The sequence below is a fragment of the Chryseobacterium elymi genome (assembly GCF_003385495.1).
Lineage (GTDB): Bacteria > Bacteroidota > Bacteroidia > Flavobacteriales > Weeksellaceae > Chryseobacterium > Chryseobacterium elymi.
In genome coordinates this window covers 1-57,671 of record NZ_QNUH01000013.1, presented here as the reverse complement: position 1 = coordinate 57,671, position 57,671 = coordinate 1, and the positions used below count along the sequence as shown (strand labels likewise).

55 protein-coding genes and 1 tRNA gene (1 of these 56 running past the window's edge) are annotated in these 57,671 nt (G+C 35.6%); 30 read left to right on the top strand and 26 right to left on the bottom strand.

Translation table 11 applies throughout. The features are described from left to right. The 3 genes from DRF60_RS15090 to DRF60_RS15080 all read right to left on the bottom strand — a co-directional run. Window positions 1-206, bottom strand: the start of a protein-coding gene (locus DRF60_RS15090; RefSeq protein WP_116012844.1) for a JAB domain-containing protein. The gene continues 235 nt to the left of window position 1, outside the view; the window shows 206 of its 441 coding nt (coding positions 1-206); its start codon is at window positions 204-206; its stop codon lies off the left edge, out of view. Window positions 207-367: 161 nt separating this feature from the next. Continuing rightward, window positions 368-766, bottom strand: a complete 399-nt coding sequence (locus tag DRF60_RS15085; RefSeq protein WP_116012843.1) for a hypothetical protein — start codon at window positions 764-766, stop codon at window positions 368-370. Window positions 767-1,072: 306 nt separating this feature from the next. After that, window positions 1,073-1,498 carry a very short patch repair endonuclease gene (locus tag DRF60_RS15080; RefSeq protein ID WP_116012842.1) on the bottom strand — a complete coding sequence of 142 codons (426 nt, stop codon included), beginning with the start codon at window positions 1,496-1,498 and terminating at the stop codon, window positions 1,073-1,075. A gap of 50 nt (window positions 1,499-1,548) precedes the next feature. Here DRF60_RS15080 and DRF60_RS15075 point away from each other — a divergent pair, with 50 nt between their 5' ends. After that, complete coding sequence (locus DRF60_RS15075; protein WP_116012841.1) at window positions 1,549-2,541, top strand: HNH endonuclease; 993 nt, start codon at window positions 1,549-1,551, stop codon at window positions 2,539-2,541. Further along, window positions 2,534-3,388: a DUF6602 domain-containing protein gene (locus DRF60_RS15070; RefSeq protein ID WP_116012840.1), complete on the top strand. Its 855-nt coding sequence runs from the start codon at window positions 2,534-2,536 to the stop codon at window positions 3,386-3,388. Before DRF60_RS15075 ends, DRF60_RS15070 begins: the two co-directional genes overlap by 8 nt. A 43-nt stretch (window positions 3,389-3,431) precedes the next feature. Here DRF60_RS15070 and DRF60_RS15065 read toward each other — a convergent pair whose 3' ends face one another. The 14 genes from DRF60_RS15065 to mce form a co-directional block, all read right to left on the bottom strand. Then, a complete protein-coding gene (locus tag DRF60_RS15065) occupies window positions 3,432-5,003 on the bottom strand; it encodes a response regulator receiver domain (protein WP_116012839.1) in 1,572 nt (523 codons plus the stop codon). 5 nt (window positions 5,004-5,008) lie between these two features. After that, window positions 5,009-7,924 (bottom strand): ATP-binding protein, encoded by a 2,916-nt coding sequence (locus tag DRF60_RS15060; protein ID WP_116012838.1) that lies wholly within the window; start codon window positions 7,922-7,924, stop codon window positions 5,009-5,011. Continuing rightward, window positions 7,914-8,975, bottom strand: coding sequence for a DNA cytosine methyltransferase (locus DRF60_RS15055; RefSeq protein WP_116012837.1), 1,062 nt, complete (start codon window positions 8,973-8,975; stop codon window positions 7,914-7,916). The genes DRF60_RS15060 and DRF60_RS15055 overlap by 11 nt, the downstream gene beginning before the upstream one ends. A 204-nt stretch (window positions 8,976-9,179) precedes the next feature. After that, complete coding sequence (locus DRF60_RS15050) at window positions 9,180-10,214, bottom strand: hypothetical protein (protein ID WP_116012836.1); 1,035 nt, start codon at window positions 10,212-10,214, stop codon at window positions 9,180-9,182. Window positions 10,215-10,424: 210 nt separating this feature from the next. Beyond that, entirely contained in the window at window positions 10,425-11,291 is an 867-nt protein-coding gene (locus DRF60_RS15045) for a DUF3871 family protein (protein WP_238640220.1), read from the bottom strand. Next, window positions 11,288-11,623, bottom strand: coding sequence for a hypothetical protein (locus DRF60_RS15040; protein ID WP_116012834.1), 336 nt, complete (start codon window positions 11,621-11,623; stop codon window positions 11,288-11,290). Before DRF60_RS15040 ends, DRF60_RS15045 begins: the two co-directional genes overlap by 4 nt. Then, on the bottom strand, window positions 11,610-12,587 hold the full coding sequence (locus tag DRF60_RS15035; RefSeq protein ID WP_116012833.1) for an AAA family ATPase: 978 nt from the start codon (window positions 12,585-12,587) through the stop codon (window positions 11,610-11,612). The genes DRF60_RS15040 and DRF60_RS15035 overlap by 14 nt, the downstream gene beginning before the upstream one ends. 133 nt (window positions 12,588-12,720) lie before the next feature. Further along, window positions 12,721-13,929 (bottom strand): site-specific integrase, encoded by a 1,209-nt coding sequence (locus DRF60_RS15030; RefSeq protein WP_116012832.1) that lies wholly within the window; start codon window positions 13,927-13,929, stop codon window positions 12,721-12,723. A gap of 118 nt (window positions 13,930-14,047) precedes the next feature. After that, window positions 14,048-15,370: a DUF3987 domain-containing protein gene (locus tag DRF60_RS15025; RefSeq protein ID WP_116012831.1), complete on the bottom strand. Its 1,323-nt coding sequence runs from the start codon at window positions 15,368-15,370 to the stop codon at window positions 14,048-14,050. 4 nt (window positions 15,371-15,374) lie between these two features. Then, entirely contained in the window at window positions 15,375-15,782 is a 408-nt protein-coding gene (locus tag DRF60_RS15020) for a hypothetical protein (RefSeq protein ID WP_116012830.1), read from the bottom strand. After that, entirely contained in the window at window positions 15,775-16,020 is a 246-nt protein-coding gene (locus DRF60_RS15015) for a helix-turn-helix domain-containing protein (RefSeq protein ID WP_157967972.1), read from the bottom strand. The genes DRF60_RS15020 and DRF60_RS15015 overlap by 8 nt, the downstream gene beginning before the upstream one ends. A gap of 125 nt (window positions 16,021-16,145) precedes the next feature. Continuing rightward, window positions 16,146-16,970, bottom strand: coding sequence for a DUF6617 family protein (locus DRF60_RS15010; RefSeq protein WP_116012828.1), 825 nt, complete (start codon window positions 16,968-16,970; stop codon window positions 16,146-16,148). Window positions 16,971-17,060: 90 nt separating this feature from the next. Continuing rightward, window positions 17,061-17,134, bottom strand: a tRNA-Ile gene (locus DRF60_RS15005). Window positions 17,135-17,196: 62 nt separating this feature from the next. After that, window positions 17,197-17,595, bottom strand: a complete 399-nt coding sequence (mce, locus tag DRF60_RS15000; RefSeq protein ID WP_116012827.1) for a methylmalonyl-CoA epimerase — start codon at window positions 17,593-17,595, stop codon at window positions 17,197-17,199. A gap of 94 nt (window positions 17,596-17,689) precedes the next feature. Here mce and rbfA point away from each other — a divergent pair, with 94 nt between their 5' ends. From rbfA to DRF60_RS14965, 8 genes are all read left to right on the top strand, one after another. Then, window positions 17,690-18,049: a 30S ribosome-binding factor RbfA gene (gene rbfA, locus DRF60_RS14995; RefSeq protein WP_116012826.1), complete on the top strand. Its 360-nt coding sequence runs from the start codon at window positions 17,690-17,692 to the stop codon at window positions 18,047-18,049. Between the two features lie 3 nt (window positions 18,050-18,052). Beyond that, window positions 18,053-19,258, top strand: a complete 1,206-nt coding sequence (locus DRF60_RS14990; RefSeq protein WP_116012825.1) for an ABC transporter permease — start codon at window positions 18,053-18,055, stop codon at window positions 19,256-19,258. Between the two features lie 70 nt (window positions 19,259-19,328). After that, window positions 19,329-21,110, top strand: a complete 1,782-nt coding sequence (locus DRF60_RS14985) for an endonuclease (RefSeq protein WP_116012824.1) — start codon at window positions 19,329-19,331, stop codon at window positions 21,108-21,110. Between the two features lie 60 nt (window positions 21,111-21,170). Next, the gene (locus DRF60_RS14980) at window positions 21,171-21,908 is read left to right on the top strand and encodes a shikimate dehydrogenase family protein (protein ID WP_116012823.1); all 738 of its coding nucleotides are present in this window, start codon (window positions 21,171-21,173) and stop codon (window positions 21,906-21,908) included. Between the two features lie 75 nt (window positions 21,909-21,983). Beyond that, window positions 21,984-23,789: a DUF349 domain-containing protein gene (locus tag DRF60_RS14975; protein ID WP_116012822.1), complete on the top strand. Its 1,806-nt coding sequence runs from the start codon at window positions 21,984-21,986 to the stop codon at window positions 23,787-23,789. A 63-nt stretch (window positions 23,790-23,852) separates the two neighbouring features. Next, window positions 23,853-24,881, top strand: coding sequence for a bifunctional diaminohydroxyphosphoribosylaminopyrimidine deaminase/5-amino-6-(5-phosphoribosylamino)uracil reductase RibD (ribD, locus tag DRF60_RS14970; protein WP_116012821.1), 1,029 nt, complete (start codon window positions 23,853-23,855; stop codon window positions 24,879-24,881). Window positions 24,882-25,047: 166 nt separating this feature from the next. Next, window positions 25,048-25,221, top strand: a complete 174-nt coding sequence (locus tag DRF60_RS21200; protein WP_157967971.1) for a bacteriocin-like protein — start codon at window positions 25,048-25,050, stop codon at window positions 25,219-25,221. Window positions 25,222-25,342: 121 nt separating this feature from the next. Next, entirely contained in the window at window positions 25,343-25,948 is a 606-nt protein-coding gene (locus DRF60_RS14965) for an IMPACT family protein (RefSeq protein ID WP_116012820.1), read from the top strand. A gap of 209 nt (window positions 25,949-26,157) precedes the next feature. Here the strand turns inward: DRF60_RS14965 and DRF60_RS14960 are convergent, their stop codons facing one another. Then, the gene (locus DRF60_RS14960; protein ID WP_116012870.1) at window positions 26,158-26,865 is read right to left on the bottom strand and encodes a zinc metallopeptidase; all 708 of its coding nucleotides are present in this window, start codon (window positions 26,863-26,865) and stop codon (window positions 26,158-26,160) included. A gap of 108 nt (window positions 26,866-26,973) precedes the next feature. Here DRF60_RS14960 and DRF60_RS14955 point away from each other — a divergent pair, with 108 nt between their 5' ends. The 17 genes from DRF60_RS14955 (at window position 26,974) to DRF60_RS14875 (ending at window position 45,514) form a co-directional block, all read left to right on the top strand. After that, window positions 26,974-28,107 carry a GNAT family N-acetyltransferase gene (locus tag DRF60_RS14955; protein WP_116012819.1) on the top strand — a complete coding sequence of 378 codons (1,134 nt, stop codon included), beginning with the start codon at window positions 26,974-26,976 and terminating at the stop codon, window positions 28,105-28,107. Window positions 28,108-28,513: 406 nt separating this feature from the next. Further along, window positions 28,514-28,885: an NADH-quinone oxidoreductase subunit A gene (locus tag DRF60_RS14950; protein ID WP_048502955.1), complete on the top strand. Its 372-nt coding sequence runs from the start codon at window positions 28,514-28,516 to the stop codon at window positions 28,883-28,885. A 100-nt stretch (window positions 28,886-28,985) separates the two neighbouring features. Next, a complete protein-coding gene (locus DRF60_RS14945; protein WP_047397471.1) occupies window positions 28,986-29,546 on the top strand; it encodes an NADH-quinone oxidoreductase subunit B in 561 nt (186 codons plus the stop codon). Window positions 29,547-29,553: 7 nt separating this feature from the next. Beyond that, the gene (locus tag DRF60_RS14940) at window positions 29,554-30,048 is read left to right on the top strand and encodes an NADH-quinone oxidoreductase subunit C (RefSeq protein ID WP_116012818.1); all 495 of its coding nucleotides are present in this window, start codon (window positions 29,554-29,556) and stop codon (window positions 30,046-30,048) included. A gap of 74 nt (window positions 30,049-30,122) precedes the next feature. Beyond that, window positions 30,123-31,346: an NADH dehydrogenase (quinone) subunit D gene (gene nuoD / locus DRF60_RS14935; RefSeq protein WP_116012817.1), complete on the top strand. Its 1,224-nt coding sequence runs from the start codon at window positions 30,123-30,125 to the stop codon at window positions 31,344-31,346. Window positions 31,347-31,472: 126 nt separating this feature from the next. Beyond that, window positions 31,473-31,982 carry an NADH-quinone oxidoreductase subunit NuoE family protein gene (locus tag DRF60_RS14930; RefSeq protein ID WP_040996940.1) on the top strand — a complete coding sequence of 170 codons (510 nt, stop codon included), beginning with the start codon at window positions 31,473-31,475 and terminating at the stop codon, window positions 31,980-31,982. A 12-nt stretch (window positions 31,983-31,994) separates the two neighbouring features. Continuing rightward, entirely contained in the window at window positions 31,995-33,353 is a 1,359-nt protein-coding gene (gene nuoF, locus DRF60_RS14925; protein WP_116012816.1) for an NADH-quinone oxidoreductase subunit NuoF, read from the top strand. 11 nt (window positions 33,354-33,364) lie between these two features. After that, the gene (locus tag DRF60_RS14920; RefSeq protein WP_116012815.1) at window positions 33,365-34,255 is read left to right on the top strand and encodes a hypothetical protein; all 891 of its coding nucleotides are present in this window, start codon (window positions 33,365-33,367) and stop codon (window positions 34,253-34,255) included. Window positions 34,256-34,298: 43 nt separating this feature from the next. Continuing rightward, window positions 34,299-35,297, top strand: coding sequence for a 2Fe-2S iron-sulfur cluster-binding protein (locus DRF60_RS14915; RefSeq protein ID WP_116012814.1), 999 nt, complete (start codon window positions 34,299-34,301; stop codon window positions 35,295-35,297). A 93-nt stretch (window positions 35,298-35,390) separates the two neighbouring features. Further along, window positions 35,391-36,455, top strand: coding sequence for an NADH-quinone oxidoreductase subunit NuoH (gene nuoH / locus DRF60_RS14910; RefSeq protein WP_116012813.1), 1,065 nt, complete (start codon window positions 35,391-35,393; stop codon window positions 36,453-36,455). Between the two features lie 110 nt (window positions 36,456-36,565). Then, complete coding sequence (locus tag DRF60_RS14905; RefSeq protein WP_116012812.1) at window positions 36,566-37,123, top strand: NuoI/complex I 23 kDa subunit family protein; 558 nt, start codon at window positions 36,566-36,568, stop codon at window positions 37,121-37,123. Beyond that, the gene (locus DRF60_RS14900; protein ID WP_116012811.1) at window positions 37,123-37,620 is read left to right on the top strand and encodes an NADH-quinone oxidoreductase subunit J family protein; all 498 of its coding nucleotides are present in this window, start codon (window positions 37,123-37,125) and stop codon (window positions 37,618-37,620) included. Before DRF60_RS14905 ends, DRF60_RS14900 begins: the two co-directional genes overlap by 1 nt. A 3-nt stretch (window positions 37,621-37,623) precedes the next feature. Next, the gene (gene nuoK / locus DRF60_RS14895) at window positions 37,624-37,953 is read left to right on the top strand and encodes an NADH-quinone oxidoreductase subunit NuoK (RefSeq protein ID WP_099765818.1); all 330 of its coding nucleotides are present in this window, start codon (window positions 37,624-37,626) and stop codon (window positions 37,951-37,953) included. Window positions 37,954-37,956: 3 nt separating this feature from the next. Continuing rightward, a complete protein-coding gene (nuoL, locus tag DRF60_RS14890; RefSeq protein ID WP_116012810.1) occupies window positions 37,957-39,870 on the top strand; it encodes an NADH-quinone oxidoreductase subunit L in 1,914 nt (637 codons plus the stop codon). Further along, a complete protein-coding gene (locus tag DRF60_RS14885; protein ID WP_116012809.1) occupies window positions 39,870-41,363 on the top strand; it encodes a complex I subunit 4 family protein in 1,494 nt (497 codons plus the stop codon). The genes nuoL and DRF60_RS14885 overlap by 1 nt, the downstream gene beginning before the upstream one ends. Before the next feature lie 152 nt (window positions 41,364-41,515). Further along, on the top strand, window positions 41,516-42,901 hold the full coding sequence (locus DRF60_RS14880) for an NADH-quinone oxidoreductase subunit N (RefSeq protein ID WP_116012808.1): 1,386 nt from the start codon (window positions 41,516-41,518) through the stop codon (window positions 42,899-42,901). A 306-nt stretch (window positions 42,902-43,207) separates the two neighbouring features. Then, window positions 43,208-45,514 (top strand): GAF domain-containing protein, encoded by a 2,307-nt coding sequence (locus DRF60_RS14875; protein ID WP_116012807.1) that lies wholly within the window; start codon window positions 43,208-43,210, stop codon window positions 45,512-45,514. Here the strand turns inward: DRF60_RS14875 and DRF60_RS14870 are convergent. Both DRF60_RS14870 and DRF60_RS14865 read right to left on the bottom strand, forming a co-directional pair. After that, on the bottom strand, window positions 45,511-46,434 hold the full coding sequence (locus DRF60_RS14870) for a bestrophin family protein (protein WP_116012806.1): 924 nt from the start codon (window positions 46,432-46,434) through the stop codon (window positions 45,511-45,513). The genes DRF60_RS14875 and DRF60_RS14870 overlap by 4 nt on opposite strands. 15 nt (window positions 46,435-46,449) lie before the next feature. Continuing rightward, window positions 46,450-47,619: a Pycsar system effector family protein gene (locus DRF60_RS14865; RefSeq protein ID WP_116012805.1), complete on the bottom strand. Its 1,170-nt coding sequence runs from the start codon at window positions 47,617-47,619 to the stop codon at window positions 46,450-46,452. Between the two features lie 26 nt (window positions 47,620-47,645). On the opposite strand from DRF60_RS14865, the gene DRF60_RS14860 reads away from it, so the two are divergent. Both DRF60_RS14860 and DRF60_RS14855 read left to right on the top strand, forming a co-directional pair. Further along, window positions 47,646-51,359 (top strand): metallophosphoesterase, encoded by a 3,714-nt coding sequence (locus tag DRF60_RS14860; protein WP_116012804.1) that lies wholly within the window; start codon window positions 47,646-47,648, stop codon window positions 51,357-51,359. 271 nt (window positions 51,360-51,630) lie between these two features. Next, window positions 51,631-52,350, top strand: a complete 720-nt coding sequence (locus DRF60_RS14855) for a hypothetical protein (RefSeq protein WP_123902694.1) — start codon at window positions 51,631-51,633, stop codon at window positions 52,348-52,350. Window positions 52,351-52,377: 27 nt separating this feature from the next. Here the strand turns inward: DRF60_RS14855 and DRF60_RS14850 are convergent, their stop codons facing one another. The 6 genes from DRF60_RS14850 to ruvX form a co-directional block, all read right to left on the bottom strand. After that, the gene (locus tag DRF60_RS14850; protein WP_116012802.1) at window positions 52,378-53,262 is read right to left on the bottom strand and encodes a hypothetical protein; all 885 of its coding nucleotides are present in this window, start codon (window positions 53,260-53,262) and stop codon (window positions 52,378-52,380) included. A 2-nt stretch (window positions 53,263-53,264) separates the two neighbouring features. Next, complete coding sequence (locus DRF60_RS14845) at window positions 53,265-54,347, bottom strand: FUSC family protein (protein ID WP_116012801.1); 1,083 nt, start codon at window positions 54,345-54,347, stop codon at window positions 53,265-53,267. A gap of 1 nt (window position 54,348) precedes the next feature. Continuing rightward, on the bottom strand, window positions 54,349-55,116 hold the full coding sequence (gene mazG / locus DRF60_RS14840) for a nucleoside triphosphate pyrophosphohydrolase (RefSeq protein WP_116012800.1): 768 nt from the start codon (window positions 55,114-55,116) through the stop codon (window positions 54,349-54,351). A gap of 127 nt (window positions 55,117-55,243) precedes the next feature. Continuing rightward, complete coding sequence (locus DRF60_RS14835; protein WP_116012799.1) at window positions 55,244-55,801, bottom strand: DUF5606 family protein; 558 nt, start codon at window positions 55,799-55,801, stop codon at window positions 55,244-55,246. 78 nt (window positions 55,802-55,879) lie between these two features. Further along, entirely contained in the window at window positions 55,880-56,452 is a 573-nt protein-coding gene (def, locus tag DRF60_RS14830; RefSeq protein WP_116012798.1) for a peptide deformylase, read from the bottom strand. Continuing rightward, window positions 56,449-56,865 carry a Holliday junction resolvase RuvX gene (gene ruvX, locus DRF60_RS14825; protein WP_116012797.1) on the bottom strand — a complete coding sequence of 139 codons (417 nt, stop codon included), beginning with the start codon at window positions 56,863-56,865 and terminating at the stop codon, window positions 56,449-56,451. The genes def and ruvX overlap by 4 nt, the downstream gene beginning before the upstream one ends. A 115-nt stretch (window positions 56,866-56,980) precedes the next feature. Here ruvX and DRF60_RS14820 point away from each other — a divergent pair, with 115 nt between their 5' ends. Beyond that, window positions 56,981-57,457 (top strand): SixA phosphatase family protein, encoded by a 477-nt coding sequence (locus tag DRF60_RS14820; RefSeq protein ID WP_116012869.1) that lies wholly within the window; start codon window positions 56,981-56,983, stop codon window positions 57,455-57,457. Window positions 57,458-57,671: the final 214 nt, after the last annotated feature.

Here is a 57,671-nt window from a genome sequence, read left to right as displayed (position 1 = left end):
TCTATACCGCCTTTGGAAACATCGAAAATACCCAAAACGAAATTTCCTTTATTCATTAAAATTACTTTACATTCTTCTTGAAATTCAATGATATTAAGATTCCAATTCTTAATAATTAATTCATAAGCCTCCTTATGGCTAGTTATTCTTACTCTTTGTTGGTTAGTCGTGTTATAATTGACTGATATTTCCATTAATTGATTCATATATTTATAATGCTAGGGTTAAAAAATGCCAAAGTGCCGGAATATTTGAAAACTATTTCTTTTACTCATGATCCACTTTGAAGTAAGCAGATTCTAAATTTTAAGATTTGAAGTTTTACAAAAATTCGGCACTTTGGCACTTTGTATGTTGAGTGAAGCTGCTATGCTTCTGTCAATACATGTTTTCCATTTCTTGAAAAGGATTCAACATCACTAGCAAAGCTATTGGTTATCTGTTCCTTAACAGTATTTTCTTTTCCTGGTTCCTGCGGTGAATACACAAATCTGTGATGAAGTAAAATCACTTCCCCTGTATCTTTAACAGTATACTCATAAGGGTTACATTCCTGCTTAATAATACTTCCTTGCATCTGAGTACCCATCAGAGCTTGACAAGTAACCTCATCAAATGTTGATGTGATTGAAGCTTTCTTAGATGTAGCATAGAATTGTCCCGTAGTTTGGCTCATAACCATTTCAACACCTCCCTGAACTTCTAGTACATAGAATGTAGAATCGTCTTCTTTTTGTCTTTTTTTGTAGTTGATAATTGTTACCATTGTTTTTGATTTTTAAGTTAGATAAAACACCAGGAACAAAAGAATTATGAGCAATAGTATATCAGCTATCACCTTGATTGTATTACTGCTTGCGAAATTTTCTCTTTATTTTACTGGTGGGGGGATACTTCCACCCTCCAAAATCGGTGGGGGTATTATACAGGGGGACTCACAAAAAAATAAATATATTTTGATATTTTTTTGAAAATTAAAATAAGATTAGTAGTAAGTTGGAAGCGATAGCTTTTAGTTAAGAAATATAAATTGAGAAATCTTTTGTGTAATATTGATATAACAGATGCTATTTTAAATTTGAGATTTTAGTGTTACTAATAATTTACTAAAGGTTATTTCTCTTTTAGCCTTATTATTAATGTCACATTCCCAAATTATTAAAACATTCCATCCCAATTTTTTTAACTCATTATAATTAGACGAATCTCTTAAAATATTTTTAGAAATTTTCTCTTCCCAAAACTCTATTCTTGTTGCAGGCAACTTGGCCTTTTTACAATTTTCATGTCCATGCCAAAAACATCCGTGAATAAAAATAACTGTTTTATATTTTGGTAAAACTATATCTGGTGTACCAGGAAAACGTTTGTCGTTTTTTCTAAATCTAAACCCATTTGCAAATAGAAACTTTCTGACTAATATTTCCGGTTTTGTTTCTTTTCCAGATATATTAGACATTATTTCAGACCGTTTTTGCGCAGAAAATATATCAGACATTTGTATATTTGGGTTTATGAGTAAGATTATACCACAAAAATCATTCCTTCATGACTAGAGATTATTGGATATTTAAAACCGTAGCGGAAGTAGATAGGTCATTTCAAACTATTGATAGCTACGAAGATAGTATAAGTGAGTATTATAATTATGATAGTCTGGTTCCTAATTCAAAACAAATTAAGAAAAACGACATTGCAATTATTACAGATAAAAAAAAGATACTTGGTTTTGCAAGCATTGCTTACATTGATATATCAAAAGGGGAAAAAATAATTCGTAGATGTCCTCAATGTCCAAGTACAACAATAGATTCACGCAAAACAAAATTTCCAAAATACCGGTGCAATAAAGGACATGCATTTGATATTCCTCTAGAGGAACCTAAAGTTGTAACAAAGTTTAAAGCTGTTTTTAATACTTTTCTACCATTTAAAGGGCAAAGGGAAGATCTTTTACAAATTCGTCCGTTTTATACTAAGGGCTACAATCAAAACATGTCCATGCAACGGTTAGATTCAAAAGTATTTAAACTTTTTGGTGACATTGAACAAAAATTACAATTGGATTCCTACAATAATATTTTATCTCCGGAGCAAGGATACGTAAAAGAGGAACAATCTCCTTATACTGTTAAAATGAAGGATGAAAGAGAGATTATTTTACAAGCAATAAAGCTTAGAAGGGGGCAACAAAGCTTCAGAAAGAAATTACTTGAGAAATATAATCGAACATGTATTATAACGGGATGTAATGTAGTTGACATATTAGAAGCTGCACATATTAAGCCATATAGAGGAGAAAACGACCACCATCCAAACAATGGATTGCTATTAAGAGCTGATATTCATACTTTATTCGATCTGAATCTTATTTCAATTAATCCTTCTACGTTTGAAGTTATAGTATCTGATCTTCTTATTAATTCAGAATATATAAAATATAATAAACAAAAATTATCATCTACAGTAATTGAGTCATTATCAGGAGATGCTCTCAAATTTAAATGGAAAACTTTTTTAAAAAACATGAATAATGAATGATTATTATAGAACAATATTGGATGGACAAATAAAAAAAGCATTATCAGATGCTAAATCAGCAATACAGCTAAAACATCCATATTTAACCGGAAGACTCCGGGAAATTGTTTTACATCAATTATTTGAACCGTTATTGAATAATAATTATTCTATCGGTAATGGTAAAATTATTGATTATGATGGCAATATATCAAGTGAAATAGACATATGCATATATAGTAAAAATCTACATCCTCCAATATTTTTTTCAACAAATGATAAATTAGGACTTTTCCCTATTGAGTCAGTATTAAAGACTATTGAAGTTAAATCAGTTTTCAATATGAGGAATTTGAAAGATACTTTTGCTAAATTTAATGATTTGGACCAAAAATTAATCTGTACCCCAGCGCTACATGATGAAAATAATTACGCAATACCTACACATTTTATAAAGCCTCATTATTCATTATTTACGTTTGACATTAACCAGAAAAATTACAAACCTGAAAAAATTTTAGAGATGTATAGTGATATAGATGAGAACTGGGAAACTCTGCCACTTATTAGTAGTATTTGTATTGCAAATAAAGGCTGGTTGTGTAATACTCAACAAGGCTGGATACATAAAGCGTACAATGATAATAACACCAACGACGAAATTGTTGGCTTTCTAACGACCATGATTAATGACTTACCTAGAATCGAATTAAGTAGAGGTAATCCTCAAATTGGGTACTATCTTTTTGATGCTATTAATATTGATAAATTTATTGATAGAAAATTCATAAATAAACCTTGGGGAGAAGGAAAATATATTATTAAAAATAAAGAATTAGAAAATCATCAACTTATCTATCAAGTCTAACAGAAATTAATCGGTTTTTAATTAAAAACCGATTAATATGGTCTTATTTCTTCACAAAATCTACACCTACACGTACTGGATGTCCAAATGCATGATTAGCTATACGCTGAGCATAATTCTGCTTTAAAGTAAATACATAATTTAACGAAAGTGATAACGGACATTTGTCTAACCAATCAAAGGCCGTTAAAGCATTACTTTTAATCTCAGGTTCAGGAATATATAATTGAAAAGGTTTTATATATTCATCATTATTCCAATTTATTGAAATCTCTTCATTAATATAAGAAATAAACCCTCCGTCACCTTTTTTGAATGCAGATTCTAATTTCAACTTTTGTCCCTTTACAAAATAATATTTAAAAGATATATTACTTTTGTTATCTCTGATTATACAATCACATAGTGCAGTAATACATAAGTAATAATTTTTATTTTCATCTATTAGTATATCGCCAAAATTCAAAAATTTATCTCCATTTATTTTGGCTCCATTATAAAAACAATTTATTAAAGCCAAATTTTCATTTTTAACATTCTTTATAATTGGTTTGAAAGAATCTAAAAAAGCATCATCAAGCATCTCTAAACTTGTATTAGTTAAGTTCAATTTAGCATTCTCAAGCAATAAATCTTTTAAAAAATCATCAAAAGAAGGCTTAGCCCCTAATGAATTTATTTGTTTCCTATGAAACATAAAAGTATTTAACGAAATATTTAAAATCTCAGGATTTATGAAAGCTCCCTTTTTGGAAAATTCATTTTGCATGTCCAATCCCAAAATTTTAAAAAAGCTTTTATCTCTCTCTTTTGATATATGCTTAGAAAAATTTTTAATTAATTGAGTTGGCTTATTTACCTTTTTCTTTAAAATTGAAATTATTGTATTATTAATAATTAAGCTATATTCATCTCCTATTTTAGAAATAATCTCTGAAGAATAACCTAAAGGAATCTCTGATTTTGGTAAACCATTATTTATTGACAAAGCCATTGGTATTAATGCTTTTTTGTCTTTTAAATCGGTTATCGCTACAATATTATTCCAAATTGTCGCATCAATACCTTTTATTTGTCCTATAAACCTCCCCTCTGGTGCACTTACATCAATTTGCTTAACCAAATTTACAACATCATCATTATGTTCGAAAATAGATCGTACAGTATCCAGTTGCTCTCTTGAATATCCTGAAAAAAAAGACTCAATTTTTTTAATTATAGAATCAAAATCAGGACTTGAACTATATATACAACAAAAGTGAATATGTGGTTGCTTAATAATATTATCCAAAAGTTTTAATGCGGAATGATTTAAAGCGTCAGTATCTAGATCCCAGTCTAGTAATACCAAGTCAATATCATCAAAAAGGTACTTTTTTATAGGGTTATCTAATGGTAAATCTTCTTCACCTGGTGAAAACTTATGGATATTAAGGTTAATCCCCTCACTTTTTAAATTATCATATAATTTTTTGGAAATTACATGCTCCTCTATACTATCGTTATATCGATTTTCAAATGGATTCCATGCCTTTTCGTCAATATAGACAACTGATTTTATAGAATCTTTAATAATTTTATGAGCTTTAGAGTTATATATTTGAGTTTTGGTCATGGTCACTATTTTGATAAAGTTTTTATAATAAAGCAAGCACCCCCTAAATAATTATATTCTTGTTCATTTGATGCTTCTATGTCGTAATAATTTTCGTTAAGGCTTTCTTTAGCTAAGTAAAGGCCTATGCCTCTACCACCTGGACGATTAGAATGAAAAAGGCCAAATATTTTTGAAAGTCGATGTTCTTCTATTTTTTTCCCCGAATTTAGTATCAGTATTTCTTGGGTGTTTTTAAGGTAATCAAAACGAATTTCTTTCCTTTCTGCATTTCTCATCCAGTAAATCGCATTGTTAACAATATTTATAATTACAGTATAAAGTGTTGGTTCTTTAATTAGAATAATATGTTTGAAAAATGAATTACTATATGTGATTTCTATTTTATCATCAGACAATTGTTTTCCAAAGAAGTCTTTAACATAGCTTATAACATTAGCTCCAGGGATTTCTTTAATGCTGCCTCCGTTTATTCTATATAGGGGAGACAAAAGATCATATTTATCTTCCAAAGTCCGGAATGTACTCTCAAGTTGTAAATATTGTTTATTTTCAATAAAAAGATTGTTGCCATCTAAATCTTCGAGCAATCTATTTATACGTGCATATAAAACATTAAATTCATGATCAATAATTTCCACAGCGATTCCTAATTGTGCCGTTTCCTGAATCATTGACCATTGTTGGAGCATTTGATCATATCTGGCTTTATAAGCTCCTTGTAATAACTCTTCATCAATATCGAAGTTCATTTTTTCAATATGTTCGATGAATGGAATTAACGTTTTATTTAATTCATCCTTTCTTTGATCGAAAAATAATTTTAAAGCTCTACTCTGCTCTGCTATGTCTTTCTTTGTTACGATTTGTTCAATAGCATTATTTTCAGCTATTTTATAAGTAGATAAAATATTTGAAGAACGATCTTCATATTCTTTTTGAGTATCTTGAAACTTTACTTTTAATCTTTTAGAATACTCTAAGACAATACTTTCCAGTTCACTTCTATAGACTTCAGCATTTTTTGTAAAAGCTTGTTTTAATTCATGAAGTTCAAGTTTTTCATTAACCTTCTTCATCACTTTAATACTACTTTTCTTAACATTCTTATTAAAAGCAAAAATTTGCTCTTCATAATTATTAAGCCTATCTAATTGTAAATCTGTAGGTTTATATCTTTTAGGCATTTCAGGAAGCAAAGATTCGAATTCTATATCTAATTTATGTAGTTCATCTAATAAATCTTCAATATCATTGTAAGTACTATTTGCTAAACTAATCTTTTTTTCAATTTCATTAAGTATACTTAGATATTGCTTCTCATAATTTTTAAAACGGCTAGGATATGCAGACAAAGTACGACTAAATAATTTTTTTTCTTCTGTTTCTCGTTTTTTATCATCAGCAATAGCCTGGCTTTCCTCATTTAATTTCTTTTTTTCATCTAAGAATATAGATTCTTCAGCTTTATCTGAAAAATAATCTTTTGCAACTTGAATAAAAAAAGCGATTATATCAGATTCGAATGCAGAATATGGATCATTATTAATTAATCCTTCCCTACTGGATTTATCTTTTAATTCAGGGTTTTCATCTCTTGAGATTCCAAGATAACCAAACATACGACGGTAAGAAAAGAAATATGTTCCTATACGCTTATTTCTTCGTTCTTCAAATTTTAAAAAATCCGCATTTGGCCTTCCATATGGTAATACTCTGAAGTTATCTCTATAAATATACAAACCTCCATTTCTAGTTACTTTATCATTTATCTTTTTGAAAGCAGTTTCACTAAGCTTTGAGTCTATTAATTTACCTTGACTATATCCTAATTTTATAAATACATTTCCATAGTATTTTCTTTTAAACTTCCTTCTATTAGAATCATAATCATATGAAATAACTTTATCATAGATTTTAAGCGATCCATTGAATTCCCCATTACCATTAAAATTACCTTCAATTAAAATATCTGCAAAATCGTAGTCTTCTTTTGTGAAAAACTTAGCTTCTTCATTAAAAATTTCTTTGTCTTTTCCTAAAGTTTGATGTATATAAAAATAGGTATTTACTTTATTTTTTTCATTTTTTGCCAGTATAAACGGATTAAAGAATCCCGATAAACTAGATATAATAAAATCTCTATTTTCTCTCAAATCATCCTGGTTCTCCTTTGCCAAATCAAGTATTTGATCAATAGGCTCAAATATTAAAAATTTAGTACCATGCGAATCTTTTAAATTATCAAAGTTGTTAAGAAGTGTATTTGTTATTTTATCAGAAAGCTTAGCTTTTGCAACTGAATTAATAATTTCATTTTTTAATTCTTCTTGATTATCTTCCCATATAATATTTCCTTCTGAATCTTCTTTCTTATCAAAGTTTTTTAAAAATTCTTTTTTAAGTTGCAGAAATATTTTGCCAAAATCACTTTCTGATGTTAGTGAGGCTACGGGAATATTAATATCATCTAAATACAAATTAAAATTCTCTAATAAGCGCCAATCAAAAAAAAGTAATTGTAAAGGAAATCCGATTCTTTTTGTCAACATCAACATAGGGTTTCCTAAAAAAGCAACGGAAAGACGACCAATGCCTTTTTCACCAGCTTTAACTCTAGGTTTTTTCCATAGTGTTTCTTTATCTGGCTTAATCTCTAATAAGGCCCTACTTTTAGAATCTGTCCCTAAAACAAGCCATTTATCCAATATATCTGATTGAGACATTCCTTTGCCATCATCCGTGAGAAGAAATAAATCATTTTCCAAATCAGCATATTCTTTTTGGAAAATTTCAGCAGTTAAATTATCCGCATATGCATCATAGCCATTTTTCCAAAGTTCTATAATTGCTGTTGGTAAATCAGCAATTTGTCCTTTCCCTAATAAATCGACAGCTCTAGCCTTTGTTCTAAATTGCATTGTTATAATTTTGAATTATCGCTTTACCAATCGCCGTTGCATATTTTGGTGGCACGGCATTACCAATCATCCTTGCAATATTTGCTGTACTTGTACCATCGAATTTATATGTTAAAGGAAAGGATTGCAATGTTGCTCCTTCCCTAATTGACAAAGCTCTATTTTCTTCGGGATGTACAAATCTACCGTTAGAAATACTAAAAAATTTTGTTGTAATTGTTGGAGCAGGTTTGTCCCACCATAATCGACCAAACGTATCCTTAAAAGAATCATCTTTACCAACAAAACAATCCAATTGTAATTCCGGATCATCTGCAAAGCCTAATCTGTTCCCCCCATTTTTTTCAACCTTTTCAAGTCTTTTTTTGTTGATTTCACTAATATTAGGAACTGAATGAAGAAATTCTGATTCGTCTTTATGTCCAGGCTGAATTTTTGGAAACCCATTTCCTACCCCTAAAACATCTTTTACTAAAGGTTTTTCACCTTCCATCTCTATAGGTTTAATCTCATCCTGAGATATACGAGTAGCTATCAAAGTAAATCTTTTTCTGTTTTGAGGAACTCCATAATCATTCACATTGTGGACTTTAAAATGAGGATTTTCATAACCATTACTTTTTAACCACTCAATAAAACCATTTAAGCCACTTTCCTCTTTACGTCGTAACACTCCCGGAACATTTTCAACAACAACATATCCAGGACGAAAATATTTAACAAATCGAGAAAACTCTACTAATAAATTTTTTGATTTCTCAGATTTTGCTTTGTTTGTATTAATTATGCTCCAAAATTGACAAGGACTGCAACCAATTAAAACAAGTTCATCATCATTTCTTTTTAATGAAAGTCTATTTTCAAGCTCAGTTTCTTTTAAATCAAATACATCGGCATGGACAAATTCAGCGCCTTCTATATTAGCTTCATAAGTCTCCTTACAATTCTTATCAAAGTCTATTCCAGCAAGAATCTGTATCCCTGCACTTTGCATTCCATAACTCATTCCTCCTCCGGAACAAAAAAAATCTACCGCTTTTAATTTATTCATTTTAAAGTGAAAACCTTAGTTAACAAATTTAATACTTATAATCTCCACATAATTACGGGATTCCGTAATTATGTTTTGTTCAAAAATATACCTTTTATCAATACAAAAAAACATCAATTCCCAATTGAAAAAAATGTTTTTAAATTTCCTAAAAATATATCAAAAAATAATCCGTAAAAATACGGTATTTATTGAGTTTGAGACTTAAAATTCTATATATTTCTTTACTACTGTTTCTATTCTTTCATCTGATAGTGCTTGAAACGTTGGAACTTCACCTGCACCAAAAGCTATTTCAAGAGAAAATTTAGCTATAGTTTCGTCGGTAGGAATTCTTTTATTAATCTTTTTGTACTCAGTTACAAATAAATCTTGGATTCTCTTGATTTCTCCTACAACATATTCTTCCTTACAGTAGGAGTCAATAATTTTTTTTCTTTTTGTATTAGCTATATTTCTTATTATAAATGTATCTTCATAATAGTTAATATCTTTTTCTGATATATCGTCATTTAACCCATGGTAATTCTGGATTTCCGAGAATAATGGTTTATTACTTGAATCCTCAAAAAATTCAATTACAAAATCACACAAAAAGAATCTAAAAGGATTATTTGTTTTTGGAATAAAAATTAAATTGGAGCTGGATTCCTCTTCTGGTGTTTCCAAATAATTTACTATAAGTGGATATTTAACAATTTCTTTTATAAAAGATCCACTCAAACCTTTCTCATACCCTAAACATCCCTCGTAAATATATTTTCTTAAATCTTCTTCAATAGCTTTATTAGGCAAGCACCAATCATTATAGCTATATGACGAAGCTCTCCAAATCTGTATATAAAAATAAAGTCTTATAAGAATATTGTTTGGATATTCATAACTATAAATACCATTATCACGAATGTTTGTTAATATTTTTGATGAAAAATCACTCTCAATAATACCGAATAGTTTTTCACAATTTGAGCAATATATATTGTCAACAACGGCACCGTTAGTATTATTTTCAATTTCGTCATCAGTCAATTCACGACCTAAGACTTCAGCCAAATTATCAGGTAGCACTTTTCTTCCAACGAAAAGACTTTTTTCTCCAGATTGAGAGAAACCAAACATTATCTCTCTGTCCCTACCGTTCTTACCTTGTTCATTTATACACTTGCTAATAAGAGAATGTGTAAAAATATGTGATCCCGTTTGGTTTGCTTCATTTTCTTTACAAAGTAAACAATTCATATAGTTCAAGTTATTAGTATTTACATTTCCAATTTTTCAGTAGGCTAATTGAGAATTTAATTTTTATCTCTACAGAAATCAAATTTTTAAGAATTCACAATTAGTTCAAAATACTGATTATTAGAATTAAGCAATTTTACAAAATATTTTTCAAAAATAACCTACGCAAACAATAAAGAAAACTGCCCCATACTTATATGAGGCAGAACTTTAACTCAAAAACCAATAGTAACTGGAATTACCATTGAGCGTTTTCTGAATACCTTTGCTAAATTCAAAAGCGTTCAGATTCCTATCCAGGAAAGTATCTATATATGAGGACTTATTAGCCTGTGTGAAGAGGTTATACACTGACCACAAATTGATGTTTCCATCTTCCTGTCTGCAAAAGTTCTTATCTTCGTAATAATCCTTTGCCATTGTATTAATATGACTATCATTAAAATTGAGCAATGGAATATTTTGTTTTTCCGGTTTTGGTAAGTGTTGATACAACCTGCTTCTACCTATAAGCTGCGCAAACTGATGTTCAGAGAGAGAATCATGAGTAAGTTCTTTCATTTCATTTAAATGAAGCTCTGCATTATAATTCTGCATTACTTCCAATGCTTTGGAATACAAATCCTGAGTTCCTGATACCCTCATATCTTCCTTAAATCCATCTGTTGATACACATAAATTACAACACACCTGGTTCTGAAAACCAATGAAGAACTTAATTCGCTCCAATGTTTTCTTATTGTAAAGATTTTCCAGATTATAACTTCTGACACCACCTATTGTAAGAGATAGTTCATTTCCATTTACTATATCAGTGATACCAGGAATCCTGATAATAAATGCCATTCTTTCGTAATAAATAGTTTTTTGGTGATCCAATAAATCTTTTACATTTAAGTGTATGGCATCTGGTGTTCTGCCTTTAATCTGGTGCGATACTCTTATCTCCGGTTCTGTAATACTTTGAATAGGAAATACCTTTTGTGCTGCATTCATCACCACATCGATAAATTCTTGGTGTGCAATTGTTTTTTCGTTATCCTTGCTGAAGACTGGTATTATGCAGTCATTCTTCAAATGGTAGAGATTGACCGCTTGTGTATTGGCTTCAATGAGGGGGTATGTTCATATTGTATCACTTCCATTGGTTTGAGCTCCTGGTGAACTTCAATTCTTTGAAGAGAATTATCAAATTCTTGATACTCCTTACTTTGCTCTATCTCTTCCAGTTCTCTTGATTCTACTTCAGTTGAAACAGTACCAGGAACAAAATAACCCTGATTTGAATGGTGATGGACGTCATTGTTCATCCTGCTTTCATACAAAGAAATCTCTTTAATATTCTGTGCTGGTCTAAGTTTAAATGCTTCTTCTAATGCAGCTGGTCTGATTTTATTAATAGTGTCCATTGGTTGAAAAGTTTTGAGGATTGGATAATTTGATTAAAAATGATTTTCTTGTTTCGTACTCAGGCTTCAATTCCTGTTGATATTCCGGATACTGTTTGTAAATAGCCAAAAGTTCAGCAATCGTATTACTGGTGCTGATTTTATACAGGATACTATCCTTACTGGTGCTGCTGTTAACACCATGTTCTTTCGGGAAGCGTGCATCACAAGGACTAAAATAATCTGTTGAGTTCGGAGAAGTGACAGAGGATTCAGAAGAGCTTGCAAAACTTGCAGTTTCTGCAATACCGGAACTACACCACTCTAAAATTATTCTGCCTGTTTCAGAGGTAATAATAAATTCAGGCTTGTTCATAAATAGTCCTGTTCTATCTTTACTTGCCTTGGCTAAATGGTTCTCGTTCACTAATTCAAAATTGATGGTCAGCTCGTATTCAAAACCGTCCCTAGTTATCTCTTTAGTTCCATGTTTTACTACTTTGGTTTTACCATTGCTACCAACATCTAAAGAATAGTCTATTTTTCTCCTGGTGGTAGTAATAATGTGACAGCTTGACTGTAATATCTTATTGATAAATGCCTGATGTCTTGGTGTGACATTAGCCCAGTCTTGAAATCTTCCTCCCAGTTTCTCGTGAATATCAAGACATCCACCAGTACCATTCCATTCATGGCTCGCTGAATCAATAATTATTACTTCAATCCCTGATTTCTCACACAATTCAATAGCCTGAATATATCTTTCAGGAGAGTAAGGTGCTTGTAGATCGAGAACGTTGTAATTCCCTAAATCTGAATACAAAGAAGCAGAGGAATTTTCTGTATCTATAACAGCTATTTTACTCCAATCTTGTGTCATTCCATAAGCTAATAATAAGGCTGATTTGGTCTTTCCAAACCCTGATGCTCCAGATAGTCCTAATCTGAGTTTTACCTGTTGGCGTTGTGATTGTTTTAACTGCATAATTTTTAAAATTTAATGGTTAATATTCTTTGTTTAATTACTAATTAACAAAATGAAAAAAGGTTAATTCCAAATTGGAACTAACCTCATATCTTTATTTGACAATTGTCGTCAGAATTAAATAAATCATTGCTTATAAGTTTAAGAGTTTTCGATTTTCTTTATCTAATTCTTCATTTTCAAAATCTTTCAAATAACTCATGGTAATCTGAATATTACCATGTCCCATCATTTCTGAAATTCTTTCAACACTTGTTCCCAAGTTTTTAAGTATCGTGGCAAAACTATGTCTAGCCACATATGATGTTATACTTCTATCTACTTCTGCTAACTCTACAATTTTCTTTAATTTAGCGTTATATCTGGCTAATACTTTGTGTTTACGGTCAGCAATTTGTTTAGGAGTTAAATCATCCTTTAGAAGGATAGGAAAAACATAGCCAGATTCTCTATTCAGACTTTTATATATGTCTAATATTTCTTGTATTCCTTCATTTATTTCAATATTGAAACTATGTCCTGTTTTCGATCTTTTATAATAAATCCGATTGTTTGTAATATCTGACCATTTTAACTTAGCCATATCAGCGAAATTCATCCCTCTTGTGTATACTGAAAACATAAAGTAATTATAAGCTTCATGTAAATGTGGAAATTTTGATAAATCGACATTTTTAATTTTTTTAAAATCTTCTATACTAAGAGCGATTTTATTATTCCCAGCTTTAAGTTTAGAAATTTTATATTCCCTAAATGGATAGTTTTCTTTTGACATGACTTTTCTATTAATTGCCATGTTAAACAAGGCTCTTAAATGTCTCATTTTAAAGCTAATTCCACCACTTTCATTCCCTTTCTCTCGTAAATTGACCTCGTATTTTTCAATGAGTACAGTAGTAATATCACTAAATACTATTTTATTTCCTGTAAATTTTAAGAAAGAGATTTTGGTATCCTTAAAAGCTTTTGCATAGCCCATTCTCCCAGATCTTTCAAACTCTTCAATAATTTCATCATAAAAATCAGATACTTTACAATTCTTAATGTCAGATTTACCTTTGAATTTCTTTTCAAACTCATCAAGACTGAAGTTTTTGGCCTCGTTTTGAAAGTCCCTTATAATCTTATTGGCTCTTGCTTTGAAGCTGATAAGTAAGTCGTTCTCGACTTTATAGTCTGGATGACCTTTAAGAAACTGTTCATTTTCGAAGTGTTCTTTCCTACACTTTAGACCTAAAGCTATATTTTTTCTTTTTCTATCCTTGATAATTCTAAGGTATACTGTGTACAAATTATTAGACATAGGTCTACTGTCAAGTACAATTTTTATACTTGTATTCATTATTTTTATCTTTTAAATAGGTTAAGGAAATAGCTGCCCAATGGAATGTTTAATAAATTGGGCAGCTGATTTTAGTGCAATCTTTTTGGAATTGCAGAAACTGCAACTTTTACGTCTTTTACATGAAATTTTTATTACGTCTATAAAGCCCTTGCCTTATGGGAGTAATAATGTATTTTTTCTTCCATTGTTTGAGCTTATCATCCATCGTTCTTTTAGGTATATTATGCATTTCTGCTAGCTTAATAGCTTCGGCTCTAGTAAATTGAAAAGGCAGTCCAAATAATAATTTTTCATCATTTTCTGACAATATACCGTCATCAAATGTATTATAAGTAACCAATGAGTGTTTTAGAAAAACCTTTGTTATCTCTAACGCTAATATAAAATCCATATTGGAACAAACTAATTCTTTACCAGTAACAGGAATATTGTTAATATTACGTAAAGCTGTTAATATCATGGCTACTCTGAATAAAATAAGTCCATGTCTATTGAGATTGGATATAAAAGATTGAGGATGAAAGTCCAGTATTACCCCATGCATAACAGTAAGTTCTTTTAGAAACTTTCTTACCTGATTTTCAGTGAGCTTAAATTCTATCTCTTCCTTTTTTAAACCTGCTAGTGCTTCATAAAGATTAAATACTTGTTTCGCTTCTTCTTCAAATACAGCATTATTGTTCCTGGTGCTAATCGAAAATACATTTTTAAACTGGCTTATTTCATCAAACGTGTATACAATAAACCTCGAATACAAACCATTTTCTTTGGATTTAATTAATGTTTTTAATTGTTCCGGTGTTCCACTCATTACTAATGACAGCTTTGGCTCTTTAATATCTTCAAATATTTTCTCCATTTTCCGGCTGATTGAAATAGGCTCATGGTGAAAACATTTTCTTAATATATCAGAATAATTACTCCAGTCATTATTGAGCATATTGCTCATGGTATCTGCTTCTGATTCTATAATAAGCACCCCATGATTGGAAGCGCCCATATAAGTATACATTTCTGCCGTGGAAATATTGGCTGGCATTATTTTGATTTCTAATGATGGGCAATCATCAGAGCCTTTTTTTTCTTTCGATTTCTTTTTTTCTTCTTTACAGTCTTTCTGAATGTTAATACTATCATTTAGTACTTTATCGTGAATTTTATCAATTAAAATCCTTGATTTGTTCATCACACCCTTACCTGATGCCGCAGGAGCAATAATCATCACATACACATTAGGATAAATCTTATCTCCATCATAAATTCCGTAAATATTGGGTAAACAAGTACTTAATACTCCTAGAGCTGATGTTAATACAATATCTCTTTCACGTCCTGTAAACGGTTGCGTGATGTTTTGTAATATTTGAGGTAATCTGCGATATACCGATTCCTCTATAAGATCATTAGCGATTCCTTCATTTATTTTAATCTTTTCCATAATCTTATCCTTTTAATATTTTAGTAGTGATATTTTCTGAAACTTTTGGAATGATAAAATACCCACGATTATCATTTTTCATTCTATCATCATAAGGTAGACTAAATTTACTTTTCGGTGAAGTATTTAATAAAAATCCATTTGAATAAAAAGCTAAATAATTAACCAGAATATCGGCTAGTTTATAGTCATATTTACTACTTGAAGGAAAAATTGAAATTTCAATTTTTTTTGGATAATAAGAAATACGAATACCCTTATTAGTTTTTTGATCTACTTCATATAAGTAGCTATTAGACACAATTTCAGTAATTGAAAGGCTTTCAATAGTTCTTAAAATTCTTTTATTAAATTCATGAAAATTAACTTCACCTTCATGATTTATTGAATAGTTTTCTAATTTCTTATACATCTTTTCTCACTTTTAATTTGTTAAATAATTCGTCTTCTAAAAGCTCCTTGCTTTTATTTTCATTTTGAAGCATCCAGCTATCCAAATCTGTTTTCTTGAAGTAGATTTTACCTCCATTGGGCTTGAAATACCGGATTGTTCTCTGTGAGGTCTGCTTATAAAGGAAGCTTTTTGATACATCCAAGTATCCGAGTGCTTCTTTAAAGCTTAAAATTTCCTTTTGGGAAGTTGTTTCCATTTTAACTATATTTATAATGCTGCTTGTGCGCACAATTTGCATTGGTTTGACACAGCAATATTAGTACATGTAAAAAGTGGAAATCAGAAAGTATGAGTGAGGTGTGAGAAAAAGTGTGAGATTATCTACAAAGAAAATTTCTCTTGGAAAAAGCTTTCAATAAGGACGTAGTCTTTACTCGATTTATCCTTAGTTCTGTTTTTAACTGCATATAAATTCTGAGCTGTTATGATAGTTCCTCTTTTAGTAATAAATCTTCCTGATTCTTCTATTGACTTTGGAGTAAGATCATTAAATAGCCTTTGTACTTCGTTTAATATTTTACTTGCTATAGTGGTAGGACAATTAAAGCGTATTGTTTTGGATGTATCCAAATCATTTAATGCAGAATAAAAATCGTCATAAGAAGTAATATCTTCATTTAAGTAATCATTATCAATTAAAAATTCATAGACTTTTTCAATGTCTGACCTTTTAACAAATGGCTTAACTCCAAAATAAGAATTAGTATTCTGCTTATCAGAATGATGAAAATTATATTTAGCAGATAAATAGGTTTTAATTTCTTCAAAAAGGAAGGAGCAAATAGGAAATAGCTTGAATAACTCGGATTGATGATCTTTTATATAATCGAAAGTGATAAATACATTTTTAAAATATCTGTTTCGTTCATTAGATGAATATAGGTAAATTGAATTATCAATATCTACTTTTAGAGAACTTATTAACCGCTCTAAATACTTTTTTAACTCAGTTTCAAATCTAATCCATACAAATTCTGCTTTATCTGAATGATAATATTCAAATTCTCCTTTTTCAGAGTCGATTGAATGATAAGATTCATCTGGGTCTATTTTTTCCTTTATAAACTGGTCTTTTAACTTTACGACATTGGAGTATGTCATAAAGTTTTGGAGTTCGTTTAGTGCTAAAAGTTTCTCCTTTTCCATTTAAAGCTAAAATACAAAAATGTTGCAGTATTGTTGCAGTCAAAAAATAAAAAAAGCACCTACATTTCTGTAAGTGCTTGATTATAAAAGTGGTCCCACCTGGGCTCGAACCAGGGACCACCTGATTATGAGTCAGGTGCTCTAACCAACTGAGCTATAGGACCTCAAAACTTGGTTAAATTTTGTGATTGCAAAAATAGCAAAATTTCTTTCACTACAAAACTTTTTATTGCTTTTCTTGACAAAGTTCTACCAACACACCATTCGTAGATTTTGGGTGCAGGAAGACAACTAATTTGTTATCAGCACCTTCTTTGGGTTCTTCAGAGATAAACTGGAAACCTTCTTTTTTTAATCTTTCAATCTCTTCAAGGATATTTTCTACACCAAATGCAAGGTGATGGATACCTTCACCCTTTTTATCGATAAATTTTGAGATCGGACTTTCAGGATTACTGGCTTCTAGCAGCTCAATTTTGCTTTCTCCGGTTCCGTAAAAAGAAGTGACAACCCCTTCCCTTTTTACACTTTCTTTTTTATAAGATTCCTTTCCTAATAATTTGGCAAAAAGATCATCAGAGACTCCTAAAGATTTTACGGCAATACCAATATGTTCTAGCTTCATAAGTAGTAATAAATATAATTAAATCGTAAATTTGATACCGGAGCTGAATTTCAAAGGTATCAATTCAAACAAAAGTACTAAATTTGCATAACTTATGGAAAGTAACAGACAAAGAAAAGTAGCACAGATCATCCAGGAAGACTTCGCAGAGCTTTTCCGCAAACAGGCTTCAGAAAGCAAGCAGAGCATACTGGTATCCGTTTCAGACGTAAAAATATCAGCAGATCTGGGTATTGCTAAAATTTATTTAAGCATTTTCCCGCAGGAATTCCGTTCCGCGGTGATGAAAGAGATTGAAGAAAACAAACCTCAGTACAGAAATTTTATTGGCCAGAAAATGGCAAAACAGGTACGTATAATTCCACAGCTTAACTTTTATCTGGACACCGCTCTTGATGATGTTGAAAAATTAGAAAGAGAATTAAGAGGCGAAGGTGACAATCCTGTTTTATAAATCTTGAAAAATATTGCATTTTACATAGCATCCAGATACCTTTTGGCTAAAAAGGGAAGCACTGCCGTGACATTCATCACGTGGCTTTCGGTAGGGGCCATGACGGTTGCTGTGACTGCAATGTTTGTAATTATTTCAGTATTTTCGGGCCTCGAGACCCTGAACAAAGACCTGATTTCAAACCTTCATGCAGATCTCACCCTGAAAAGTACTTCAGGAAAAACAGTGAAAGATCTGGATAAGATCACTACAGTTTTAAAAAACAACAAGGCAATCAGCAGTTTTTCCCGCGTGATTGAGGAAAAAGTGTATGTTAACTATAAAGGTAAAGGTGATATTGCTTATTTAAGAGGAGTGGATTCTGCTTATACAAAAGTGAATCCTATTGATAAAGATGTATTCTATGGAAATTACCCAAGTTTCGAATTTTCCAATGAAGTATTGATGGAAACCAACCTGCACAACAGGCTATCGATTCCCATAGATTCTACAAGCAACTACGCTACAATCTTTATGCCCAAGCCCGGAACCGGCATCATTAACAAAGAGGAAGACATCTATAATAAAAGAGATTTTGTTGTGACAGGAGTTTTTCCGGGAAAAGAGCAGCTGGACAGTTATATCATTGCCCCAATAGAACTTACCGAGGAATTACTCAGTCTACCAAAAAAATCAGCGTACCATATTGTAATCAAATTAAAAAACCCGGAAAATGCTGATGCTGTAAAACAGAACCTTCTTAATTCATTGGGAAAAAATATTGAAATAAAAACTAAGGAAGAAGAAAATGCGGCGTTCTGGAAGATGATCAATACAGAAAAACTGTTCATCTATCTCATCTTTGCACTTGTGATTTTTATTACAACCTTCAATCTGGCCGGAGCAATCATCATTCTTCAGCTTGACAAAAGAGAACAGTCAAGGTCTCTTATTTCACTTGGCTTTCCGATCAGCCATTTAAGAATGACCTATTTCTATACCGGACTTCTTATCGTGATTTCCGGAGTGATTTCTGGGTTGATTGCAGGAACTCTGCTCTGCTATTTCCAACTTTATACAGAATTTTTCAGAGCCAATGAGATACTTCCCTTCCCTGTAAAAATTGTTGGAAAAAATTACCTTATCGTCGCGTTTACCGCCTCACTGTTCGGAGTCATTATTTCCTGGTTTTTTTCCAAAATCAGCAAAGACTATATTACTAAAAGTTAATATATTCTATTTGAAATAAAATCAGCTTCATTTTCAATTTTTTGTACCTTTACGGCCCAATTTTTTTTAAATGAAACGAATTTTATCTTTTTTTCTGCTGAGTGCTGTATTTATTTTCGCTTCAGCTCAGGCTCCTGCCGGTTATTATGATAATGCTGCAGGCCATACAGGTGCCCCACTTAAAACGGCTCTTAAAAATATAATTAAACAAGGACATCAGGACCATGGTTACGGCGGCCTGTGGACAGGCTACGCAACGACTGACCGTGACTTTTTCTACGAAAATGACGGAACTATTCTGGATATTTATTCAGAAAACCCTAACGGGCCGGATTCTTACGCATATACTGTAGGTACAAATCAATGTGGCAGCAGTGGTTATAACAGTGAAGGTGACTGCTACAACAGAGAGCACATTGTACCTCAAAGCTTATTCAGTTCGGCCGGTCCAATGGTATCAGATATCCATTTCATCCGTGCTACCGATGGAAAGGTGAATGGGATGAGATCAAACTACCCTTTTGGTAAAGTACAAACTGCCTCTTTTACATCAGATAACGGATCTAAACTTGGAAATTCAGCATCACCGGGATATGGAGGGACCGTTTTTGAGCCCATTGATGCTTTTAAAGGTGACGTAGCCAGAATGATCTTCTATTTTGTAACGAGATATGAAGCTGAACTTCCAGGTTTCAGTACCGGAAATATGCTGGGTGGATCTACATATCCTGGGCTTCAGACATGGGAACTGAATCAGCTTTTGGCATGGCATGTAATGGATCCAGTTTCTCCTGAAGAGATTTCCAGAAACAACGCATCATATACGTATCAGGGAAACAGAAATCCATTTATAGACAACCCTTCTTATGCTGAACAAATCTGGGGAGCACCGGTTATAGATACCCAGGCTCCTACCGCTCCAACAAACCTTATTACTCTAAATCCCACTTCGAATACCATTTCTTTAAGCTGGACAGCTGCTACGGATAATATTGGGGTTACAGGTTATGATGTATATGCTAACGGAGTATTCAAAATGACGGTTTCAGGAACTACTGCTACTGTTCAGGGATTGGCACCGTCTACCACTTATACTTTCTACGTGATTGCTAAAGATGCTTCAGGAAACTCTTCTCCACCAAGTAACAATGCAAATGGAACTACGCTGGCAGGACAGCCTGGAAATACCAGCTGCGGAACAGAAAACTTTGAGAATATTCCGGCATCAGATTCCCAATATTTAACAAGAACATGGACAAACAATAATATTTCATGGACAGCTAACTTTGCAAGAACAGACCAGACCATTAACGGAAGAGCAATTACTATTCAAGGTGGAGATTTAACAAGTTCTACAATTTCAGGAGGAGTACAGTCTATAACGATAACCACTCAACGAAAATTCACGACGGGTTCAAATGGTAATTTAAATATTGAAGTTAATGGGACTGTAATAGGAACTGTTCCATACAGCACAACAGTAACTACGACAACAGTTAACGCAAATATCAGTGGAAATGCAATTATTAAGATTAGTAACCCTGGTTCAAACAGAGTTGCCATAGATGACCTTACATGGACATGTTTCGGTTCGCTGGGAATTTCTGACATTAAAAAAGACAATTCTGAATTCACCATCTACCCTAACCCGGTAAAAAACAATGAATTATTTGTAAAAGGTGAAAACTTAAGCAAAATTTCAAAAGCTGAGATCTATGATCTTTCAGGAAAACTGATAGAAGTAATTGCAAATCCTTTCAAAAACTCCAATAAGATCAATATTAAAGAACTTACTAAAGGAAACTATATCTTGAAAACAGACCGTTTCTCTACAAAATTCATGGTAGACTAAACCGTAAAAATATTTGATAATAAAGACCGATTTATTCGGTCTTTTTTTTATTTTTGATACATGGATTCCAATAAAAAATTAGGACTGATAGGAAAGAATATTTCCTATTCCTTTTCCAAAAAATTCTTTGAAGACAAGTTCCAGAAGCTGATGCTGAAAGACTTTACCTACGATATTTTTGACCTCAATGAAATTGATGAAGTAGAAAACCTCCTGAATGATCCTGAACTTTTAGGATTCAATGTTACTATTCCTTATAAAGAAAAGGTTGTTGACTATCTTGACGAGCTCAGCGACGAAGCTGAAAAGATTGGTGCTGTCAATTGTGTTCTGATCAGAGATGGTAAAAAAACAGGTTATAATACTGATGCTTTTGGTTTTGAAAAAACACTTCTGCTCCACAAAAAATCCCATCAGAACAAAGCATTGATTCTGGGAAACGGAGGTGCCGCAAAAGCCGTGAAATATATTATGGATAAACATGGAATTCCATCCGTTACCATTTCAAGAAATACAGAAATCAATTTCATAAATCTGGACAGCGAGACGGTCCGCGACCATAAGATCATCATCCAGTGTACTCCTGTAGGTACATTCCCAAATGTAGAAGACTGCCTGGAATTCCCTTTTGAAGGAATCACCCCGGAACACCTGATTATTGACCTGATCTACAATCCGAACTACACCCAATTCATCATTAAATCCTCCGAAAAAGGAGCCAAAACAGTCAATGGTTATTATATGCTTGAACAGCAAGCAGAAAAAGCTTGGGAAATTTGGAATTTTCAAAAAAAATAAACTAAATTAGTACCTTAATTGGCTTTACTGCTATATACAAAAGGATATTAACGCCACTCACATAAAAGATTTGCTATGATTACAGAAAACAATCTTTCTGAAAACGAAGAAAACAAAAATTCTAACGAAGTATCTCAAGAAGAAACATCCGAAACACCTGTACCTCATGGTGAAAGTACTCATGAAGATGACGCAGAACACCTGGAAGGAGATCATGCTGATGATATTTCTCTGGCCGATGCTTTAAAAGAAATGGAAACCATCATCAACTCGGTGAATGCCGGCGAGAATTTCAAAAGATTCAATCAGTTAAAAGAAAAAGCAGGTCATTACATTCATGATGAAGTGGAAGACAAAAAGCATGAGTATGTAGAAGGTGGGAATCCTCCTGAAAACTTCAGCTACGAGCATCCTTTACAGTCCAAATTCTCCGCTCTGGTTAATATTTTCAGGGAAAAACATGACAACTACCAGAAGTCTCAGGATGAAGAGCAGAAAAAAAATCTTGATCACCGCCAGAGTATCATAGAAAGACTTAAAAACCTTTATACTAACTCCGAACCGGGAACCAACCTCTTCAAATCCATCCGTGAAATCAAAGAAGAATGGTCAAAAGCAGGCCAGGTTGCAAAATCTGAATTTAAGATCCTTAATAATAATTACTTCCACCATCTGAACCAGTTTTATCAGATGCTGGACCTGAATAAAGAATTTCTGGAGCAGGAATTCAGCCATAATTTAGAGAAAAGACAGCACATCATTGCGCGTGCTAAAGAACTGGAAAGTGAGCCTGTAATTCAGAAAGCCCTGAATGAACTTCAATATCTTCATAAGCTTTGGAAAGAAGAAGCTGAGCCTGTAGCAGAAGAATTCCGTGAAAAAACATGGGAAGAGTTCAAAGAGATCTCCAACAAGATTCACGAAAGAAAATCTGAACTCTCTGCAGCTATTGAAGGTGAACAGAATGATAATCTGGAAAAGAAAAACCAGATCATCGCAGAAATCAAGAAATTGTCTGAGCCTTCCGAAACTCCTAACCACAGCTACTGGCAGAATTCTATCAAAAGAGTAGAGGACCTTCGTACAGAGTTTTTAAAAACAGGAAGCGTTCCAAGAAAACTTTCCAATCAGAACTGGAATGATTTCAAAACAACACTCAGAGCTTTCAATACAACAAAGAATAACTATTATAAATCTCTCAAAGGTTCCCAGCAAACCAATCTGGAAGAGAAATTAAAGCTCATCCAGACTGCGCAGGACAATATGAATAATGAAGAATGGGATATCGCCGTTCCTCTGTTCAAAAAACTTCAGGAAGACTGGAAAAAAATCGGGCACGTTCCTAAGAGCATGACCAATAAAATCTGGGACGAATTCCGTGATGCATGTAACACATTCTTCAACAATTACAGAGAGAAAAACAATGCTTCCAACGATAACTGGAAAGAAAACTATAAGCAGAAAAAAGAAATTCTGGAAGATCTGAAAACCGTATCCAATGACGAAGGCAGTATTGAAAGAATAGAAGCAATAAAAACCGCCTGGAACAACATCGGGAAAGTACCAAGGGACAAAATCTCAATCAATACCGAATTCAACAGAACGCTAAGAGAAAAGCTGAAGCTGAATAAGATCAATGAGCTTGAACTGAAAGAAGAAGGCTTAACGGAAAACCAGCTTACAGACAAGGCCAGAAAGATCAAGAGCCAGATTTCTGATCTTGAAGGTGAAATTGTAAAACTGGAAAACAACCTCGCATTCTTCAACAAACCGTCAAGAGAAAATCCTCTTCTGAGAGATACATTCAACACCATCGACGATAAGAAGGCTCATCTGGAAACCTTAAAGCAGAATCTTCACAATATCATTGCCGGAGATTAATTAACTAAATAATACAAAAAAAGGCGGAGCAAAGAAATTTGTCTTCGCTTTTCTTTTTACTTTATGAACAACGACGAATTATATATAAAAAGATGCATTGAGCTCGCTCAAAAAGCATTGGGCAAAACTTACCCCAATCCTGTTGTAGGCAGCGTGATTGTCCATAACGGAAAGATTATCGGGGAAGGATACCATCATAAAGCCGGAGAAAACCACGCTGAGATTAATGCAATCAATTCTGTCGAAAACAAAGATCTTATACCCGAATCTACGATCTATGTTTCACTGGAGCCCTGCGCCCATTACGGTAAAACACCGCCATGTGCTTTAAAAATTAAAGAACTTGGTTTCAGAAAAGTAATTATAGGTGCTATGGATTCTCATGATAAAGTGAATGGGAAAGGAAAAAAAATCATTCAGGATGCGGGTATTGAAGTTGTTTCAGGAGTACTGGAAAAGGAATGTATTGAACTGAATAGAAGATTTTTCACCTATCATCAAAAGAAAAGACCTTACATTATCCTGAAGTGGGCAGAATCGGGAGACGGATTTTTAGATAAAGACTTTAAACCAACAGCCATTTCAAATTCTTTAGTCAACCAATTTGTACATCAACTAAGAGCCGACGAACATGCTATTTTGGTTGGGACACAGACTGCCTTAAATGACAATCCGAGCCTCACAGTAAGAAATGCTGAAGGAATAAATCCTATAAGAATACTCATTGATTTTGATCTGAAAGTATCCGGAAATTTCAAAATCTATAATGATGAGGCACCGACTTTGGTAATCAACAGCAAAAAAGAAGGTACTGAAAACAACATTAAATTTATAAAAACCGGAAAAGAAAATTTCCTGCAGGATCTGATAAATGCTCTTTATAAGCAACAGATACAATCCATCATCATAGAAGGCGGAAGCTATACCTTACAGCAGTTTATCAATAAAAACCTTTGGGATGAAGCTATTGTAATCAGAAATGAAAGTCTGAAACTGGAAAATGGAACCCAGGCACCCGAACTGGATTTAAAACCTCATGAAATCAAAACATTCAGAGACAACACAATTTCGTTTTACCGTCCAAACATATAAGGCTGACTTATTTATTAGCTTCAACATAATCCTTATATTACTATTTAATGGTTTAATATTATCATACATCAATTTAACATAACAAAATTGTTTCAAAATCCCATTTTTAATTTAAAATAAATAATTAACTTTAAGGTGAATTAAAATATAACCAAATAGTGATCAAATGAAAAATCTAAAGAAAATTTCAAGAATCGGGCTAAAGAGCATTAATGGCGGGGCATTTGTAACCTGCACATTACCTAACGGACAACCGACCAGATGCAGAGACAGATGTCCTCAGGATTTCTGTGGACCTACAACCTATTTATGCTTAATTCCAGCGGACCTGTGCGAATAACAGCATGAACAATTTACTATAAGATACAGCAAGCCGTTAAAATTTTAACGGCTTCTTTCTATTGGATTATTGTGTAACTTATCAGGCATTTTATAATTTTGCATTGATAAAGCCGGCTGTAATGACGTTCGAATACAAAACCATAGAAAAACCCATAGAAAATACTTTACTGAAAGAAAAAGGAAGCAAATTCATCGGATTTGCCTTTCCGGTCAATAACGAAAGGGAGCTGAAGGAAGCACTGGAGAAAATCAGGGCAGAGCATCCTAAGGCTACCCATCACTGTTATGCATTCAGAATAGGCCTGGAAGGTGAAAACTACCGGGCAAACGATGACGGCGAACCATCAGGAAGTGCAGGTCTTCCTATCTACAATCAGCTTTTAGCACACGAAATCACCAACGTTCTGGTTATATCGGTCCGTTATTATGGCGGAACAAAACTCGGGGTTTCAGGGCTTGTAAAAGCCTATAAAGAATGTGCAAAGATCACATTGGAAGAGGCCAATATCATCACAAAAGAGCTTGAAACAGAAATTGAGATACAGTTCAACTTCAATCAGCAGAATACTATTTTTACCCTGCTTTCCAAATTTGATGCTAAAGTTCTGAATTTTGATGCTAATGAAAACTGCATCCTCACTGCATCTTTAAAATTAGCCCAAAAAGAAAGCATTTCAGATAAATTATCCGAAATGCAGTATGTTTCATTTGAATTTATAGATTAACCTGAGTTCGGGATAAGAAAATACCTGAAATTATAATCTTTATCGCAAAGGCAAACAAAGCAGATCTCTTGACATGGTAATAAGAAAAACAAGGGGCATTCCATTCAGCAAAGTAAGACCAATATATTTTCCTGTATTGCTTAAGTGAAACGACTCTGTTTTGTTTACCCTTGCGTTTAATTTAATCCTTATTCCGAATTCAGGTTAGATTAATTTCTTCTTCCACCAAGCAGTAAAGAACCCCAGTAAAGAAGCTGGGCCAGCGATCCAAGAGCTGCCACCACATAAGTTCTTGCTGCCCATTTCAAACTGTCCTGTACCCCGACAAATTCCTCCTGTGTAACTGTTCCTGTATCTCTAATCCACTTCATTGCTCTATTACTAGCATCATATTCCACCGGAAGAGTTACAAAAGCAAAAAGCGTAGTCATAGCAAACATAGCCACTCCTATCGCCAGAACCGTAGTATTACCGTTGGGATCATCAATAGATCTTGTTGCTGCCATAATCCCGATTCCTGCGATAAGGACAAACTGCATCAGATTAGAGCTTATATTGACAACAGGAACCAGCTTTGAACGCAGGTTCAGCATAGAATATCCTACAGCATGTTGTACCGCATGTCCGCATTCGTGTGCCGCCACTGCAGCAGCTGCCGCATTTCTCTGCATATAGACTCCTTCTGAAAGATTAACCGTTTTATCTGCCGGATTATAATGGTCCGTCAGCTGGCCGGGAACAGAAATTACCTGTACATCAGTGATCCCGTTATCTCTAAGCATTTTTTCTGCAACTTCTTTTCCTGAAAGCCCATTTCTTAGATGTACATTGGAATAGTATTCAAATTTCGATTTTAATCTGGACGAAACCCACCAGCTTACCAGCATTGAAACACCGATAATAATATAATAACCCATCATTTTATATAGATTTTTTGTGTTTAATTTTAAGCATAATGATGTAAAAACTGTGCCAAAGTATTACATTTTATTATCTATATTTGTTCCCTAATTATCCCCTTATCTATGTCTAAAGTTTCAGTTATTGAAGTGAAAAATCAGGACGAATTAAAAAAATTCGTAAGATTTCCAATGGATCTTTATAAAAACAACCCTTATTATGTCCCTTCCTTTATCAAAGACGAATTCAAAATTTGGGACACAAAAGAAAATCCGGCTTTAAATTATTCAAAATCCAGGCAGTTTCTTGCACTTAAAGACAATAAAGTGGTGGGTAGAATAGCAGTGATCATCAATCACAAAGAAGAAAAGGAATTAGGTATCAGAAAAGTACGCTTCGGGTGGATTGATTTTATTGATGATCAGGAAGTTTCTCAGGCGCTAATCCAAAAAGCAATAGATTACGCCAAAGAAAATAATATTGACAAAATTGAGGGTCCAATGGGCTTTACCAATCTTGATAAAGCAGGCATGCTTACCATGGGTTTTGATAAGCTGGCTACCATGATAGGAATCTACAATTATGAATACTACCCTAAGCACATGGAAGAACTTGGACTGACAAAAGAAAAAGAATGGGTGGAATATGAAATGAATTTCCCGAAAGTGTTACCTGAAAAAGTAGAAAAATTCAGTGGCCTGATTGCACAGAAATACAAGCTTAAGGTCCTCAATTTCAAATCAAAACAGGAAATCCTGCCGTTTGTAGAGCCTATGTTTAAACTGCTTGACGAAACCTATAAGCACCTTTCAACCTACACCCCTATTTCGGACGAACAGATACAGACTTACAGGGAAAAATACTTTCCTTTTATAGACAAAAACTACGTGATCTGCGTAGTGGATGAAAATAACGAACTTGTGTCATTTGCCATCACAATGCCTTCTTATTCAAAGGCTTTACAGAAATCTAAAGGAAAACTGTTTCCTTTCGGATGGTGGCATTTTTTACAGGCAGGAAAGAAAAATGACCGTGCAAACTTTTACCTGATCGGGATTCATCCCGAATATCAAAGGAGAGGTGTTACAGCTATTATATTTAAAGAGATTTTTGTTCGTTTTACAAGCATGGGAATTGATTTTGCCGAAACCAATCCTGAACTGGAAGAAAATAAAAGTGTGCAATTACTTTGGCAGGACTACAATCCAGTCAATCACAAAAGAAGAAGAACCTATTCATTAACGATTAATGATCAGTGATAAAATAATGAGTTATTATCGACTTATTTAATCCGAAAGTAAATAACTCGTACTTTCCGCTTAAAAAAATGTACCTGAAAAACTGAATTCTTTTTGTAAATTCATCATATGAAACCACATCTCATTGTTTTCGCTGTTCTGATTGCAGCATTTATTGCTTACAACTTATTTTTTCAGATAGAAGATGACCGAATGAATACTGTAGTTAATATAACACTTGCCAGCATTCTTTTTGGATACATATCATTCATGGCCTACTCTCTACTTAAAAAAATGAAAAAATAAGTACTATTTTTATTGATTCTAAATTACCACTTTTCCCTATTTTAACCCCACTTTTAAGCTTATTAATTTCATGCTTTCTTGTTTATTCGCTAAATTTGCAAATTGAGATAATAATGCAAAAATGAATTTACCTGAAAGTTATATTCCAATCCTTATTCAAGCAGGTGTAGCTATCGCATTCGTAGCCGTTTCTTTGCTTGGAGCCCATTTTCTGGGACCAAAACAGAAAAAAGGAAATTCTGTAAAAAACCAAAGCTGGGAATGTGGAGTTCCCGTAGAAGGAAATGCGAGAACACCGTTTTCTATCAAGTATTTCCTGACGGCGGTATTATTCGTGCTTTTCGATATTGAAATCGTATTTTTTTACCCATATGCTGTAAACTTCAGAGAATTCGGGATGGAAGGCTTCCTTGCTGTACTTACATTCGTGGCAATTTTCTTTATGGCATTTTTCTATGTATGGAAGCGTGGCGCATTAGATTGGGATAAATAAAGAATAGAAATTTTAAATGACAATTTTAGATCAGGAAAATTAGAGTTAAGTTAACATTAACACCAATTTAGAATCTAAATTAAAATCTTAAATCAATCAAATGTCAGATAACAAACCAGTAATAAGAACAGATGCACCTGCTCCCGAAGGATTTGAAGGAGAAGGGTTTTTCGCAACGAAACTGAGCAGTGTAATCGGGATGGCCAGAAAATTCTCTCTTTGGCCGTTACCATTTGCAACCTCTTGTTGTGGTATCGAGTTTATGGCTACCCTGAACCCTACGTATGACGCTTCAAGATTTGGTATGGAAAGAAACTCTTTCTCACCAAGACAGGCAGATATGCTGATGGTTTGCGGGACTATATCTAAAAAATTAGGACCTGTCCTAAAAGAAGTGTACACTCAGATGGCCGAGCCAAAATGGGTGGTTGCTGTTGGAGCCTGTGCTTCCAGCGGTGGTATTTTTGACACCTACTCTGTTTTACAGGGAATTGATAAAATTATTCCGGTTGACGTTTATGTTCCGGGATGCCCTCCAAGACCGGAGCAGATTATTGAAGGCGTAATGCAGGTTCAGGCTTTGGCGGAAAGCGAAAGCATCAGAAGAAGAGATATGCCTGAATATCAAAAATTGTTAGATTCTTACAACATTAGCAACTAAAACGGAAATGACGAACGAATTTGTATTAGAAGCAATCACAAGAGAATTTCCGGAGTCTGTAATCTCTAGTTCAGAGCCTTATGGAATGTTAACTATTGAAGTAAAAAAAGATGATATCAAAAAGATTATTCATTATCTGAAAGATTCATCATTGGAATTTAACTTTCTTACCGATATCTGCGGTATCCATTACCCTGAATTTCCAGACAAGGAAATCGGCGTTGTGTATCACCTCCACAATATGATGGCTAATGTCAGATTACGCCTGAAGATTTTTATGTCCAGAGAAAATATCGAAGTGGATTCTCTTGTAGATTTATTTGCCGGAGCCAACTGGATGGAAAGAGAAACGTTTGATTTCTACGGAATTAAATTTAAAGGACATCCTGACCTGAGACCTATCCTGAATATGGAAGATCTCGGGTACCACCCGATGCTGAAGGAATACCGTCTTGAAGATGGTACCAGAACAGATAAGGACGATAATATGTTCGGAAGATAAAAATAATGCAATAAGCAGTAAGCAATAAGCAATAAGCTTAAAGCCTAAAGCCTAGAGCCTAAAGCATTTAAATTATGAAAGATAACTCATTATCTAATATACTTAACCAATACGAAAGTAAGGAGCAGATTGACGGGCAGCTTTACACCCTCAATTTGGGACCTACCCACCCTGCAACCCACGGGATCTTCCAGAATATCTTAACGATGGACGGAGAAAGAATCCTTCACGCGGAGCAAACAGTAGGCTATATCCACAGAGCATTTGAAAAAATTTCTGAAAGAAGAAACTATGCTCAGATCACTACCCTTACCGACCGTATGAATTACTGTTCAGCACCAATCAATAACCTTGGCTGGCACATGACAGTAGAAAAGCTGATCGGCATACAAGTTCCAAAACGTGTAGATTATATGCGTGTTATCTTAATGGAATTGGCCAGAATCGGTGATCATCTGATCTGTAACGGGGTAACCGGAATGGATGCAGGAGCTATTACAGGTCTTACCTATATGTTCATCGAAAGAGAGCGTATTTACGATATGTACGAACAGATCTGCGGAGCGAGAATGACAACGAATATGGGAAGAATCGGAGGTTTTGAAAGAGATTTCACCCCGAAATTCCATGAGCTGTTACAGGATTTCTTAAAAACTTTCCCGGCAAGATTCAAAGAATTCGGAACTTTACTGGAAAGAAACAGAATCTTTATGGACAGAACCATTGGAGCAGGAGCAATTTCAGCGGAAAGAGCTTTAAGCTATGGTTTTACAGGTCCAAACCTGCGTGCTTCAGGTGTAGATTATGATGTGAGAGTTGCACAGCCCTATTCTTCTTATGAAGATTTCGATTTCATTATTCCGGTAGGAACTGCAGGTGACACTTACGACCGTTTCATGGTTCGTCAGCAGGAAATCTGGGAATCCCTTAAAATTATCAAGCAGGCATACGAAAACCTTCCAGAAGGGCCATTCCATGCGGATGTTCCGGATTTCTATCTTCCTGAAAAGGCGGATGTTTATCAGAAAATGGAAGCTTTGATCTACCATTTCAAAATTGTTATGGGAGAAACCGATGTGCCAAAAGGAGAAGTTTATCATGCTGTAGAAGGTGGAAACGGAGAATTAGGTTTCTATTTAGTGAGCGACGGAGGAAGAAGCCCGTACAGACTTCACTTCAGGAGACCATGCTTCATCTATTATCAGGCATATCCCGAAATGATCACAGGTTCTGTAATTTCAGATGCGATCGTTACGATGTGTAGTATGAATATTATTGCGGGAGAGTTAGACGCATAATACATTAGACAAAAAGATAAAAGAAGAAAGATTAAAGACTTTCTTCGAATTAAATAAAATTGAATTTAGATCACGAATCAAAAAGTCTTTTCTCTTGGTTCTTTGTTCTTTAATCTATATAAAAAAATGAGCGAAACAATAGCTTTTAAACCGGAAAGTTTAGAACAGGTACACAAAATTATCGCAAGATATCCTGAGGGAAGACAAAAATCTGCTCTTCTTCCTGTACTTCACTTAGCACAGAAAGAATTCGGAGGATGGTTAGACGTTCCTGTGATGGATTATGTTGCTGAATTATTAAGTATTAAGCCAATTGAAGTATATGAAGTAGCTACTTTTTATACCATGTTCAATATGAAGCCGGTTGGTAAATATGTTTTGGAAGTATGCAGAACGGGGCCTTGTATGGTTTGCGGAAGCGAAAAGATCCTTGATCATATCAGAACCAAGCTGAATATTAAAGACGGAGAAACTACTGAAGACGGTATGTTTACCCTAAAACCTGCTGAATGTCTTGGAGCCTGCGGATACGCACCAATGATGCAGTTAGGAAAATTCTTTCATGAAAATTTAACGATAGAAAAAGTAGACGAAATCCTTGATCTTTGCAGACAGGGACAGGTTGCTTTAGATTAATTAAAATATACGATGAGTAAAAAACTTTTACTTAAAGATGCACATATAGAAGGCATTCGCTACTTTGAAACTTACCGCAAACAGGGAGGTTACACTGCAGCAGAAAAGGCCTTGAAAATGACCCCCGATGAAATTCTTGAAGAAGTAAAAGCTTCAGGACTTCGTGGACGTGGTGGAGCTGGATTCCCGACAGGAATGAAATGGAGCTTTCTGGCCAAACCGGAAGGCGTGCCAAGGCACCTTGTTGTGAATGCTGATGAATCTGAACCGGGAACTTTCAAAGACAGATATCTGATGGAATTCCTTCCTCATTTACTGATCGAAGGAATGCTTATATCCTCTTTCTGTTTAGGTTCAAACGTTTCTTATATCTATATCCGTGGAGAATACTCATGGATTCCTGATATTTTAGAAGAAGCGATTGAAGAAGCCAAAGCAGCAGGATTTTTAGGTAAAAATATCATGGGAACCGGCTTCGATTGTGAAATTTACGTTCAGAGAGGAGGAGGAGCATATATCTGTGGTGAAGAAACTGCATTGCTTGAATCTCTTGAAGGTAAAAGAGGAAACCCAAGATTAAAACCGCCATTCCCTGCTGTAAAAGGACTTTGGGAAAGACCAACGGTGGTTAATAACGTGGAATCTATCGCAGCTATCGTTCCGATCATTGATATTACAGGAGCAGAATACGCTAAAATCGGGGTAGGAAGATCTACGGGAACGAAATTAATTTCGGCTTGTGGAAACATCAACAAACCTGGAGTGTATGAGATCGATATGACCATTACTGTTGAAGAATTCATCTATTCTGATGAATACTGCGGTGGTATTGCCAACGGGAAAAAGTTAAAGGCTTGTATTCCGGGAGGAAGCTCTGTTCCGATTGTTCCTGCCAACCTATTATTAAGAACCGTAAACGGAGAACCAAGATACATGAACTATGAATCATTGGCTGACGGCGGTTTCGCTACCGGAACCATGATGGGTTCAGGAGGTTTCATCGTTTTAGATGAAGATCAGTGTATCGTGGAGCACACCATGACTTTAGCGAGATTCTACAATCACGAAAGTTGTGGACAATGTACACCTTGCCGTGAAGGAACAGGATGGATGTACAAAATCTTGAAAAAAATTGAAAAAGGAGAAGGAAAAATGGAAGATATTGACCTTCTTTGGGATATACAGAGAAAGATCGAAGGAAACACGATCTGTCCGTTGGGTGATGCAGCAGCTTGGCCGGTTGCAGCAGCAATTCGCCATTTCAGAGATGAATTTGAATGGCATATTAAAAACCCGGAACTATCACAAACACAAAATTATGGATTGGCAAATTATGCAGACCCAATTCCGGCTGTTGAAAAAAATGCGTAGTTAAAAAATTGATGAAGAAGTTATTGGTTGTCGGCTTAATGATGTCGGGACTTGTTGCTTTTGGGCAAGTAAAAAAAGATACATTAAATAAAGAATATAAACTGGAGGTAGCTCCTTATAAAGATAAAACTGAAAAGAAACAGAAACCCAATCCTTTGAGCAAGAAAGGACAAGTGTTTGTTTTCTTTGGCTGGAACAGAGGAGCTTTTAGTAACTCGGATATCCATTTTACCGGAAACGGTTATGATTTTCAGTTGAATAATGTACAGGCAAGAGATAAACCTACAAAATTTGGGATCGTTTATTTTGATCCAAGCTGGTTTACCGTAACGCAGTACAATTTCAGAATAGGATATTTCATAAAAGATAACCTGGCCCTTGTTTTAGGAATCGATCATATGAAATATGTAATGAAGCAGGACCAGACGGTTGATTTTTCAGGAACAATTTCAGATCCTAAATATGCAGCGATGGTACATAACGGACAGGTAAATCTGGCAGATACAGAGTTCCTTACTTTCGAGCATACAGACGGACTTAATTATGAAAATTTAGGTCTTGAGAAATATAAAAATCTTATTCATAAGAAAAATATAGATTTGGTATGGTCTTATGGAGCAGGAATCGGGGTCATGTTTCCTAAAAGTAATGTAAGGCTTTTTGGAAATGAAAGAAGTGACCGTTTTCACGTTGCAGGGATGGGAACCGACCTTAGAACCAGCCTTAACATGGTTTTCTGGAAAAACTGGATGATCAGAGCAGAGGCAAAAGCGGGATATATCAATATGTGGGATATTAAAACTACATTAAATAACAAGCCGGATAAAGCCCGTCAGGATTTTGTTTTCGGACAGGTCCTTGCAGGAGTCGGATATACATTTAACACGAAGAAGTATAATTAAAATATAGCTTAACGCCTTAAAAGCATAAGCGAAAGCATAGAATATGAGCGAAGAGGTTAAAAAATTCAAAATAACTATAGACGGACAGACTACTGAAGTTTTGCCTGGAACTTCTATTTTGGAAGCTGCCAGACAAATCGGTGGAAAATCTGTACCTCCTGCAATGTGCTACTACAGCAAATTGGAAACCAGCGGAGGGAGATGTAGAACTTGCTTGGTTGAAGTTTCAAAAGGATCCGAAGCAGATCCGCGCCCTATGCCAAAATTAGTCGCGAGTTGCAGAACTAACGTGATGGACGGCATGGAAGTGAAGAATCTTTCTTCCGAAAAAGCTCAGGAAGGCAGAAAAGCCGTTACCGAATTCCTATTGGTGAACCACCCTCTGGACTGTCCTATCTGTGACCAGGCTGGGGAATGTCATCTTCAGGACCTTGGCTATGAGCACGGAAATCTTGAAACCAGAACCGAATTCGAAAGAAATACTTACGAAGCAGACGATCTTGGTCCGAATATCAAGCTGAATATGAACCGTTGTATTCTTTGTGCAAGATGTGTATTGGCAGCCAACCAGTTAACAGGTGAAAGAGAGCACGGAATTCTTTTCAGAGGAGATCACGCTGAAATTTCCACTTATTTAAATAAAGCTTTGGATAACGACTTCATTGGAAACATTATTGATGTCTGCCCGGTTGGAGCATTAACAGACAGAACTTCCCGTTTTGCAAGCAGAGTTTGGTTCACAAAACCAATGAATGCTACCTGCAAATGTGATAAATGTTCAGGAAAAGCCGTAGTTTGGATGAAAGGTGACGAAATTGTAAGAGTTACTGCCAGAAAAGATCAGTGGGGAGAAGTGGAAGAATTTATCTGCGATACCTGTCGCTTTGAAAGAAAAGAACTCTCTGACTGGAATATCGAAGGTCCTAGACATATCGACAGACACTCGGTAATTTCATTGAACCACTATGAAAAACCTAAGGATGAGCTAAGAGTATTAGACAATCCTATGGCAAAAGAAATCAGTGAAAAAGACGAAAAATAATTGATAATGAGTTGATGTGATGATTAGATGATACGATAATTAATCTCTATCTTCTAACATCTAACTTCTAATATCTAACATCTAAAAATAAAAATGGATTTACTAACATTTAAAATTATACTTGTACTGGCGCTTTTCCTGTTGTCTCTTACAATAGCGGCCTACTCTACCTGGGCAGAAAGAAAAGTAGCATCTATTATGCAGGATAGAATCGGTCCCAACAGAGCCGGACCTTTCGGACTCTTGCAGCCCCTTGCCGATGGTGGGAAGTTTTTCTTTAAAGAAGATTTTACCCCTGCCAATGCTGAAAAGTTTCTTTTCGTATTAGGACCGGCTTTAGTTATGTTTATTTCATTGATCACAGGAGCAGTTATCCCTTGGGGTAAAACCCTTAATTTTGGTGGAGTTTCTTACGATTTACAAGTAGCAAATATCGATGTTGGTGTACTTTTCATCATCGGAATGGCTTCCATTGGTGTATACGGAATCATGATCGGAGGTTGGGCTTCGAATAACAAATATTCATTATTAGGTGCTATCCGTGCTTCTTCACAGATGATCTCTTACGAATTGGCGATGGGATTAGCATTACTTTCTATCATTATGATGACGGGAAGTTTAGATTTAAAAGAAATTACGGAAAGTCAGACAGGCGGAAAACTATGGGGAGTGATTCCCTGGGTTTCCGGGATGAACTGGAATATTTTCTACCAGCCGATTGCTTTCCTTGTTTTCTTTGTAGCTGCTTTGGCAGAAACCAACAGACACCCTTTCGATTTACCTGAATGTGAATCTGAACTGGTAACAGGATATTCTACGGAATACTCTTCTATGAAACTGGGATTATATATGTTCGGTGAATATGTAAACATGTTTATCTCCAATGCTTTTATGGTTGTTCTTTTCTTCGGTGGTTACAACTATCCGGGAATTGAATGGGTAACTCAGAACTGGGGTGAAAATATTGCTGGAATCCTGAGTATCGTAGCATTTTTAACAAAAACGGTAATCGGAATTCTGATCTTTATGTGGATCAGATGGACGCTTCCAAGATTTAGATATGACCAATTGATGCACTTAGGATGGAAAACTCTGATCCCAATGGCATTAGTAAACCTATTGATTACAGGTGCTGTAATTTTAGCATTTGCAAACTAGAATAATTTGAAAATGAGATGATGTAATGATGTGATAATATGGTGATCCGGGATAAATACCCACTTCCATCTTCTAACATCTAACGTCTAACATCTAACATCTATAATTAAATGAAACTTACAAACAGATCAAAAGTTGTTTCCAAAAAAGAAATGACCCTTGCTGAAAAAATCTACCTTCCTGCTATTTTTACAGGAATGGGGATTACCTTTAAGCATGCTGTAAGAACCGTGATAAAAGGTGCTCCCGCAGTATATTCATATCCGGAAGTACAGAAACCGAGAACTACCATCTGGAGAGGTCAGCACGTTCTGAAAAGAGACGAAGAAGGCAGAGAAAGATGTACGGCTTGTGGACTTTGTGCTGTAGCCTGTCCTGCAGAAGCCATTACCATGACAGCTGCAGAAAGAACAAAAGAGGAAAAAGGTCTTTACAGAGAAGAAAAATATGCTTCTGTATATGAAATCAATATGCTGAGATGTATTTTCTGCGGAATGTGTGAAGAAGCCTGCCCGAAATCTGCTATTTATCTTACAGACAGATTGGTGGATGTAGAAACCAACAGAGGTTCTTTCATCTACGGAAAAGATAAGTTGGTTGAAAAAATAAATGAAAGGATTGATATTACGACAAGACAGTCCGAGAAACAAAAAAATGCGGTAAAATAATGGATCAGTTTTTATTTTTCTTGGTGGCATTTTTAGCAGTAGCTAGTGCAGTATATTTTGTATTTGCAAGAAATCCTCTCTATGCTATTCTGTCATTAATTGTTACGATGTTTTCAATTGCAGGAATGTACATTCTTCTGAATGCCCAGTTTCTTGCCATCATTCAGATCATAGTATATGCCGGTGCCATTATGGTATTGTTCCTTTATATCCTGATGATGCTTAACCTTAATAAACAAGACGAAAGTAAGAAGAACAATACTTTAAAATTTGTTGGAGTTTTTACAGCCGGTCTTTTATTAATTGGAATTTTAGGCGTATTCAGAGGTGTTCAGGATAATCACATTGTTGTTGAAAATGTAGACAAGGGTGTAGGTCTTACGAAAAATCTGGGCAGACTTTTGTTTAATCAATATGTTTTACCGTTTGAGCTTGCATCCATCCTTATTTTGGCAGGTATTGTAGGTGCGGTATTAATCGGTAAAAAAGATTTATAAATTATGGGAGAAGTAAATACATTTATACAAAGCGTCCCTCTTAACTATTTCATCATTCTTTCCTCTGTATTGTTTTCTTTGGGAGTATTGGGAGTATTGTTGAGAAAAAACGCTATTGTTATTTTGGGCTGTGTAGAGCTTATGCTGAATTCTGTAAACCTTTTATTAGCTGCTTTTTCAGCCTATAAGGGAAACGGGGACGGACAGCTTTTAGTTTTCTTCATTATGGTGGTAGCCGCCGCTGAAGTAGCGGTAGGTCTGGCAATTATTGCTATGCTGTATAGAAATACCCGTTCTGTAGATGTTAGTATATTTAATAAATTAAGAGGATAAGGAATGGAAAATTTAGTGTATGCAATAATACTTTTACCACTTTTAGGGTTTCTTATTAACGGTTTATTCGGGAAAAATCTTCCAAAAATATTGGTAGGCTCTCTGGCAACGGCAATGGTTTTCGGGTCATTCTGTATTGCGGTAAGCCTTTTTATGAAATTTGATTCTGAAAGCCAGCCGATCATCGTAAAAGCATTTGAGTGGTTTACAGTCAACGGGGTTCAGATCAATTTCGGATTCCAGATCGATCAGCTTTCTTTAATGATGGTGATGATTATCACAGGTATCGGTTCCCTGATCCATTTATATTCTATCGGATATATGAGCCACGACAAAGGTTTCTATAAGTTTTTCACTTATCTGAATCTTTTCATCTTCTCTATGTTACTTTTAGTGATGGGAAGCAACTACCTGATCCTGTTCATCGGATGGGAAGGTGTAGGTCTTTGTTCTTACCTGTTGATCGGATTCTGGTATACCAATGAAGAATACGGTAAAGCAGCAAGAAAAGCTTTCATCATGAACAGAATTGGTGACCTTGCCTTACTGATCGGGATCTTTATGATTGCTTCTCAGACCAATGCGGTAGATTTCCTTACCGTAGCACAGAACTCTTCAAAATTTGAATTAGACGGAACAGTAATTATCTTTATTACAGCCAGTTTATTTATCGGGGCTACCGGTAAATCGGCTCAGGTTCCTTTATATACTTGGTTACCGGATGCAATGGCAGGTCCTACTCCGGTTTCAGCGTTGATCCACGCGGCAACGATGGTAACGGCAGGGATCTACTTAGTGGTAAGATCAAACTTCTTATTTACTCTGGCACCTACGGTTCAGGGAGGAATTTTATTCATCGGATTCTTAACAGCTGCTTTGGCTGGATTCTATGCACTTCGTCAGAACGACATCAAAAAAGTATTGGCTTACTCTACCGTTTCTCAGCTTGGATTTATGTTCATTGCTTTAGGACTGGGAGCTTATACTACAGCGATGTTCCACGTAATGACACATGCATTCTTCAAAGCACTATTATTCCTGGGAGCAGGTTCTGTGATCCACGCGATGAGCAACGAGCAGGATATGCGTTTCATGGGAGGTCTGAAAAAATACATTCCTATTACACACGCTACTTTCCTTATCGGAACATTAGCCATCTCAGGTTTTCCTTTACTTTCAGGGATGATCTCAAAAGACGAAATTTTAGTAGCAGCATTCGCTAAAAACCCTGTTTACTGGGTGATCTTATTTGTTTTAGCCGCAATGACTGCAACGTATATGTTCAGACTGTATTACCTGACATTCCACGGAGAGTTCAGAGGTACGGAAGATCAAAAGCATCACTTACACGAAAGCCCTTCCAATATGACCCTTCCGTTGATCGTTCTGGCTATCCTTTCTGTGCTTGGAGGTTTCATTAACCTTCCTCACTTCATCGGACACGGTCATTATGCGAAACTAATGGAATGGCTGAAGCCTGTTCTTACCGAGCAGAGCTACAAACAAATGGAAGCGACTCTTTCGGGAGTTCCGTTTGGGACTGAAATGATCTTATTAGGCGCTACAGTGCTGATGTTCTTCACCGTATGGTTTATCGTAAAAAATACCTACGTGAAAAAGAAAAAAATGGCTCTGGCAGAAGAAAGCTATACCGGATGGGAGAAACTTTCTGCTAAGAAATTATATGTAGACGAACTTTACAATGCATTGATTGTAAAAACTGTTGAAGGATTAGGACGCGGAGGAAAGATGTTTGATAAAGGGATCTTAGACCGTTTTGTAGACTTCGTGGGCGAAGGCGCTGAAGACAGCGGAAAAGCGATGAAGCGTATCCAGAACGGAAATGTAGAGACTTATATTCTTATCATGTCTTTAGCAGTGGGAATTATACTGATTGTTAACTTTATATTACAATAATGTCTGGTTTATTATTAACATTATTACTATTACCTCTAGTAGGTTCGGGATTAGTTTTTGCATGGAAAAATAAATCCAGCAAATATTTGGCGCTAGGAATAGCTTTGATCCAAATGCTTATTACATTCTATATCACAGCGGATTTTAATTTTAATCCGACGGTAGACAGTGTACTGCAGCACGAGATCAACTACCCTTGGTCACAATTTATTAAAAGCTCACTTCATTTCGGGATTGACGGAATGAGTCTGCTGCTTTTACTGTTGACCAATATCTTAACGCCCATTATTATTTTATCTTCGTTCAACGAAAATGTAAGCTACAGAAATACATTCTACGGCCTGATCCTGCTGATGCAGTTCGGCCTTGTTGGGGTGTTCACTTCTTTAGACGGACTGTTGTTCTACATTTTCTGGGAAGTAACCCTTATTCCGATCTGGTTCATTGCCGGACTTTGGGGCCAGGAAAATAAAAGATTTGAATTCACTACGAAATTCTTCGTTTATACATTCGTTGGGTCATTATTTATGTTAGCCGGATTGATCTATGTGTACAACCACTCTGCATCATTCGCTTTAACAGATCTATACAATGCTCAGCTTAATGAGGCACAGCAAACGGTGGTATTCTGGTTTATCTTCTTTGCCTTTGCAGTGAAATTACCGGTATTTCCTTTCCATACATGGCAGCCGGATACCTATACCTACTCTCCTACTCAGGGATCCATGCTTTTATCAGGGATCATGCTGAAGATGGCAGTGTACGGTGTTATCCGTTACCTTCTTCCAATCACACCGCTTCCTATTGCCGGAATTTCAGGACAGATCGTCATTATCCTGGCTATTGTAGGAATTGTTCACGGTGCACTGATTGCCATCATCCAGACCGATATGAAGAGAATCATTGCGTATTCATCTTTCTCTCACGTAGGATTAATGGTGGCAGGGATCTTCTCTTCCGCAGTCATCACTTTAAGAGGAACATTCAATATTGAAGGAGCTGAAGGAGCATTGGTTCAGACTTTTGCCCACGGTATCAACGTAGTTGGATTGTTCTACTGCTGTGATATCTTATACAAACGATTTAAATCAAGAGACATCAGACAAATGGGAGGTTTAGCGAAAGTAGCCCCTAAATTTGCCGTGTTGTTCCTGATCATTATATTAGGCTCAATGGGTGTTCCATTGACTAACGGATTCATCGGAGAATTTATTTTGCTGAAATCGGTATATGATTTCAACGGTTTGGCTGCAGTAATTGCTGGTCTTACAGTAATCTTTGCTGCTGTATATTTATTGAGATTCTATGGAAAAGCAATGTTCGGACAGGGAGATGATGCAGTATTGAGTACCGTAAAAGATTTATCTGCAGTAGAGTTTTCCGTATTGGCAAGCATAGCGGTTTTTGTAATTGTATTTGGTATCTTCCCTCAACCGATAATCAACATGGTGAATAGTTCGCTGACGTTTATCTACACAGCGATGGCCAGCTAAAAAATTAAAAGATTTAAAAATTAAAAAATTAAGAGATCAGAGAAGAGTAAAAGAAAAGAGACAAGGAGATTAGAGACAGGAGATTATTCCACTGAACTTTAAACCTTGAGCTTTAACTCTCAACTCAAAATCTCACATCTCAAATCTATATTATGAGTGTTTTAATTATTGTTTTCCTAACGGCAGTTATTGCGTTATTTTCAGGAGTTTTCGAACAGGGAAAATTCGCAAGATACATTGGGATTTTAGGATTGATCGTCGCTTTATATGTAAGCTTCTTACCTGAATGTGCTTTCTTCGAAAAGTACAGACACATGTATGAATATACTGCAAATACAGCGTTATTCACCAAAATATCTATTGTAACAACCCTATTGTTATTCTTCCTGGGAGGTTTTGCGTTCAGCAACCATAGAAGCCACCAGTCGGAATTATATGCACTGATGCTTTTTGCATTATGCGGAGGAATTATTCTTTTTGGATTCCAGAACATGGTAACCCTTTTCTTAGGGATAGAAATTCTTTCCATTCCGTTGTATGTAATGGCGGGTGCCAACAAAACTGATTTAAGATCCAACGAAGCTTCGATCAAGTATTTCCTGATGGGTGCTTTTGCGACAGGTTTCTTACTGTTCGGTATTGCATTTATTTACGGAAGCACCGGAAGTTTTGATTTATATACAATCCAGGATTTCGGAGTTAAAAACCCTAAAGATGTTATGTTCATTTTAGGAGTTCTTCTTATTCTTTGTGCACTGGCATTCAAAGTAGCATTAGCACCTTTCCACATGTGGAGTCCTGATGTATATTATGGAGCCCCTTCACTGATCACGGCATTTATGGCGAGTGTGGTAAAGATCTCAGGATTTTTTGCTTTATTCAGATTAATGACTATTGGATTTGGAGGCGTTACTGAAGAATGGATCAATGTGTTTGGCGTATTCCTGATCATCACATTACTTTTAGCCAACGTTATGGGGCTTGCCCAGACCAATGCCAAAAGAATGCTGGCTTACTCTTCTGTATCTCACGCTGGATACATCGGATTGGTTTTCTTCGGAATGACGAGCCTTTCTACTTATAATTTAGCGTTCTATTTATTTGCTTATGCTTTATCAACGGTAGGAGTTTTCATGTGCCTGATTTATGTTGAAAAATTAAAAAGAGAAACCTCTTTCGGAGCTTTCAAAGGATTGGCAAAGTCTGAACCTCTATTAGCCACAGTTGCGGCGATCTCTATGCTTTCAATGGCAGGAGTTCCGCTAACAGCCGGTTTCATGGGGAAATTTGCTTTATTCTCCCAGGCAATGAATTCAACGCACGGAGTTTTCTTAGTATTGGTAGCTGTATTAGGTTCTGCAGTATCTATTGCATACTATTTAAGACTGATTATTTCAATGTTCTTCTTCAAAGAAACAACATTCAAATCTTCAGAAAAAGTAACGCTTACTTATAATATCGTGGCGGTATTTGTCATTGCTTCAATTATTGTGTTAGGAGTTTTCCCTGATCTGTTTGCAAGACAGTTTGGATTATAAATCCCAATATATAAAATATACAGAAGCACAACTTTTTCGGTTGTGCTTTTTTGTTACCAATAGGTGCAACGGCTCTGTCTATCTTAAAAATCAAATGAATGCTTTTTAAAAGCCTTGCCTATCCTTGTGTTTAATTTAAGAAACTGCAGAGTTTTTCATAAAGAAAAAAAATAACAGATAATGTTTTACCTCTATCCGGATTTTGTTTAGGAAAAATAACCAAAGCCCTTATAAATGTGCCTTCCACCAATTTGCAATAAGTTGGAAGTGATCTTTTTTTCATAACTTTACTTTAAATTTCAGCCCTTGGCCAACCTTTACAAAAAAGACGCTCCATTTCAGGTTCTTATATCATTCAAAAAATATTTGGATGTTCTGGAACACATCCGTTATAACGACCGTCTGGAATACCGTGTCAATTATGCTGAATCTTTAATTGAGAGGACAAAAAAAATTCCTGAGCTAAGAGACGGATTCCTGGATGAAGCCCTTCTTGAAAAACATGAAGACCTCATCAGACAGATTCTTGCAGACCTCTTCCCTACCGGTCTTACACACAATGAGATCAAAGCGGCCAGTGTTCCGCTTTCCAAAACTACTTTCAACTATACCGAAAGATTTAAGGGTATACTTAAAGATGCCGGAAAGGACTTTGAAATAGAGCTGAGAAATATCGGGGACGATGAGTTTTATGTATTCTGCTGCTGCCTTATCTTGCAGAGCTATTTCAAAAGGGACATCAAAAGTACCATGCCCCTTTATTATGATATCCCGAACAGACTGGGAATCATGAAACATTATAAGATCACGGTAAATTCAGATTTTACTGAGATATATCCTACTGAAAACGCAAAAATCCCTTCAGATGATATACTGGATATGTTGTTGGAAAATCTGGATGATTTTAAGCTCTGGAAAAAATATTTCCCTTCAAAATCATGGGTTTTAAAAGGCTTTACTATTGTTTCTTTGGTAGACTGTACTTCTGAGGTAGCCCTGTCCGATCTTAAGTCGAGTATGATAGAAATTGATCCGGAGGATTTGAGCCCGGATGAAAATCTTGTTGAAATTTTCAAATCCTATTTCGATGTCCCGGAACTTAATTTCGGACTGATGCTTTTCGATAAGAAAGATCAGAAGCTCGGCAAACTTCCAATCTACGAAAATGTTTTCACCCATCATGTTCTGGATTTCTGGATCAATGCATTTGATGAAGAAACCCGGAAAAGTACTTTTAACAATTTAAATCACAATTCCAAACCGATTGTCATCTCGAATGTCGACAATCTGGATGACAATATCAAAGAACTTCCTTCTTTTAGTATTTTAAGGAACAACAATATTAACAGCTTCATGGTAATCCCGATCATGAAAGATAACGAGCTTTTGGCCATTATGGAATTTACCTCTCCGCAAGCCAATAGTTTCAACGGATTAAAGCTGAAAAAAATGGAATTTTTCACCGATATGATCCTGTTCTCACTGAACAGATTCAGCTTTGAAAAAAACTACCAGATAGAAGCCATCATCCAGCGTGAATATACCTCCATTCACGACAGCGTGGTCTGGAAATTCAGAAATGAAGCCGAAAAATATTTCAATGCTTCGTTGGGAAAAAAAATGTATACACTGAAGCAGATCTCTTTCAAAAACCTGACCCCGCTGTTCGGGTTCTCGGATATCCGCTCTTCTTCAGAGAAGCGTTTTAATCTTATGCTTGAAGACCTCAACCAACAGCTTGAAAATCTTCATAATATTTTCACACTCATCAATTCCGATTCAGAAAAATACCTTCTGGCTCTTGATGTTTTTGAAAATGAACTGAACAACGAGATCAAAGCTGATACGGAACAGCGCCTTCAGAGATTTTTGAGAGAAGAAATCCATCCTTATCTGCAAGGGAAACTGGAACTGAAAACGGACAGGGAAATAAAAAATAAAATCAAAGATTATTTTGTGCAGGTTTTTGCCCAGACCGATCTATTTTACGCCAACAGAAAAAATCTAGATGATTCCATAACGCTGGTTAACAGAAAATTGGCCGATATGCTGGATGAAAGCCAGGTCAAAGCACAGCAGATCTTTCCGCACTATTATGAAAGGTTTAAATCCGATGGTGTAGAGCACAATCTCTATATCGGACATAATATTGCTCCGGATCTCAGCTATACCTCCAAAGTGGTCCACAAATTAAGATACTGGCAGCTGAAAACCATCTGCAGCATGGAACGTGAATTCCAGACTTTTAAAAAAAGCCTGCCAATACAGCTTGATATTGCCTCACTGCTTTTTGTGTATAATGAAAAGATAGATATCCGCTTCAGAATGGATGAAAAGCGTTTTGATGTAGATGGTGCCTACAATTCGTATTATGAAATTGTAAAAAAACGTCTGGATAAAGCCCATGTCAAAGATTCTTCGGAAAGAATTACCTGTCCCGGAAAAATTACCATTGTTTATTTCGGAATGGAAAACCAGAAAGAATACCTGGAATACATCAACAAGCTTCAGAAAAAAGGAATTCTGCAGAATGATATAGAGTTTTTAAAAGTGGAAGATCTCCAGGGAATTACGGGATTGCTGGCATTGAGGATCTCTCTAGCTCAAGATTAATCTATAAAATAAGAATCCGGCTTTTTCAGCTCGCCCTGTGGCATTCCTGCCTGTTCGAAAATAGAATACTCAATCGTTCTGCACATACTGTTCAGGGCAAGATCATTTTCCTCCTCTCCAAACGGCTCACCTATTTCCTGGATAATAGCATCCAGGGCAATAAATGTATAGCTGATCAGCAGAACGATCAGAGGCATCATCCAGCCCAGACTGTCAACCAATCCGAACGGCAGCCAGAAACAGTAGAGATAAACCGTACGGTGCAGCAGCACACTGTAAGCAAAAGGCAAAGGCGTATTATAAATCCTCTCACAACCTCCTGAAATATTGGAAAACTGGTTCAGCTGGTGATCCATCGAGGTCATAACGATTGTATCAATGTTTCCTTTCTGCTGCTGTTCATTCAGCCAGTCTGCAATAAAACCGAGTATGATGCTGGGGATAAATTTTTTATCTTTGAGCTGTTCTGCATGTTCTGGAGAAAGAAGCCTTGTTAAATGTTCTGTTCCGGATTTTTCTCTCAGCTGATCATTCAGAGACCAGCAGAATGCCGAAACCATTTTAATGATTTTTTCTTTCTCTTCTCTGGCTCCCGGCGAAGGATCATTCACCATTGAGAGGATCTGCCTTGTAAAAGATCTTGTTTCTATCACCAACAATCCCCACAGCTTGCGTCCTTCCCAGAAGCGGTCATAGCTTGCAGAATTGCAGAATCCCATGAAAATAGCCAGTGCAAGACCTATGAGTGTAAAAATAGTAGGATTAAGATGTACTTTATAATCGAAGATCTTTCCTTTAAAAAAATAGATCAGCAGTGAAAATATTAAAATAACACCCAGCTGGACAACAATTTTCTTCAATACGGAACCTCTCCATATAAACAACATTTTCAACCAGTTGGTCCGCTGTCTTACAATCATTTGTTTCTGTTTTTATTAAAGGGAAAGAAAAGCATAGGCAAAAGAAAGTACAGAAATAATAATTCCTGCCATAAATATCTTATAGGTTACAGATAAAAGCTTGTATTTTCTGTCAAGGACCTTCCCAAGGAAATAAAGGTCTTTCACCATAGAATCATAAATATAATCCCTGTCCTTAATGAGGTCCTTCATGGCATCATGGTATTCATTAAACAGCATCTGATGAAAGTTTCCAAAAAACAGCAGGTTTACTTTTCTGTCTGCAATATCCTGGGCCGTAAAATTGGTTTTCGTTACATTCGGTTTTGTAGACAGGATCGCAAATATAATGGTCAGAACACTTGAAGTAAGCAATATAAAGCTAGGAATGATAAGGTGCGCATTCTTTGGGGTATCCAATTTAGGAACCAGTACAGAAAGGCAGACTGAAATAATGATAGCATTAACGGAAAGAAGAATATTCGCCTTACTGTCAGCAATATCACTCAGCCTGGTGTGGTTATTCAATGTTACTCTGAACAGGGTATCTACGCTGCGGTCAGATTTTGGTTCTTTCGGCTCTTTTTTATTATCTGCGTTTTCTTTTTTATCCTCTTCTTTTTCAAGCTTTTTTTCTATTTTCTTTATGTTCTTCTTTTTCAGAGGTTCCCAGTTTTCCTTGGCATAGTCTGTATAATAATGATGCTTGTCTTTAAGCATTTCAAGATTTCCGGCGTTCCATTCATCATTGGAGAAGCATCTTACGTTGGTAAGTTCCCATTCTTTTCTAAGCGCATCGGAAATATCATTATAATCGTGGCTGGCAAAGTGACTGCAGTCCGCATCTTTTACGATCTTTTCCAGAAGATTTTGGGGTTCATAGGTGATTTTAGTCGCCAGAATCAGTTTAGAAACATCCTCAATATAGTTTTCAGGATAATTTTCCTGCTTCAGAAAATCGGTAAGGATGAGCACACCTTTTTCTTCATGATCCTGTGCACATTCTACATAACCCGTATCATGAAACCAGAGTGCCAGAAGCACTTTCTCCTGATCCTCTTTGGAAACAGGCGTATTCCGCATGATCTCTTCGGCCTTGTTTACCGTATAGGTCGTGTGAATAAAATTATGATAAAAGTATACAGAAGATAACTTATCTTTGAATAAGATTTCTACATAATCTTTAGCTTTGTGTAAAATATTCATCCCTGAATTTTTGTTAATGTAAATTTATGAATTTATCCTTTAAAACTCATTTAAAAAAAACCTCTATTGCCTTTCGGGCAGTATTATCTGCAGGAGTTCTCTATTCGTGCGCAACATATAACGTAAAAAAGGGTAAAAACTTATTTGAAGTTAAAAATTCTGATGTAAAATCTGAAAATGATTTTAAAGTTTTCCTGATCGGGGATGCCGGAAATGCAGATGAACCTCAGGCACAGAACACATTAAATTTACTTAAAAACAAACTGGATTCGGCAGACAGCAATTCCATGCTGATCTTCTTGGGCGATAATATCTACCCCAACGGATTGCCTAAAGATTCTGATAAAGAGTATGCGCTGGCTAAGCAAAAGCTGGAAAATCAGCTTGCCATTACTAAAAATTTCAAAGGAAAAACATTGGTTATTCCGGGAAATCATGACTGGAACAGCGGGCTTGACGGATTAAAAGCACAGGAAAATCTGATAAAAGCCTATTTCAATGACAAGAAAGCTTTCCTTCCTAAAAATTCCTGCGGAATTGATGATATCAATCTTTCGAAAGATATTAAACTTATCGTTATTGACTCCGAATGGGCACTTGTCAACTGGGATCAATATCCCGGGATCAATAAAAACTGCACGATTAAAACACGTGAAGATTTCTTCACAGAGTTTAAAGATCTTGTTACCAAAAACCAGGATAAAAGGATCATTGTTGCCCTACATCACCCAGTGATCAGCAGCGGAACACATGCAGGATTCAATTCTGCAAAAGCACATCTTTATCCGTTGAAAAGTAAAGTTCCTTTTCCCATTGCAGCAAGTTTCATTAATATATTAAGAAGTTCTTCAGGAGCAAATCCAGAGGATATTAATAATCAGCACTATGCAGATCTCGCCAACCGGTTAAAAAGCATCGTTCAGGATAAAGAAAATATTATTTTTGTTTCCGGGCATGATCATAATCTGCAGTATCATGAAGAAAGGAATATCAGGCAGATCATCAGCGGTGCGGGCTCCAAAACAGATCCTGCTACCATTGCTGAAAAAACTGATTTCTCTTACGGAGGAAGTGGATTCGCCGTTCTGAATATCAGAAAAGACCAGAGTACAGATGTAGAATATTTTTCAACAAAAGATAACAGCATTAAAAAGCTTGCTCATATTTCTGTAATCTCCAAACCGGATGTTTTTGTGAATAATTATCCAAAAGACTTTCCGGCTACAGCCACTTCAAGCGTCTATCCGGTGAAGCTTACCCAAAAAGGACCTGTTTACCTTTGGTTATGGGGCGAGCATTACAGGAAATATTACGGAATTCCAATTGAGGCACCTACGGCAGACCTTGCGTCCCTGAATGGCGGCTTTACCCCTTTCAGGGAAGGTGGAGGAAACCAATCGAACAGCTTAAGACTGAAAGCTGCAGACGGGCAGGAATTTGTGATGCGGGGCGTGAAAAAAAGTGCCGTCCGTTTTCTGAATAATATGGCTTTCAAAAAAAGTACTTTCGGGAATGAGCTGAACAATACATTTCCTGAAAAGTTCCTGCTTGATTTTTATACGACCAATCATCCGTTTACCCCCTTTTCAGTAGGAAATATGGCTGATAAACTCGGTATTTTTCATAGTAATCCTAAATTATATTACATTCCGAAGCAATATACCTTAGGAGAATATAATAAAAATTATGGTGATGAAATGTACATGATTGAGGAACGCTTTTCTTCTGATCCTAAAACACTGGCCTCGCTGGACAATGCTAAAGACATTGTTTCTACGGATGATGTTTTGAGAAATTTCACCAAAAATTATAAATATTCCGTAGACCGCGAATCATATATAAGAGCAAGAATTTTTGACATGCTGATCGGCGACTGGGACAGGCATTCAGATCAGTGGAAATGGGCAGAATACCAGGATGGTGACAATGTGGTTTATAAACCGGTCCCGAAAGACAGGGATCAGGCCTTCAGCCGATATGACGGGGCTGCCTTCAAGCTTATTATGAATGTTCCGGCTATCCGCCATATGAAAACTTTTAAAGAGGAGATCAAAAATGTAAAGTGGATGAATATGGAGCCATATCCGCTGGATCTTATCTTTTTAAAAGGTGCATCACAGGAAGAATGGACTGCGCAGGCAAAGTATATCCAGGAGCATCTTACTGATGCGGACATTGATGATGCATTCAGCAATCTTCCTAAAGAAGTAAAAGATGAGACCATTGCTGATATTCAACGTAAATTAAAAATCAGAAAAACAAAGCTGCAGGATTACGCTGCCCAGTATTATGATGTGCTGCAGGAAAAGGTTCCTCTTGCCGGGACGGTGAATCCTGATAAGTTTGTCATTACAAAAACGGCCCATTCCATCAATGTAAAGCAGTATAAATTAGATAAAAACAAAGAGAATCCTGAATTGGTTTTTGAAAAAACGTACGAGGATTCCAAAACAAAGGAGCTCTGGATTTACGGTCTTGAAGATGATGATATTTATGAAGTGTCCGGGGAAGGAAGACCTAAGACGAACATCAGGTTGATTGGCGGTTACAACCACGATGTCTACAATATTGCGGACGGAAAAAGTGTGAAGATTTATGACTTTAAAAGTCAGAAAAATACATACAACGGCTCCGGAACAAAAAATATTTCTGATGATTACGACATCAACACTTACAATTATAAGCATCCGAAATATAACTTCTATGCCGGCTATCCGAACGCTGATTACAACCCGGATGACGGTGTGATCTTAGGGGTTCTGGCTAATTATACGGTTAATAATTTCATCCGTGCTCCTTACACCCAAAAACATAGTCTTAAAGTAAATTTTTATACTGCAACCGGAGGATTTAATGCGACTTATAAAGGAATTTTTAAAAAAGCAATATCCGGATGGGATTTCAATCTTGATGCGACTTATACGACTCCCCGATTTTCCGAAAATTTCTTCGGACTGTCGAATGAAAGTAAATACGATAAGGAAAATACGGAAAGGGAATATAACAGGGCAAGAATTTCCAAGTTCAATTTTGCTCCATCTATCTCTAAGAAAAGCTGGATGAATCTTCAGCATCAATTCCAGCTGACCTTTGAGGATAATAAGGTGCAGAGGAATGGTGACCGTTTTGTAGACCAGTCACCCGATGTGAGACCTGAAGTCTTCAAGAGCCAGCAGTTTGCAGGTGCCAACTATACATTCAGCTTCAAAAATTTAGATAATAATGCCTTCCCTACTTTAGGTCTTGAATTAGTAATGAATGCAGACTGGAGAACCAACTTATCCAATACTGAAAAAAATTTCTTCACCCTTAACGGAACACTGACTATAGATCACAGGCTTGACAAAAGAGGAAATTTTGTTTTTGCAAATTCCAGCAATGCCATGTGGATCAGCAATAATACCTTCGAATTCTATCAGGCGGCAAGCATAGGCGGCAACAATGGTATGAGGGCTTTCCGGAACGACAGGTTTTCAGGTAAGTCTTATTTCACCAACAATTCTGAGATCCGCTGGGATTTCGGAAGGGTAAGAAATAATATTATTCCTGCCAATATGGGTGTCCTGATCGGATATGACCTTGGACGTGTCTGGAATGACGGTGAGAATTCTAAAAAGTGGCATCAGTCTGTAGGAGCAGGTTTCTGGATGAGTGTTGTAGAGATGTTTTCCGCAAGACTGAATTATTTTCATGGTTCCGACGGAGGAAGGATTTCTGCAGGTGTAGGAATGACTTTCTAAACTAATCCATTTTCTTATTTATGCTTTAGATTCTGTATTTTATTATACAGAAAGATTGATTTATCTATTAATTTTAATATATTTTTAATCTCCATTTCAATTTGTATATCATTACATATAAATTAAATACAATCAGAAAAACTAACTCATATTTTTTACTGCTTTAAAAAAGCACATCCATAGGGTTATATGCTTATATATCTATTAAAAATTCTATATTTTTAGAAGGATCTATATTTGTTTAAAATTATTTCAACAAAAAAACTATTGGATGAAAAAAACGCTATTATGCATGGCAGTATTTGTCATGTCCTTAAATGTAAAGGCACAAGTGGGTATAGAGACGTCAACACCACAAAATACATTGCATGTTAACGGAAGCCTACAGGTTGTAAAAGATCTTAATGTGGGCGGTGATGCCAAAACTAAGGGAAATTCCGGAAACCGTGGTGAAGTCCTGATGTCTAACGGATCAGGCAGTGCTCCTTCATGGGGGACTATTGAATCTCAGAACTTTTTAAAAGTAATATTTGTCGGTAATAAGACCGACATCAATCCCAGTTCAGGAAGTTATACCGGTACCGGAAGCAATCCGATAAGCACCCATGAAAGCTATACAAAAACCTATGTGTATAATGTAAGTAATAAGATAGACAACAATTATCTCAAGTACAATTCAACTACGGGAGTATTTACTGTCATAAAACCCGGATATTACAATATAGTTCCCTATATCACATATGATCTCAGCTTAAATGGCAACGGGTATACGGCCGGAACAGCAAAGTCTTCTATTCAAAAGGTTTCTCCAGCCACAGAAACACTGGCATCCATATCTACCGGGCATGGTGAACGGACATTAGCAGTCAATCATAATCTGTCTTCAATTACGTATTTTAATACGAACGATACATTTAGGGTACGCTGCGTCTACACCCAAAATTTCAGGTTATCCGCTGGAAACATTCATATTTCTTATCTTACTCCGTAAAATATTTTTTGAATTTAACCCTTGCCGTTATTTAGCTTGAGGGTTAAATTCAAATTTATATACATTTCCGCCTGTTTCCTTATCTTTTTCGTCTGCAATCAGCAGGTTTTTATCATCCAGGAAAACAACGGCTTCTTTCTGCGAATTATGATTTAATGATACCTTCTCAATTTTAGCAGTATTAAAATTATCTGCCGTGAATCCGGAAAGTACATGAATGTTTTTATGGGTAAGCAGAACAATCTTATCATTAGTACTGTTGATCGCTGCCGAAGTGATGGCTGCATCACTATATTTTCCTTCAAGCCTAAGCCTTCCTATCAATTTGGCTTCAAAATCCCCTTCTTTATTGGGGATCTGGTATACAAGGAAAGTTCCGTCAAAACCTTTGCTTCTGTTTTTGGTGAAAAGATAGAAACTTCCGTTCATTTCTACGAAAGCTTCGCAGTCATAGAGCCAGTTTGATTTCTTTGGAGGAAATTCAGTCTGCCCTTCGTAATGAAATTTTGTAGTCTGAACAACTTTTGTTGTTTTTTGGGAAGCATCCTTCAAATCCAATTTTAAAATAGAAAGATTCTGTCTGTTATTGTCATTATTCCCAAAATCCCCAATATAAATATTTCCCTGAGCATCTTTGGTAATATCTTCCCAATCATTGTTTTCAGTATTTTCTACCAAAACATCTGCCACCAGTTTCCCTTGCTTATCCAAGCCGTAAACTACATTTTTATTCCCCTGGTCTTCTATAGCCCACATGGTATTTTTATCCTGAGACAGAATGATTCCCGAAACTTCTTTCAGTTTTTTCGGGAAGGTAAATTCCACTGTCAATTCATCGGTTTTAGGAGTGTCCTGAGCTTTCGGATTACAGCTCCACAATAAAAAAGCGAATAAGGTAAGTATACGCAACATAGCTAGTTTTTTAATTTTTTAAACTGAAAATACGAGTACCGTATATTTTTCTCTAAGTTATTAATAATCTGCTGATGATGGAGAAAAAAGCCAGCTGCCAGCCCAATTAAACTTCCGATAATGGTATCCAGAAGTCTTGCATGCATCAGATTTTCTACATTATGATGAATCAGGCTTCCGGTTTCCGTTAAAAGAATCGTTAAGGGCGTTATAAATATCACCGCAAAACCGTAATTCCTTACAATAAGCAATTCTATAATAAACTGCAGCACCGTAATAATGATGATCATTTCTATTTTGGCAGGATCAAACAGCAGGATGAGCCATGCAAAACCTATTCCAATAAAGGTTCCCAGAATTCTGTGCATATTCCGCTGGCGTACATGTTCAAAATTCCGCCCCTGTATAACAGCTACTGCAGCAATAGAGATCCAGTAGGTATTTTCAAATTTCAGAAGATGTCCTACGATCAGGCTAAGCATCATAAAGAGACCGATAATGCTGCTTTCTACAAATTTGGTATATCTTCTTTTATTAAACCTTCTTCTCCTTGGAATGGGTACAACATTTTCTTTCTCTATAAAAACGGAATACAGAAAAGCAAGTGTGCATGACAGGATTGCCCCCATAGCCACGAGCCCTACTCTTGTCGGGATCATTTCCGGATCGAACTGGTAGGTGCTTGCCATAGCCGCCAGCATAATAAAGAAAAAGTTTCCGGGCGGAGGAACTTTAAAATAAGAGGTAATAAAATGTGCCAGAAAAGAGACAATACCTAAAGACAAACCTGCTGCATAAGCATTAAAGCTAAAAAACAGGCTTATGGTAAAGGAAAAAACCATCCCGAATGCACAAATCGCCAGATGCACCATCCGTTGTGTGATAGGTGCTGAAGTAAAATATAAAATCGTCAGAGCCCCAAGACTAGACAAACTTCCGTAATTGGGCTTTCCTAAAAAATAACCAATAAAAAGGCAGCTTCCAATACAAAGTGCCGCAAGGAATGGAAAATGCCATTTCCTTTCTGTTTTTTTGAATTCCAGAAGATACTGAAATCTATGGTGTATGGAATGCTGAACTTTCATTTTATGACATCCGTTTTGCTTTTTCCCACAACACGTCCATTTCTTCCAGAGACAGGTCAGCCAGCTTTACATTTGATTCTTCTGCCAGCTCTTCCATTTTCTGGAATCTTGAGATAAATTTCAGGTTGGTTCTTTCCAACGCAGAATCGGGATTCAGTCCTGAAATTCTTGCATAGTTGATCAGTGAGAAAAATACATCACCCAACTCCAGCTCTTTTTTATCTGAATCAGTTTCTGCATGAAATTCCTGAATTTCTTCATCTACTTTTTTCCAGGCATCTTCCGCATCATGAAACTCAAACCCGATCCCTTTTACTTTATCCTGAATCCGGAAGGCTTTTACTAAACTTGGAAGGCTTTTCGGAACACCACCTAAAATCGATTTATTCCCTTCTTTCAGCTTCAGCTTTTCCCAATTCTGCTTTACTTCTTCTTCATCTTTCACTTTTGTATCACCATAAATATGGGGATGGCGGAAAATTAATTTTTCGTTTAAAGAATTGATGACATCTGCAATATCGAAACTCTCTTTTTCAGATCCTATTTTAGCATAAAAAACAAGATGGAGCAAAACATCACCCAGCTCTTTTTTGATTTCCTGCAAATCTTCCTGTAGGATGGCATCCGAAAGCTCGTACGTTTCTTCGAGGGTCAAATGGCGAAGTGACTGCAGGGTCTGCTTCTGATCCCACGGACATTTTTCGCGCAGATCATCCATAATGTCTAATAATCTTCCGAAAGCTTCTAGTTTTTCTTGTCTGGTATTCATAATTGAGGATTCAAAGTAATGCAAATTTAGGGTAAATCTTTATTTAATTAAGCTTGGAGTTTTTGCTGAAAATCAAAAACCCTGTCAAAGAATCTTGACAGGGCTCTGTATTTACAATCGGGATAAATTATCCCTTCTTAGTATGTGTACTTTTTGGAGCTGCTTTGGCTGCAGAAGTAGCTTTTACTTTTGGAGTTGCAGGTTTTTCTGCTTTTGGGGCAGCCTTTTTAGGAGCTTCTTTTTCAATGCTTACTTCTTCCTGTGCACCATCCAATGTTTCAGGCTCTGCTTTTACGAAGCTCTCAGGAGTAATGTATCCTGCTTTCTGAAGCAGGTTATACCACTGAGCCAATTTCTTGATATCTGAAGCATACACTCTTTCTGTATCATAGTTAGGTAGAGAAGCCGTCATGAATTCTTTCAGAACATCATCAGAAGATTTGTGAGAAATCGTTTCTTTATAATCGTAGTTTTTAGCAATATTTTCAAAAACCTCGAACAAAGGAACTTCTTTATCAAATGTAAACATAGCGATATTATCCAATAAACTCACCTGACTTGAGTTTCCAATGCTCACTTTTTTCTTAGTCGTAACATCTTCAATGATAAAACCGTTTCTTAGTTGAGAAACTAATTTGAAAAGTCCTGGCTTTCCAGAAATTGAAATTATTTTTTCTAACAGCATAATTTTATTTTTTGTAAATTCTGCAATCAGCACGGGGCTTTTTGCTGTTTATTATTTTGTTTTTAATCCTTGTTTAAATTACTTTGGAAATCTCATTTTATAGCTGATACTTACATCCCCTTGTGAGATTTTTGCCAGCTTACCTTTTACGAGCTTTTTCTTCAATACGCTCAGATGATCAGTAAACAGCACGCCTTCAATATGATCATATTCATGCTGAATTACGCGGGCTCTAATATCGGAAAAAGTTTCTGTATGTTTCACAAAATTTTCGTCATAATATTCAATAACAATCGTTCCTTTTCTCTTCACATCTTCTCTTACATCCGGAATAGAAAGACATCCTTCATTGAATTTCCATTCTTCTCCGGATTCTTCAAGAATCGTAGCGTTAATGAAAACTTTTTTAAACTCCGCCAGTTCGTCTTTGATATCTTCATAATCTTCATCATCTGCAAGTGGAGTCACGTCGATCACAAACAGACGTAAATCCAACCCGATTTGCGGTGCAGCAAGTCCTATGCCATTCGCACTGTACATCGTTTCGAACATATTATCTATAAGTTCCTGTAAATCGGGATAATCTTTGTCTATATCTTTTCCCACTTTTCTTAAAACAGGATCCCCAAAAGCTCTTATCGGTAAAATCATCTTATTCTTTGTTCTAAAAAATTCTGCAATATAATCGTTGCGCTTACTTTATCTATTAATCCTTTTTCCTGTTTCTTTTTTTTACTTTTTCCACTTTGGGAAATAAAAAAAGAAGCCATTTTGGAAGTAAATCTTTCATCTAAACGGTGAACTGGAATACCGGAAAATTCTTTCTGAAATTCTTCAATGAATTTTAAAATATCCGTCTCCACTTCGGAAACATTTCCTTTCAAATCTGTTGGAAGACCTACTACCACATCATTCACTTTGTTTTCGGTGAAATATTTTTTCAGAAATTCCATCAAAAACCGGGTCTCAACGGTATCAAGGCCGCTTGCAATAATCTGCATATCATCTGTTGCAGCAATACCGCAGCGTGCTTTTCCATAGTCTATTGCAAGGATCTGTCCCATAAGTGTGCAAATTTAGTAAAATTTAATGATTTTATTCATAACGCAGTTTTTTTATAAAAATCATGTTTTATTCCATTATTTTTTTTATAATTTTAATCTTCCAAAAAACGAAAATATGAAGAAACTCATCCTCGTAAGACATGCGAAGAGCGATTGGCCTGAAGAAACGGAGGACTTCGACAGACCTTTGGCAGACAAAGGGTTGAAAGATGCCATGAACATGTCCAGATTTATGAAAAATAATAATATTTCCATTGATCAGTTTGTTTCCAGCCCGGCAGTACGTGCCCTGAATACGTGTAAAATCTTTAATCAGACCTATCAGCTTAATGTCTCTACTGAGGATAAGCTTTATAATCCCTCGGAAAGAAATTTTGAATCTGTGATCTACGACCTGGATGACAATGTGAGCTCTGTAGCTTTTTTCTCCCATAACAACGGAATTTCCAATTTTGCAAATTCCATCTCAGAAGATATTTTCCATTTCCCAACTTGTGGAGTTGCCGGTTTTGAAATAGATTGTAATTCTTGGTCTGAATTTGATGGTGCCAAGAAAAAACTCCTGTTCTTTTATGAACCGGGGAAAATATAATTGTATCTGTTTTTCTGTTTGCTCTAACTCCTTTTTTCATATGCTAAAAGGAGAAACTATATTGACACCTGCTTTGGCTAAAGCCAAATTTTATTCATAAAAAAACGGGCTAAAGCCCAATGTCATTAAGTTAATGATTTAACATTTTGACTTACAGTTATTTACTCTTGTTTTTAAGACTTATTTTTCGTATATTTAACAGTGAATCAATCAG

Coding starts and splice junctions, on each gene's coding strand:
- DRF60_RS14955 (WP_116012819.1), top strand. CDS start 26,974: ATGTCTAAAGTTTCAGTTATTGAAGTGAAAAATCAGGACGAATTAAAA.
- DRF60_RS14855 (WP_123902694.1), top strand. CDS start 51,631: ATGAAAAAAACGCTATTATGCATGGCAGTATTTGTCATGTCCTTAAAT.
- DRF60_RS15075 (WP_116012841.1), top strand. CDS start 1,549: ATGACTAGAGATTATTGGATATTTAAAACCGTAGCGGAAGTAGATAGG.
- def (WP_116012798.1), bottom strand. CDS start 56,452: ATGATTTTACCGATAAGAGCTTTTGGGGATCCTGTTTTAAGAAAAGTG.
- DRF60_RS14870 (WP_116012806.1), bottom strand. CDS start 46,434: ATGATTGTAAGACAGCGGACCAACTGGTTGAAAATGTTGTTTATATGG.
- DRF60_RS14865 (WP_116012805.1), bottom strand. CDS start 47,619: ATGAATATTTTACACAAAGCTAAAGATTATGTAGAAATCTTATTCAAA.
- DRF60_RS14920 (WP_116012815.1), top strand. CDS start 33,365: ATGAAGAAGTTATTGGTTGTCGGCTTAATGATGTCGGGACTTGTTGCT.
- DRF60_RS14885 (WP_116012809.1), top strand. CDS start 39,870: ATGTCTGGTTTATTATTAACATTATTACTATTACCTCTAGTAGGTTCG.
- nuoH (WP_116012813.1), top strand. CDS start 35,391: ATGGATTTACTAACATTTAAAATTATACTTGTACTGGCGCTTTTCCTG.
- DRF60_RS15060 (WP_116012838.1), bottom strand. CDS start 7,924: ATGCAATTTAGAACAAAGGCTAGAGCTGTCGATTTATTAGGGAAAGGA.
- DRF60_RS14985 (WP_116012824.1), top strand. CDS start 19,329: ATGAAACGAATTTTATCTTTTTTTCTGCTGAGTGCTGTATTTATTTTC.
- DRF60_RS14900 (WP_116012811.1), top strand. CDS start 37,123: ATGGATCAGTTTTTATTTTTCTTGGTGGCATTTTTAGCAGTAGCTAGT.
- ruvX (WP_116012797.1), bottom strand. CDS start 56,865: ATGGGACAGATCCTTGCAATAGACTATGGAAAAGCACGCTGCGGTATT.
- mce (WP_116012827.1), bottom strand. CDS start 17,595: ATGAAGCTAGAACATATTGGTATTGCCGTAAAATCTTTAGGAGTCTCT.
- DRF60_RS14975 (WP_116012822.1), top strand. CDS start 21,984: ATGATTACAGAAAACAATCTTTCTGAAAACGAAGAAAACAAAAATTCT.
- DRF60_RS15030 (WP_116012832.1), bottom strand. CDS start 13,929: ATGAATACAAGTATAAAAATTGTACTTGACAGTAGACCTATGTCTAAT.
- DRF60_RS21200 (WP_157967971.1), top strand. CDS start 25,048: ATGAAAAATCTAAAGAAAATTTCAAGAATCGGGCTAAAGAGCATTAAT.
- DRF60_RS15025 (WP_116012831.1), bottom strand. CDS start 15,370: ATGGAAAAGATTAAAATAAATGAAGGAATCGCTAATGATCTTATAGAG.
- DRF60_RS14835 (WP_116012799.1), bottom strand. CDS start 55,801: ATGCTGTTAGAAAAAATAATTTCAATTTCTGGAAAGCCAGGACTTTTC.
- DRF60_RS14905 (WP_116012812.1), top strand. CDS start 36,566: ATGAAACTTACAAACAGATCAAAAGTTGTTTCCAAAAAAGAAATGACC.
- DRF60_RS15010 (WP_116012828.1), bottom strand. CDS start 16,970: ATGGAAAAGGAGAAACTTTTAGCACTAAACGAACTCCAAAACTTTATG.
- DRF60_RS14845 (WP_116012801.1), bottom strand. CDS start 54,347: ATGAAAGTTCAGCATTCCATACACCATAGATTTCAGTATCTTCTGGAA.
- DRF60_RS15040 (WP_116012834.1), bottom strand. CDS start 11,623: ATGGACACTATTAATAAAATCAGACCAGCTGCATTAGAAGAAGCATTT.
- DRF60_RS15050 (WP_116012836.1), bottom strand. CDS start 10,214: ATGAATTGTTTACTTTGTAAAGAAAATGAAGCAAACCAAACGGGATCA.
- DRF60_RS14880 (WP_116012808.1), top strand. CDS start 41,516: ATGAGTGTTTTAATTATTGTTTTCCTAACGGCAGTTATTGCGTTATTT.
- DRF60_RS15070 (WP_116012840.1), top strand. CDS start 2,534: ATGAATGATTATTATAGAACAATATTGGATGGACAAATAAAAAAAGCA.
- DRF60_RS15055 (WP_116012837.1), bottom strand. CDS start 8,975: ATGAATAAATTAAAAGCGGTAGATTTTTTTTGTTCCGGAGGAGGAATG.
- DRF60_RS14930 (WP_040996940.1), top strand. CDS start 31,473: ATGAGCGAAACAATAGCTTTTAAACCGGAAAGTTTAGAACAGGTACAC.
- DRF60_RS14820 (WP_116012869.1), top strand. CDS start 56,981: ATGAAGAAACTCATCCTCGTAAGACATGCGAAGAGCGATTGGCCTGAA.
- mazG (WP_116012800.1), bottom strand. CDS start 55,116: ATGAATACCAGACAAGAAAAACTAGAAGCTTTCGGAAGATTATTAGAC.
- ribD (WP_116012821.1), top strand. CDS start 23,853: ATGAACAACGACGAATTATATATAAAAAGATGCATTGAGCTCGCTCAA.
- DRF60_RS14965 (WP_116012820.1), top strand. CDS start 25,343: ATGACGTTCGAATACAAAACCATAGAAAAACCCATAGAAAATACTTTA.
- DRF60_RS15015 (WP_157967972.1), bottom strand. CDS start 16,020: ATGGAAACAACTTCCCAAAAGGAAATTTTAAGCTTTAAAGAAGCACTC.
- DRF60_RS14915 (WP_116012814.1), top strand. CDS start 34,299: ATGAGCGAAGAGGTTAAAAAATTCAAAATAACTATAGACGGACAGACT.
- DRF60_RS14940 (WP_116012818.1), top strand. CDS start 29,554: ATGACGAACGAATTTGTATTAGAAGCAATCACAAGAGAATTTCCGGAG.
- DRF60_RS14980 (WP_116012823.1), top strand. CDS start 21,171: ATGGATTCCAATAAAAAATTAGGACTGATAGGAAAGAATATTTCCTAT.
- DRF60_RS14950 (WP_048502955.1), top strand. CDS start 28,514: ATGAATTTACCTGAAAGTTATATTCCAATCCTTATTCAAGCAGGTGTA.
- nuoD (WP_116012817.1), top strand. CDS start 30,123: ATGAAAGATAACTCATTATCTAATATACTTAACCAATACGAAAGTAAG.
- DRF60_RS15080 (WP_116012842.1), bottom strand. CDS start 1,498: ATGTCTGATATATTTTCTGCGCAAAAACGGTCTGAAATAATGTCTAAT.
- nuoK (WP_099765818.1), top strand. CDS start 37,624: ATGGGAGAAGTAAATACATTTATACAAAGCGTCCCTCTTAACTATTTC.
- DRF60_RS15035 (WP_116012833.1), bottom strand. CDS start 12,587: ATGCAGTTAAAACAATCACAACGCCAACAGGTAAAACTCAGATTAGGA.
- DRF60_RS14850 (WP_116012802.1), bottom strand. CDS start 53,262: ATGTTGCGTATACTTACCTTATTCGCTTTTTTATTGTGGAGCTGTAAT.
- rbfA (WP_116012826.1), top strand. CDS start 17,690: ATGGAAAGTAACAGACAAAGAAAAGTAGCACAGATCATCCAGGAAGAC.
- DRF60_RS14960 (WP_116012870.1), bottom strand. CDS start 26,865: ATGGGTTATTATATTATTATCGGTGTTTCAATGCTGGTAAGCTGGTGG.
- nuoF (WP_116012816.1), top strand. CDS start 31,995: ATGAGTAAAAAACTTTTACTTAAAGATGCACATATAGAAGGCATTCGC.
- DRF60_RS15020 (WP_116012830.1), bottom strand. CDS start 15,782: ATGTATAAGAAATTAGAAAACTATTCAATAAATCATGAAGGTGAAGTT.
- DRF60_RS15085 (WP_116012843.1), bottom strand. CDS start 766: ATGGTAACAATTATCAACTACAAAAAAAGACAAAAAGAAGACGATTCT.
- DRF60_RS14860 (WP_116012804.1), top strand. CDS start 47,646: ATGAATTTATCCTTTAAAACTCATTTAAAAAAAACCTCTATTGCCTTT.
- DRF60_RS15065 (WP_116012839.1), bottom strand. CDS start 5,003: ATGACCAAAACTCAAATATATAACTCTAAAGCTCATAAAATTATTAAA.
- DRF60_RS14945 (WP_047397471.1), top strand. CDS start 28,986: ATGTCAGATAACAAACCAGTAATAAGAACAGATGCACCTGCTCCCGAA.
- nuoL (WP_116012810.1), top strand. CDS start 37,957: ATGGAAAATTTAGTGTATGCAATAATACTTTTACCACTTTTAGGGTTT.